General features: G+C 40.9%; 46 protein-coding genes and 5 tRNA genes. 36 read left to right on the top strand and 15 right to left on the bottom strand.

The features are described 5' to 3' along the window. Positions 1-220 precede the first annotated feature (220 nt). From gldK to DTW91_RS10485, 9 genes are all read left to right on the top strand, one after another. A complete protein-coding gene (gene gldK / locus DTW91_RS10525; protein ID WP_125203338.1) occupies positions 221-1639 on the top strand; it encodes a gliding motility lipoprotein GldK in 1419 nt (472 codons plus the stop codon). Between the two features lie 34 nt (positions 1640-1673). Continuing rightward, a complete protein-coding gene (gene gldL / locus DTW91_RS10520) occupies positions 1674-2351 on the top strand; it encodes a gliding motility protein GldL (protein WP_125203337.1) in 678 nt (225 codons plus the stop codon). A gap of 47 nt (positions 2352-2398) precedes the next feature. Continuing rightward, entirely contained in the window at positions 2399-3976 is a 1578-nt protein-coding gene (gene gldM, locus DTW91_RS10515) for a gliding motility protein GldM (RefSeq protein WP_125203336.1), read from the top strand. 56 nt (positions 3977-4032) lie between these two features. Next, positions 4033-5247: a gliding motility protein GldN gene (gldN, locus tag DTW91_RS10510; protein ID WP_125203335.1), complete on the top strand. Its 1215-nt coding sequence runs from the start codon at positions 4033-4035 to the stop codon at positions 5245-5247. Positions 5248-5306: 59 nt separating this feature from the next. Next, entirely contained in the window at positions 5307-6338 is a 1032-nt protein-coding gene (locus tag DTW91_RS10505) for an NAD(P)/FAD-dependent oxidoreductase (protein WP_125203334.1), read from the top strand. A gap of 84 nt (positions 6339-6422) precedes the next feature. Then, positions 6423-7136, top strand: a complete 714-nt coding sequence (locus tag DTW91_RS10500; protein WP_125203333.1) for a phosphoadenylyl-sulfate reductase — start codon at positions 6423-6425, stop codon at positions 7134-7136. 15 nt (positions 7137-7151) lie between these two features. Further along, a complete protein-coding gene (gene cysD, locus DTW91_RS10495; RefSeq protein WP_125203332.1) occupies positions 7152-8060 on the top strand; it encodes a sulfate adenylyltransferase subunit CysD in 909 nt (302 codons plus the stop codon). Positions 8061-8229: 169 nt separating this feature from the next. Next, on the top strand, positions 8230-9468 hold the full coding sequence (locus DTW91_RS10490) for a sulfate adenylyltransferase subunit 1 (protein WP_125203331.1): 1239 nt from the start codon (positions 8230-8232) through the stop codon (positions 9466-9468). A 19-nt stretch (positions 9469-9487) separates the two neighbouring features. Beyond that, the gene (locus DTW91_RS10485; RefSeq protein ID WP_185144773.1) at positions 9488-10780 is read left to right on the top strand and encodes a TSUP family transporter; all 1293 of its coding nucleotides are present in this window, start codon (positions 9488-9490) and stop codon (positions 10778-10780) included. 13 nt (positions 10781-10793) lie between these two features. Here the strand turns inward: DTW91_RS10485 and DTW91_RS10480 are convergent, their stop codons facing one another. The 4 genes from DTW91_RS10480 to DTW91_RS10465 all read right to left on the bottom strand — a co-directional run bounded on the left by DTW91_RS10480 (position 10794) and on the right by DTW91_RS10465 (position 16742). Next, a complete protein-coding gene (locus tag DTW91_RS10480; protein WP_125203330.1) occupies positions 10794-11309 on the bottom strand; it encodes a hypothetical protein in 516 nt (171 codons plus the stop codon). Positions 11310-11389: 80 nt separating this feature from the next. Then, a complete protein-coding gene (locus DTW91_RS10475; protein ID WP_125203329.1) occupies positions 11390-13645 on the bottom strand; it encodes a TonB-dependent siderophore receptor in 2256 nt (751 codons plus the stop codon). 142 nt (positions 13646-13787) lie between these two features. Beyond that, positions 13788-15680, bottom strand: coding sequence for an ABC-F family ATP-binding cassette domain-containing protein (locus DTW91_RS10470; RefSeq protein ID WP_125203328.1), 1893 nt, complete (start codon positions 15678-15680; stop codon positions 13788-13790). Between the two features lie 201 nt (positions 15681-15881). Further along, positions 15882-16742 carry a glycoside hydrolase family 25 protein gene (locus tag DTW91_RS10465; protein ID WP_125203327.1) on the bottom strand — a complete coding sequence of 287 codons (861 nt, stop codon included), beginning with the start codon at positions 16740-16742 and terminating at the stop codon, positions 15882-15884. A gap of 156 nt (positions 16743-16898) precedes the next feature. Between DTW91_RS10465 and DTW91_RS10460 the strand changes: the two genes are divergently transcribed. Then, a complete protein-coding gene (locus tag DTW91_RS10460; protein WP_125203326.1) occupies positions 16899-17549 on the top strand; it encodes a hypothetical protein in 651 nt (216 codons plus the stop codon). Positions 17550-17630: 81 nt separating this feature from the next. Here DTW91_RS10460 and DTW91_RS10455 read toward each other — a convergent pair whose 3' ends face one another. Together DTW91_RS10455 and DTW91_RS10450 are read right to left on the bottom strand one after the other, a co-directional pair. After that, positions 17631-18215, bottom strand: coding sequence for a DUF3109 family protein (locus DTW91_RS10455; RefSeq protein WP_125203325.1), 585 nt, complete (start codon positions 18213-18215; stop codon positions 17631-17633). A 12-nt stretch (positions 18216-18227) separates the two neighbouring features. Next, complete coding sequence (locus DTW91_RS10450; protein ID WP_125203324.1) at positions 18228-19133, bottom strand: DUF6427 family protein; 906 nt, start codon at positions 19131-19133, stop codon at positions 18228-18230. Between the two features lie 43 nt (positions 19134-19176). Between DTW91_RS10450 and DTW91_RS10445 the strand changes: the two genes are divergently transcribed. Beyond that, the gene (locus DTW91_RS10445) at positions 19177-19410 is read left to right on the top strand and encodes a hypothetical protein (protein ID WP_125203323.1); all 234 of its coding nucleotides are present in this window, start codon (positions 19177-19179) and stop codon (positions 19408-19410) included. Between the two features lie 87 nt (positions 19411-19497). Here the strand turns inward: DTW91_RS10445 and DTW91_RS10440 are convergent, their stop codons facing one another. The 4 genes from DTW91_RS10440 to DTW91_RS10425 all read right to left on the bottom strand — a co-directional run bounded on the left by DTW91_RS10440 (position 19498) and on the right by DTW91_RS10425 (position 22240). Continuing rightward, the gene (locus DTW91_RS10440; protein ID WP_125203322.1) at positions 19498-19941 is read right to left on the bottom strand and encodes a universal stress protein; all 444 of its coding nucleotides are present in this window, start codon (positions 19939-19941) and stop codon (positions 19498-19500) included. An 81-nt stretch (positions 19942-20022) separates the two neighbouring features. Continuing rightward, on the bottom strand, positions 20023-20631 hold the full coding sequence (locus DTW91_RS10435; protein WP_125203321.1) for a fumarylacetoacetate hydrolase family protein: 609 nt from the start codon (positions 20629-20631) through the stop codon (positions 20023-20025). 75 nt (positions 20632-20706) lie between these two features. After that, positions 20707-21471 (bottom strand): 3'-5' exonuclease, encoded by a 765-nt coding sequence (locus tag DTW91_RS10430; protein WP_125203320.1) that lies wholly within the window; start codon positions 21469-21471, stop codon positions 20707-20709. 55 nt (positions 21472-21526) lie between these two features. Further along, positions 21527-22240 (bottom strand): CDP-alcohol phosphatidyltransferase family protein, encoded by a 714-nt coding sequence (locus DTW91_RS10425; protein WP_125203319.1) that lies wholly within the window; start codon positions 22238-22240, stop codon positions 21527-21529. A gap of 269 nt (positions 22241-22509) precedes the next feature. Here DTW91_RS10425 and DTW91_RS10420 point away from each other — a divergent pair, with 269 nt between their 5' ends. The 13 genes from DTW91_RS10420 (at position 22510) to nusG (ending at position 28818) form a co-directional block, all read left to right on the top strand. Next, complete coding sequence (locus tag DTW91_RS10420) at positions 22510-22929, top strand: DUF2147 domain-containing protein (RefSeq protein WP_125203318.1); 420 nt, start codon at positions 22510-22512, stop codon at positions 22927-22929. Between the two features lie 189 nt (positions 22930-23118). Then, positions 23119-24102: a pyruvate dehydrogenase complex E1 component subunit beta gene (locus tag DTW91_RS10415; RefSeq protein WP_125203317.1), complete on the top strand. Its 984-nt coding sequence runs from the start codon at positions 23119-23121 to the stop codon at positions 24100-24102. Between the two features lie 349 nt (positions 24103-24451). Further along, a complete protein-coding gene (gene rpsU / locus DTW91_RS10410; RefSeq protein WP_125203316.1) occupies positions 24452-24649 on the top strand; it encodes a 30S ribosomal protein S21 in 198 nt (65 codons plus the stop codon). Positions 24650-24725: 76 nt separating this feature from the next. Beyond that, a complete protein-coding gene (locus DTW91_RS10405) occupies positions 24726-25622 on the top strand; it encodes a tyrosine-type recombinase/integrase (protein ID WP_125203315.1) in 897 nt (298 codons plus the stop codon). Between the two features lie 45 nt (positions 25623-25667). Further along, entirely contained in the window at positions 25668-25961 is a 294-nt protein-coding gene (gene hpf / locus DTW91_RS10400) for a ribosome hibernation-promoting factor, HPF/YfiA family (RefSeq protein ID WP_125203314.1), read from the top strand. 117 nt (positions 25962-26078) lie between these two features. Further along, positions 26079-26152: transfer RNA gene (locus tag DTW91_RS10395), tRNA-Thr, on the top strand. 22 nt (positions 26153-26174) lie between these two features. Beyond that, positions 26175-26255: transfer RNA gene (locus tag DTW91_RS10390), tRNA-Tyr, on the top strand. A gap of 86 nt (positions 26256-26341) precedes the next feature. Beyond that, positions 26342-26414: transfer RNA gene (locus tag DTW91_RS10385), tRNA-Gly, on the top strand. Between the two features lie 38 nt (positions 26415-26452). Continuing rightward, a tRNA-Thr gene (locus DTW91_RS10380) sits at positions 26453-26524 on the top strand. 202 nt (positions 26525-26726) lie between these two features. Further along, the gene (gene tuf / locus DTW91_RS10375) at positions 26727-27914 is read left to right on the top strand and encodes an elongation factor Tu (protein ID WP_125203313.1); all 1188 of its coding nucleotides are present in this window, start codon (positions 26727-26729) and stop codon (positions 27912-27914) included. A 55-nt stretch (positions 27915-27969) separates the two neighbouring features. Beyond that, positions 27970-28040: transfer RNA gene (locus DTW91_RS10370), tRNA-Trp, on the top strand. A 13-nt stretch (positions 28041-28053) separates the two neighbouring features. Continuing rightward, positions 28054-28257, top strand: coding sequence for a preprotein translocase subunit SecE (secE, locus tag DTW91_RS10365; protein ID WP_125203312.1), 204 nt, complete (start codon positions 28054-28056; stop codon positions 28255-28257). Positions 28258-28275: 18 nt separating this feature from the next. After that, a complete protein-coding gene (gene nusG, locus DTW91_RS10360) occupies positions 28276-28818 on the top strand; it encodes a transcription termination/antitermination protein NusG (protein ID WP_125203311.1) in 543 nt (180 codons plus the stop codon). A gap of 54 nt (positions 28819-28872) precedes the next feature. Here nusG and DTW91_RS10355 read toward each other — a convergent pair whose 3' ends face one another. Continuing rightward, a complete protein-coding gene (locus DTW91_RS10355) occupies positions 28873-29721 on the bottom strand; it encodes an AraC family transcriptional regulator (protein ID WP_125203310.1) in 849 nt (282 codons plus the stop codon). A gap of 122 nt (positions 29722-29843) precedes the next feature. On the opposite strand from DTW91_RS10355, the gene DTW91_RS10350 reads away from it, so the two are divergent. The 10 genes from DTW91_RS10350 (at position 29844) to DTW91_RS10305 (ending at position 45992) form a co-directional block, all read left to right on the top strand. Beyond that, entirely contained in the window at positions 29844-31073 is a 1230-nt protein-coding gene (locus DTW91_RS10350) for an MFS transporter (RefSeq protein WP_125203309.1), read from the top strand. Then, positions 31063-32550: a trehalase family glycosidase gene (locus tag DTW91_RS10345; protein WP_125203308.1), complete on the top strand. Its 1488-nt coding sequence runs from the start codon at positions 31063-31065 to the stop codon at positions 32548-32550. Before DTW91_RS10350 ends, DTW91_RS10345 begins: the two co-directional genes overlap by 11 nt. Before the next feature lie 193 nt (positions 32551-32743). Then, the gene (gene rplK / locus DTW91_RS10340; RefSeq protein WP_125203307.1) at positions 32744-33187 is read left to right on the top strand and encodes a 50S ribosomal protein L11; all 444 of its coding nucleotides are present in this window, start codon (positions 32744-32746) and stop codon (positions 33185-33187) included. 11 nt (positions 33188-33198) lie between these two features. After that, positions 33199-33891 carry a 50S ribosomal protein L1 gene (gene rplA / locus DTW91_RS10335; protein WP_125203306.1) on the top strand — a complete coding sequence of 231 codons (693 nt, stop codon included), beginning with the start codon at positions 33199-33201 and terminating at the stop codon, positions 33889-33891. 17 nt (positions 33892-33908) lie between these two features. Then, a complete protein-coding gene (gene rplJ / locus DTW91_RS10330) occupies positions 33909-34550 on the top strand; it encodes a 50S ribosomal protein L10 (protein WP_125203305.1) in 642 nt (213 codons plus the stop codon). A 48-nt stretch (positions 34551-34598) separates the two neighbouring features. Then, the gene (gene rplL / locus DTW91_RS10325; RefSeq protein WP_125203304.1) at positions 34599-34970 is read left to right on the top strand and encodes a 50S ribosomal protein L7/L12; all 372 of its coding nucleotides are present in this window, start codon (positions 34599-34601) and stop codon (positions 34968-34970) included. 410 nt (positions 34971-35380) lie between these two features. After that, on the top strand, positions 35381-39208 hold the full coding sequence (rpoB, locus tag DTW91_RS10320; protein ID WP_125203303.1) for a DNA-directed RNA polymerase subunit beta: 3828 nt from the start codon (positions 35381-35383) through the stop codon (positions 39206-39208). Positions 39209-39343: 135 nt separating this feature from the next. Beyond that, entirely contained in the window at positions 39344-43609 is a 4266-nt protein-coding gene (gene rpoC / locus DTW91_RS10315) for a DNA-directed RNA polymerase subunit beta' (protein ID WP_125203302.1), read from the top strand. 87 nt (positions 43610-43696) lie between these two features. Continuing rightward, positions 43697-44002 carry a DUF3467 domain-containing protein gene (locus DTW91_RS10310; protein ID WP_125203301.1) on the top strand — a complete coding sequence of 102 codons (306 nt, stop codon included), beginning with the start codon at positions 43697-43699 and terminating at the stop codon, positions 44000-44002. A gap of 706 nt (positions 44003-44708) precedes the next feature. Next, positions 44709-45992 carry an ectonucleotide pyrophosphatase/phosphodiesterase gene (locus tag DTW91_RS10305; protein ID WP_125203300.1) on the top strand — a complete coding sequence of 428 codons (1284 nt, stop codon included), beginning with the start codon at positions 44709-44711 and terminating at the stop codon, positions 45990-45992. Positions 45993-46102: 110 nt separating this feature from the next. Here the strand turns inward: DTW91_RS10305 and DTW91_RS10300 are convergent, their stop codons facing one another. Next, positions 46103-47167, bottom strand: a complete 1065-nt coding sequence (locus tag DTW91_RS10300; RefSeq protein ID WP_125203299.1) for an NAD(P)-dependent alcohol dehydrogenase — start codon at positions 47165-47167, stop codon at positions 46103-46105. A gap of 54 nt (positions 47168-47221) precedes the next feature. Between DTW91_RS10300 and DTW91_RS10295 the strand changes: the two genes are divergently transcribed. Then, a complete protein-coding gene (locus tag DTW91_RS10295) occupies positions 47222-47653 on the top strand; it encodes a VanZ family protein (RefSeq protein ID WP_125203298.1) in 432 nt (143 codons plus the stop codon). Here DTW91_RS10295 and DTW91_RS10290 read toward each other — a convergent pair. After that, the gene (locus tag DTW91_RS10290; RefSeq protein ID WP_125203297.1) at positions 47640-49322 is read right to left on the bottom strand and encodes an OmpA family protein; all 1683 of its coding nucleotides are present in this window, start codon (positions 49320-49322) and stop codon (positions 47640-47642) included. The genes DTW91_RS10295 and DTW91_RS10290 overlap by 14 nt on opposite strands. Positions 49323-49411: 89 nt before the next feature. Next, on the bottom strand, positions 49412-49762 hold the full coding sequence (locus DTW91_RS10285; protein ID WP_125203296.1) for a T9SS type A sorting domain-containing protein: 351 nt from the start codon (positions 49760-49762) through the stop codon (positions 49412-49414). A 109-nt stretch (positions 49763-49871) separates the two neighbouring features. On the opposite strand from DTW91_RS10285, the gene hemB reads away from it, so the two are divergent. Then, entirely contained in the window at positions 49872-50861 is a 990-nt protein-coding gene (hemB, locus tag DTW91_RS10280) for a porphobilinogen synthase (RefSeq protein WP_125203295.1), read from the top strand. Positions 50862-50928: 67 nt separating this feature from the next. Here hemB and DTW91_RS10275 read toward each other — a convergent pair. Then, a partial coding sequence (locus DTW91_RS10275; RefSeq protein WP_185144772.1) for a T9SS type A sorting domain-containing protein occupies positions 50929-51670 on the bottom strand: 742 nt, incomplete at its 5' end.

The following is a 51670-nucleotide window of genomic DNA, read 5'->3' as shown; positions in this document are numbered from 1 at the left end:
TTTTGAGTAAGATTGTTCATTTATTTAATTATTTGATAATCAATTAAATATACGGATTTTTATCCAATTGAACAATCTCTTTTTTATTTAATTCCTAAATGCACAACAGGTTAATTTCATGCATTGTGAAATATTCTTTAACAATTTACGTTCAGAATAAAAATTGTTAATTATTCATAAAAAAAATTATATATTTACCGCTTAATTTCTTTAAAATAGGATGAAAAGGATATTACTAATATTATTATCGACGTCGGTTATTGTTTCTTGTTCCAAAGGGAATAAGGGAAATACAGGTAAGCCGGGCCTCAAGGGAGAGCTTGTTCCGAGAGGATCCTCTAAATCATTCATTGCTGAAAGGCCTTATGGAATGGTTCCAATACCGGGTGGCTCCTTCGTAATGGGGATGGCAGATCAAGACTTTGCAGCCACACCGGAAAAAGCCATGCCTAAAACCGTCACCGTATCTTCCTTTTTTATGGATGAAACCGAGATTACCAACGCAGAGTACCGCGTATTCATCAATGCGGTGAGAGATTCTATAGCAAGAGCTCTGCTGGCCGAAGCAGCCGGCGAAGGAGGTGCAGATGGCGAAGATGGCGGTTCTATTGCAGATTATGCCTACGCAGCGAAGAAAACAGACGACGAGGTCACGCCGTATCAGCAATTTTTAGAGTCACAAGGAGGAAGAGATGGGTATGACGAATCCAAAAAATTGGACTGGAACGTGCCACTTCAATATAACACGTCCGAGTATCCTGATGAAAAGTACGCAGAAGTTTTGGAATCTATGTATTTGCCCGCAGATAAAAGAATCAATAATGAACGAATCATCGACTGGTCCAAAATCAAATATAACTATCAGTGGGAAGATGTGATGTCTGCAGTGAAAGACAAAGACCGAGGTACAAATTATCTCAAGAAAGAGAGCATTGCCGTCTATCCCGATACCACCGTTTGGGTAAAGGATTTTAATTACGCTTATAATGAGCCATTATTTGATCAATATTTTTGGCATAATGCTTACAAGGAATATCCTGTTGTAGGTGTTACTTGGGATCAGGCAAGAGCATTCTGTGATTTCAGAACCAAAATGAAAACCGATTTCAACAACAGCCAGAAAAAGAAAAAGCAAAAAGCCATGCGCTTCCGTCTTCCAACAGAAGCCGAATGGGAATATGCTGCCAAAGGCGGTATAGAAAATGCTACTTATCCGTGGGGAGGACCTTATTTGCAGGACGACCGCGGCTGCTATTTAGCCAACTTCAAACCGAAAAGAGGAACTTATATAGAAGACGAAAAGAAAGGAAACTATACCTACACTGCTCCCGTAAAGAAGTTCCAGAAAAACGGTTATGGATTATATGATATGGCCGGAAACGTTGCCGAATGGACCGAGTCTCCTTACAACAATTCTACCTACGAATTCTCCTCAACACTGAACCCCTATCTTTCCAATCAAGCATATAGAGAAGTCAAAAAAACCGTGCGAGGTGGCTCGTGGAAAGATGTAGGATATCTTTTAATGACCGGATACAGGGACTGGGAAAGAAAGGACTCTGCAAGAAGCTATATCGGTTTCAGAACCATCCAAGATATCCCTTCCGGAGCTGCCAAATTTAAAAGAACTACCAAATAATCACTAACTAATTACTAACTAAAAAATACAGAACATGTTTAAAACTAAAGACTCAATCACGAATTTTATCTACTCGTTTGGTGCAGCAATCGTTATCTTGGGCGCACTATTTAAAATGACACACTGGAGCGTAGGTCCTATTACCGGTAATGTTGCACTTGCAATAGGTTTGATTACGGAAGCATTAATCTTTTTATTCTTCGCATTCGATCCACCAAAATCCGAAGAAAACTATGCTTGGGAAAATGTTTATCCTGAATTATTGGATGATTCCGCTGCCAGAACGCCTAAAAAAGTCGCTAGCAATGTTGAAAACAAAGAATTGGAAGTGTCCCTATCCGATAAACTGGACAAAATGTTGGCCGAAGCTAAATTAGACGTCAGCCTATTCGAAAGACTGAAAGGAGGAATTGATAAATTCTCTTCGTCTGTGGATCAGATCAATCATACAGTGGACATTTTTGCATCAACACATAAATATAACGAGCAACTAAACTTGGCAGCCTCTCATTTGGAAAGCATGAATGCCTTATACGCACTTCAGCTCGAGCAGGGTCAAAAACAATCAGAATTCAGCAAAAAGTATATTGAAGATATTCAAAAATCTGCCACCTATTCGGAAAAATTCAACGATGAATTACAAGGATTAACCAGCAATCTAAATAATCTCAACAGGGTTTATGGTGGCATGCTTAGCGCAATGAAGTCTTAACCACTATCATTTTAATTTTTGTATAACAATTAATTTAATTTATTAAAATGGCAGGAGGCAAACAGACACCACGTCAGAAGATGATCAACCTGATGTACTTGGTTTTCATCGCTATGCTCGCGATGCAGATCGATCAGGAAATCATCAGATCTTATAAAGATACCAACGAATCTTTGACCAGCACAAGAAAAGACATCGTTGAACGTAAAAATAAAATTTTCTATATTACCCTTCTGGAAAAGGCTAAAACCTCTCCTGAAACCTACGGACCCTTGCAGGCTCAATACGAAGGTCTATCTGCCAAGACAGATGCCCTCGTAAATATGATAGAAGGCTACAAAAGTACTATGAGTACCAAAGCAGAATACAACAGCGAACTGCCTGCTGAGGAAAGTTTTACAGCGCTTAATAATACAGAACCCGCTACAACTTTGTTCTTCAAAGATGGAGACGAAAAAAAACTTTCTCCTCAGGCAGATGCATTAAAAAATAAAGTGGACGACTTGAGGAACTACATTATCTCTACCTTCGGATCTAATACGCAATTGAAAGAAGTGGCCGATAGAGCTCAAAAAAATCTTTGGGCAGAATTTCGAGGAGGAGATAAGAGAGCAAAAAGCGGTAAAAACTGGTTCCAGTATAAGTTTTACAACCAGCCACTGATCGCAGCACTTTCGAATCTTGAATTGGTCGAATCTGAAGCGAGGAACTTGCAATCCGATGCTATCACAGCTATGCTTCAAGAGAAAGTGGATGCAGATATCAAGTTCAATGCTTACGAAGCTTTAGTCTCAGGTCCTAGCTCAGTAATGAAAGGAGAACCAGCACAGATCAAAGTGGCTATTGGAACTTTTGCCAGCACAGTCCCGGGTCTTACTATTTCCGGCGTGCAAAGGGTTGAGAACGGACAAGGAATCATCACGCCAAATACATCAACGCCTGGCGAACAAAAATTTGGAGGTGAAATTTCTTTTACCGACAAAAACGGAAAAGTCATCCAGTTGCCGTATTCTCATACACTTACAGTCGTATCGGGTCAAGAAGCGCTTAAGGAGCAAAGTGGGGCTATTTTATCGGCTGATAAAATGAATGTCTTGTACAGAGGCTTGGCCAACCCTGTTTCCGGATCGATTTTGGGTGCTGATTTGTCTGCAACCACCTTATCTGCTCCGGGCGCAACCGTTACCGGCGGAAAAGGTAAATGGATGGTGACACCGGGTGCCGGCAATACCATTAAGTTGACAATTTCCGGAAAAGCACCAAGTGGCAAAGTGATTTCGCAGGGATTTGATTTCAGAATTAAAAATATTCCTCCGCCAAGAGGAGAAATAAGAGGTAAGAGCTATGTCCCTATGACCGCTAGTTCGATCCCGAAACAAGAGCTCTCCGCGAACTTACCGGACTTCGATTTCCCGGTTAAATTCAAAGTGGTAAGTTTCAAAATTAAAGTGCCCGGCAAAGCTATAATGCCTATTAATGGTAATTCCTTGGCACCAGCCCAGTCTTTGATAAGCGGCTTGAGATCTGGCGATGCGGTTACGATATTTGATATCCAGGCAACTGCAGAAGGTTTGAATGGCGTTGTTCTTCCTAATATTGGAAGTGTAGTTATAAGCGTATTATAATTTAACGACCGTTTTATATGTTAAATTAATCTGATTGATGTTATATTCAATTTATTATGAAAAAAATTATTTGTAGTTTACTTTTTGTTTCTTCTATGATGAGTTATGCTCAGAGTAGCATACTTAATGCCGATTCCCCGCAGACTTTCAGAGAAATCAGAGAGGTGAAGAAGGATAGCATAACTCCCCTTAAGTATGGATTTATAGAAGATAAAGACATTTTAAGAAGTGTAGTCGTATGGGAAATAATTGATATGAGTGATAAAATCAATCAGCCTTTTTACCATAATGCAGACGGTCTTGTAACACAGAACAAATCCCTGTATACCATCCTACTTGATGCCGTCAACAGCGGTAAAATAAAAGAAGTATATAGCGATGATTCTTTCACGACCCGATTGTCTCCCGAGGAAATTGCTTCAAAAACATCTTCCGTGATGGTGGATGATTACTTTACCGAAACCTTGAATGCAAATAAGATAGAAGAAGCCGAAGCTCAGAAATTACTCAAATATTTTACATCCCTCAGAGGAACCGGAGACGAGGCCGTCAATTCGCTTTTTGCAAACTATTCCACAAGACTGGAAGGGGTCTATGGATTTAATGGAAGCGCTCAGCCCACTGCGACTGAAGAAACGGTGATAACCGGTAAAGGAAAAAAGAAAAAAACGGTCAAAAAGAAAACCGCTGCTCCTTCTATCGATCCGGATACGGTTTTAATCCACCTCGATGGCAACTGGTACAAAATCCGAAAAAATGACATTGCAGCCAATGTGGATCGGATCGTTACCAGCACCGAAAAAGTGAAAGCTCTTAAACTAATGGGTATGTGGTATATCGACAAAAGAGATACCCAACTTAGATACAGATTGCTTGGCCTTGCCGCAATGGGAGAAGATCCAAACGGAGCCAAATTAAAAGCCGCCGAAGCGCAAGCAATGGCAAGCTCGGGTCAGCCTGTGGATCCCAACAGCCTCTCGAAGCCGGAGCTAATAGATCTTTTCTGGATTTATTATCCCGATGCGAGACAAGTGTTGTCCAGCAATTATATTTTCAACGCCAAAAATGCTACTTCGGATATTACCTTTGACGACGTTCTTAATGCCAGAAGATTTTCTTCTGTGATCTATAAAGTCAATAACGGACTGGGAAGAGGAGGAAGCGGCGTCATCGACGAATATATCCCCAATGATGCCGAAGGACAATTGGAAGAAAGTGACCGCATCAAAGCACAGATTCTGCAAATGGAAAATGATATGTGGAATTACTAACATTTCTCATAGTCCCAATACGAAAAAACCTGAGTATCTTTACTCAGGTTTTTTGTTTTATGAAGCAAGTAGATTACATCATCGTAGGCGGCGGATTTGCCGGTTTTTTTCTCGCGCACCAGTTTCTTTTGAGCAATAATTCTTTCCTAATTTATAGTGCCGGACAAGTTTCGGCGTCCCATATTTCTGCCGGTATCTGCAATCCTGTTATCCTCAAAAGATTTACCACATTTTGGAAATCGGCAGAGCAGATGGACTACTTGGAAACCATCTTTGCGGAAATCGCGGCCTATACCGGAAAAAATTACATTGTAAAAGAACCCGTGGCCAGGATTTTTCACGACGATGCAGAGAAGAAACAATGGCTGCGAAATGCCGAGAAAGACAATCTAAAACCATTTTTAGATCCGAATTTTGTTCAACTAAAGACGGTCGAAAATCCACTCGAGTCCGGAATCGTCAAAGACTCCTGCAGAATAGATGTGGAAAATTTTTTCCAAGATATGACAAGCTATTTTACCGCTGCGAATCAGTTTGTTTCCGAGTCTTTTGATTACAATGCCATCGACGCAGAAAATTCAACCTATAAAAATATCAAATACAAGCACATTATTTTTTGCGAAGGTGTCGCCGTAAGAGACAATCCTTATTTTGATAAAATTCCGGTTCTGCCCAATAAAGGCCATTGCTTGGAGATCAAAATCGATCAAAGTATAGATCCGTATGTCATCAAAAAGAAACATTTTCTGTTTCCTCTTTCCGAAAACCGATTTTATTACGGTGGAACTTATGACCGATTTAGTACAACCCCGGAAATACAACTCCAAAGTGTTGAAGAATTAGAAAACGGACTGAAATCTTTTTATAAAGGAAATTACAAAATTACCAAGGTCAAAGCCGCTTTCCGCGCAACAGTCGCTGATCGCCGGCCAATTCTTGGAACGCATATCGACATCAAAAACTTCCATATTTTTAACGGACTCGGCGCACGCGGTGTTTTGAACGGCAGCTATTTTTCCAAACAGATGTTCGATTATTTGGAGCATCAAGTTGAGCTAGATCCCGATATTGACGTGAAAAGATTCTATTAAAAAATACTTTTGCGCCATTCATATTATACCAATTTGGTCAGATATATGCGAATCATTAACTTTGTGAGCAGTAATTATAAAACTATGCATCAAGATTTAAAAGCATTCTATCAAACATTAGTTGAAGAAAAGGTTTTCGATAGCGCTCCGGAAGATACTGTTTCCCGGCTTGCCGTTCTTTTTCCGCAAGAAGTCTGCTTTTCTACAAGTTTCAGTATGGAAGATCAGGTCATCACGGATCTTTTAAAGAATTCAGACGTCAAGATCTTTACCTTAGACACCGGTCGCCTGTTCGAAGAAACCTACAATACTTGGACATTGACCAACTCAAAATACCAAAGATCAATCAAAGCCTATTATCCAGATCAAAATGAGTTGGAACCTTTTGTTCAGGAAAGAGGTCCCGATTCCTTTTACACATCAGTCGAAAACAGAAAACAGTGCTGCCATATCAGAAAAGTGCAACCTTTGAAACGAGCTTTGCAGGGAAACAAAGTTTGGATTACGGGCCTCCGGGCAGAACATTCCCCAGATCGGGAAAACCTTCTGCAACTGGAGTGGGACGAGTCCAACCAAATCATCAAATACCATCCATTGTTGTATTGGACTACGGAAGACGTCAAAAATTATATCAGAAAACACGATATTCCCTACAATATTCTTCACGACAAAGGCTTCCTCAGCATCGGATGTGCGCCCTGTACACGGGCAATACAGCCGGGCGAAGATTTTCGCGCAGGCCGCTGGTGGTGGGAAGATGCCAATAAAAAGGAATGCGGTCTGCACGTTCACAAATAAAAACATTAGCATTCAATGTCAAAATATCATCTGGATTATCTAGAGCAGCTAGAGTCCGAGGCTATTCATATTTTCCGGGAAGTCGCAGGTCAGTTTGAGCGGCCTGCTTTGCTTTTCAGCGGTGGCAAAGACAGCATTACGCTCGTTCATCTGGCATTGAAGGCTTTCCGCCCCGGCAAGTTTCCGTTTCCATTGGTTCATATCGATACCGGTCATAATTTCCCGGAAGTGCTGGATTATCGAGACCAATTAGTCGAAAGCATCGGAGAGAAACTCATCGTTCGAAAAGTAGAAGACACGATCAAAAACAAATCTTTGACCGAACCAAAAGGCAAATTACCAAGCAGAAATGCCTTGCAAACGTTTACTCTCTTGGACACCGTGGAAGAATTTGAATTCGACTGCTGCATCGGAGGCGGACGGCGAGACGAAGAAAAAGCCAGAGCCAAGGAAAGAATTTTCTCCGTTCGCGATGATTTTGGACAATGGGACCCGAAATTGCAACGCCCCGAACTTTGGAATACCTACAACGGAAAAATTCACAAAGGCGAGCAGGTGCGGGCTTTCCCCATCAGCAACTGGACCGAATTGGACGTATGGAATTACATCCTGAAAGAAAAAATTCGGCTTCCCGCCATTTATTTTGCCCATCAGAGAGAAGTTCTCCATTTCGACAATCAGTTGATCGCCATGAACGAGTTTGTAAACCTTGACGAAAACGACGTCGTCACCACAGAAAGTGTGCGCTACAGAACCGTCGGCGATATGACTTGCACCGCAGCCGTTTTGTCCACCGCAACAAATTTGGAACAAGTCATTGCAGAGATCATCACCACCAAAACCAGCGAAAGAGGCGAAACCAGAATAGACGACAGAACTTCCGAAGCGGCAATGGAAGATCGCAAAAAAGCCGGTTACTTCTAAAAGATTAATAATAAGGAGCCGGGAACCTGCTGTCCGCTATATCTTTTGCTTTTTCATAGGTGAAAAAAAAGCAAAAGGATGCCGCTACCATCAGGGCTATTGAGCAATTCTCTGCAAACTGAGCTTCAAAAAAAAACGAGCAACCATCAACCAACAACTGACAAAAAAAATGGACATATTGAGATTTATAACTGCCGGAAGCGTAGACGACGGAAAAAGTACCCTGATTGGCAGATTATTGTACGATAGCAAGAATATCCTTATCGATCAGCTGGAAGCCGTAGAACGCGCCAGCAAGTTCAAAAACGACGGCGAACTTGATTTGGCTTTGCTGACCGACGGCCTGCGTGCCGAAAGAGAGCAGGGCATTACGATTGATGTCGCATACAAATATTTCTCAACCCCAAAACGCAAATTCATCATCGCAGATGCGCCGGGCCACGTGCAATATACCCGAAATATGATCACGGGAGCCAGCAATGCCGCTTTAATAATTATTCTCATCGATGCGCGCAACGGCATTATCGAGCAGACCAAGCGGCATTCCATCATTGCATCCTTGCTCAATATTCCCAACGTGGTGGTGGCCATCAACAAGTTGGATTTGGTTAATTATTCCAAAGATATTTTTAATAAAATTAAGCAGGAATATTCCCAAATGGCAGATCAGTTGAGTCTTAAAAATGTGGTTTATATCCCCATCAGTGCTTTGAAAGGTGATAATATCGTAGATATCTCCGAAAATCTCTCTTGGTACGATGGCAAAACCTTATTGGATCATTTGGAAACCGTAGAATTGCAAAGCACCATCAATTTGGAAAAAGCCAGATTCCCGGTTCAATATGTGATTCGGCCACAGTCGGAGGAATATCACGACTACCGCGGCTACTCCGGAAAAATCACGAGCGGAATTTACAAAGTGGGCGATGCCGTTACCGTGTTACCTTCCGGGTCTCAAAGCGAAATTTCGGCAATAGAAGTTAATCAGCAACAGGTTGATGAAGCGTTTGCACCTCAAAGTGCTATTCTGCATTTGAAAGACGATGTCGATATCAGCCGTGGCGATTTGATTGTAAAATCCAATGATCTACCCAAACTCGAGCAGGAATTGGAAGTTCTGGTCTGTTGGATGGGCGAGAAACCCTTGAAAGTTGGTTCCAAATATCTCATTCAGAACAATGCGATGCAGACCAAAGCCGTCATCCGCGAGATCGAATATAAGTTGGACGTCAACAGTTTGGAAAAACAAGAAGTGGAGCAGGTTTCCCTGAATGAAATCGTAAAACTGAAACTCAAGACGGCAAAACCTTTCCCCTTCGATCCTTACAAAGACTTGGCTTCCAACGGTGGCATCATCTTCATTGATGAAACCAGCTTTGTCACCGTGGGCGCAGGTTTGATTCAATAATTTCCTAAAAAACAGAACCGTGACCAGCCAGATCTCACTGCCCATCTTCATCAATGCTTCTACCAATAATATTTTGATAATCGGCGGCGGAAAACTGGCTTCCGAACAGCTCAATGATCTGATGCAGAATATGCCCGAGACAGACATTTCTATCGTGGCAAAAAGACTGTCCGACGATCTCAAAAATCTGTTGTTGGAGAACACATCGGTGAAGATTATCAATGATGATTTCCAAGATAAGTATACGGAAATTGCGGATCTTTTCATCGTAGCTACGGAGAACGAAACTCAGGATCAAGCGATTATTTCAACTTTAAAGAAACATAAAAAACTTTATTATGCTCCCAATTTCCCGATGGAAAGCGATTTTTTCCTACGCACGGCAACAGATCCGAACGTAGAGAAAACGCTTTTTCCAATTAATAACGAAAAGAAATGGCGCAGGATAGCCACTGTTTGTTTTCTGGCTTTTGTATTGCTTCTCATTGGCAACATTCTTTCGTTTTACATCGGCTTCAAAGATCTGGAAGTCGCTTATCAATATTTGAATGCCAATACAGACGAACGTTTTTTTTGGCTTTTTCTGGTCGGTTTTTTAGCGCAACTGATCGATGGTGCTTTGGGAATGGGCTATGGCGTGACTTGCACCGCAGCATTGCTGTACATAGGGATTCCTTTGCCTGCCATCAGCAGCAGCATCCACACCGCAGAGATGTTTTCCAGCGGAGTCTCGGGCTTCAGCCACTACAAATTTGGGAATATCAACAAAAAATTATTCAAAAATATTCTGATTCCAGGCGTTTTGGGAGCCATCTTGGGCGCTTTGATGTTGTCTTATCTGGGCGAAAAATATGCAGTGATTATCAAGCCCATTCTTGCGTTCTACACTTTCATCTTGGGGATTAGAATTTTGCTAAATGCATTCAAAAAGAATAAGACACGCAAGAAAACCAAACGAGTTGGTTGGTTGGCGGGCGCAGGCGGATTTTTAGATTCATTCGGCGGTGGCGGATGGGGACCGCTCGTCACATCCACTTTGATTTCAAAAGGAAAAACACCTCGCTACGTTATCGGAACTGTGAGTTTGACTGAGTTCTTCGTCACGTTCGCCAGCGCATTGACCTTCTTTTCAGTGATAGGAATCAGCCATTGGCAATTGATTGCGGGATTGATTCTTGGTGGCGTTTTGGCCGCTCCTGTCGCCGCAAGATTAGCCGGAAAATTGCCTGTGAAGGCAATGTTCATCGGCGTTGGAGCGATTGTTATCATTTGGAGTTTAAATGTCTTGCTTAAAACATTTCACGTTCTATAATTGGAATTAGTTTTTACAAAAACGTCAAAAACAAAGCAACAGCAAAACCAATCGCCGCGAAGATCATTCCCTTTCTAAAAATCTTGGACTTTGGCGGGAACATCCAGAAGCTGGATAAGACAAAAAAGAAAAGCGATACTCCAAAAAATGTGTTCAGTGGTGAAAGCGGATTTTTGGATTCCGCTTTGTGAAGCTTTGTCATTTTGTCCCACACAAACGGCAACTCCTTCTTGCTGTATTGGGCTTCGCCGGTTTTTCTATTGTAAGTGCCTTGTTTGAAGTACATTAGGTCACCTTCCGTTCTTTCTACTTCAAAACCTTTTATTTTGATCTCCTTGCCCAGTTTTTTCGGCGTCAGATTGGGCTCGAATTTTTTCTCGTATTTATTTTCTTTCTTGAGAAAGTCGGTATCTCTATAAATCAGGAGGATGCCGCTGATGGAATAAACCACCATAATGCCGGCTAAAAAATAGCCCAGATAGCGGTGTACGATTCTCATAAAAGTTTTGGTGTTCTTTATTTTGTCCATTATTATATTAATTTCATTTTAGAAAATACAAATTTGCAATTGGTCGGCGATTATGAAAGATGAATGTTGGAAATTAGAATTTACAGTTTATAACTCAAGGTCAAATAATAATTTCGGGGCATTATCGGATTGACGGAATAGTTCTCGTGAACCGTGTAATTCTCGGTATCGAAAAGATTTCCAATCTTCCCTTGTATCAGGAATTTTTTGCATTCGTAACCTATCGATAAATCGAAGATATTGTAATCTTTCAGCTTGAAAATCCTCGAAACGCCATTTCTTGCTTCCAAACTGTTGGCTCCTGTTTTGGTGTCATTCCAGCCAGCCAGCCTATCGCCGATGAAATAGTAAGTTCCGCCAACTTTGAGACCCTTAATCCATTGGTCAAAAGTGTAGAAAACAGAGCCATTCACCGTGGTTGCTGGCGTTCTCACGGCTCTTTGGTTTTCTACATAGCCAAAAAGTTCGGGCGTATCTTTGTACACTGCGTGGTTATAGGAAAATCCAGCGATGAGGGAAAGATTTTGGCTTGGATTGCCGGTAATGTCTGCCTCCACACCTCGGCTAAGCAATTGTCCCGCAAACTCCTTGATATTGGCATCACTATTCGCCTCGCCGTTGCTCAGAAATTGAGCTTGCTGATAGAAATTTCTGTTCAGGATTTGATAAGCTGTGATATTGAAAGCGACAGCATTTCTCCAGATATTTTTTTTGATTCCCACTTCAAACTGGTCGATGATGCTGGGTTGCAATCCTGAATCCGTTGAGACATCGCGGCCTGTGTTTGGAGAGAAGGAATTGGTGTAGGTGGCAAATAGGGATAGATTATCATTGGGGACAAACACCAAGCCTGCTTTTGGCGAAAACGCTCGGTCAGCCGTCGCAGAATTATCCTTCCCGATTTTGGAATTGCTTAAAAAATTGGTCACCAAAGTGGTTTTGTTTTCTAAATAGGAATATCGGAGCCCGGCAAGCACTTTCCATTTTTCGGTAAGGCTGATGAAATCCTGAGCATAAAAGCCGATTCTTCTTGTGGGGATTCTGGTTTTGTCATATTTGTTGGAACTTGGCATCATGCCTCCCTTCCAAGAATTGGGGTCATCCAGATAAACATAGCCGCCCGCATCGCCGTTGGTTCCAAAATAGTAGGACGTTCCGTAAACCGCATTGTTTCTGTTGGGGTCGTAATACGTATACGAATCAGATGTCAAATAATCAGCATCTGCACCCATTAAAATTTTGTGATTGACTTTACCCGTGGAGAATTCACCATTGAGGTTGACTTGCGCACTGTTGTAATTTTGCTCGTTGTAGGTTCTGTTGAGATTTCTTCGCCATCGGTATCGGTTGTTGCTTAGAGTCCAAGTCGTGCGTTCTGTAGAGAAATAATCTTTGGTGTAGTTTTGATAGCTCACGACCGCGTTCAAAGTCCATTTTTCATTAAACTGATGATTGAGAATGATGTCTGAAGCAGCCTGCTCAATTTTTTGATATTGCCATTCCGTACCAAAGAAGGTGCTGATCGGGCTTATCGTGTTTAGCGAATAGCTTTTATCAGGATTTTCCAAAGTTCCGAGTCCAAAATCGGGCGTAAAGTTGTTGCTGAGGTAATCGGCTTCTACGATAATCTGCGTTTTGGAGCCGATATTGAAAGCAAAGGAAGGGTTGAAATAATATTTTTCAGAATTCACAACATCACGAAAGCTGTTTGCCTTCTCGTAAGTGCCGTTCACGCGGAAAGCTATTTTGTCTGTCAACGGTCCGTAAAAATCCACCGTCGGTTTATACACATCCCAACTTCCTGCCGAGAAACCCAGCGTGCCGCCCGATTTGAAGAGCGGTTTTTTGGTAATCATATTAATAATGCCGCCGGCCGCCACATTTCCGTACAGCAAGGCAGTGGCACCTTTCAGCACTTCCACACGTTCCAAGCCCGAGACTTCCGGGTTCACGCCGCTGTTGATTCGCGCCCCGTTTTTAAAGATATTTTCTGAACCAAATGTAAATCCTCTGCCGCCAAAACTCGCTTGAGAATTTCCTCGAGACGAGGTCACGTATAGTCCATTAACATTCTGGATCACTTCCGAAAGTTGTCTCATTTGCTGCTGCTCGATGATCTCGTGGGTCACAATAGAAATCGGCTGCGGATTTTCCATTGTCGTAAGATTCGATTTGGAAGTTGATATTTTTGCCCTGTTTGGGTTGTCCGTTTTATGCAGAGCGACGTCTTCGATCTGTTGGATTTTGATGGTATCGCTTTCTTTGGGCTTGCCTTTTTGAGCAAATTGAGACAGGGAAATCAGTACACAGCCGGACACTAAAAATCGCTTTATCATAGTTTATTTAGAATTATTAAAAACAAGTGCAAATGTAAAATAAATGTTAAGATTTGCAAATATTATTTTAATTAATTCTAAATAAGATTAATAAATAATTGTAAGATATTGATTATTAGATGATTTAAAAATATGATATTTGTTAGTTTTCCTGCAATTCCAGCCAGCGAAGTTCCAGATTTTCCAACTTTTCAGAAATTTCTTTCAAATCGGAAGAAAATTTAGCGATTTTGTCATAATCGGTTTGATCACTGATTTGCTCCAGAATTTTGTTTCTTTTTTCTTCCAGCTTCGGCATTTCTTTCTCGATGGTTTCCAACTCGTTTTGTTCTTTGAAAGATAATTTCTTTTTGGATATGGAATTTGTCAGCACCGCAGCAGAACTTTCCTTTGGAGCTTCAAGCTTTTCAACTTTTGGAGTTTCAGTTTTCGGACTTTTCTCTTCGCTCTTAAGATTTTCTCTATACTCGGAAAAGTTCCCTACAAATTCCTTGATTTTACCGTCGCCTTCAAAAGCCAAAACGTGATCTACAATTCTGTCCATAAAATATCGGTCGTGAGAAACGATGATTAAACTTCCCTGGAAATTCTGCAAAAAGTTTTCAAGAACCGTCAAAGTCGGTAGATCCAGATCATTTGTAGGCTCATCAAAAATCAGAAAATTCGGGTTTTGATAAAGAATGTACATCAAGTGCAAACGGCGTTTTTCTCCTCCGGAAAGTTTTGAAATCGGCGAATATTGCGTTTGGTCATCAAACAAGAATAACCTTAGAAACTGAGAAGCAGAGATTGTTTTTCCATTAGCCAAAGGGAAATTCTCTCCAATTTCTTTAATAAAATCAATGACGCGCTCGTCTTCTTTATATTGAAGTCCTTTCTGGGCGAAATATCCGAATTTAATCGTCTCTCCGGTTTCAATCTCGCCAGAATCTTGAGGCTCCAAACCTTGAATAATATTAAGCAAAGTAGATTTTCCGGCACCATTTTTCCCAACGATCCCCACTTTCTCACCTCTTTGAAATTGATAAGAAAAATCTCGGAACAAGACTTTCTCTCCAAAACTTTTATTAATATTCCGAAGTTCCAGGATTTTGTTTCCCAGTCTTTTCATTTCGAAATCCAATTCCAAAGTTTGTTTTCGCGTGTCGGTTTTGGCTACTTTTTCCGTTTCGTAGAAGTCGTCTTGGCGGGATTTTGATTTCGTGGTTCTCGCTTTGGGTTGCCTTCTCATCCATTCCAATTCCTTTCTGTATAGGTTGTTGGCTTTGTCGATTGTCGAGTTCAGATTGTCTTCGCGGATCATTTTGTTTTCAAGATAAGTCGCATAACTTCCGTTGTGGAGATAGAGATTTCCGTCTTCCATTTCCCAGATTTTATCACAAACGGCATCCAGGAAATAGCGGTCGTGCGTCACAAGAAGCAAGGTTATTTTCGCTTTACCGAGATAATTTTCCAGCCATTCTACCATTTCCACATCCAGGTGGTTGGTCGGCTCATCCATAATCAAAAGCGTGTGGCGATGTTCCGCTCTGGTTTCTGTCAGGAGTTTTGCCAACGCAATTCTTTTGATTTGTCCTCCGGAAAGCGTTCCCATTTTCGCAGATAGATCTGTGATTTTCAGCTGAGTAAGAATCTGTTCCATTTCATTTTCCAGATCCCAGGCTTTGTGGATTTCCATCTCAGCCAAAGCCGTTTCCATATCATCCGGATTCTCCGAGGTCAAAGCGTGATGGTACTTTTTCAAAGCGAGAATAGGCGCAGAATCCAAAGTCATCATAAATTCTTCGACAGAAAGTTTGGGGTCAAAGTCAATTTCTTGGTCGAACAAAACAACCTGAATGTCTTTGTTAATAACCACTTCGCCGCCATCCGCGATTTCTTTTCCCATCAGGATTTTCAGAAGTGTTGATTTTCCGCTTCCGTTTTTGGCAACGATGGCAATTTTGTCGCCTTCGTTCACGTGGAAGCTAATATTTTTGAACAGAACTTTGACGCCGTAAGATTTGCTAAGATTTTCTGCAGAAACGTAATTCATTTTTGGATGGATAAATGAGGAATATTATTTGAGTTGCAAAAATACGGATTTGCCATCCGTAAAGCGATGCTTTTGGGAAAAATGAGTACTAATTTCTTACGCTATAATTCAAAATATGCAAAGTTGCTTCGCAGGCGTACCGGTTGAAAGGGCAGAGGAACTTTGTAAAGATGTGGAAGAGTTTTTGAAGAATTAGAAATTCTAATCAATCGTCAGCATTTTCAAACTCCAAAGATTTCCATTGTAAATATCAAGATCTACTTTGGAATTAATGCCATAAACAATGCCATTTTCGGAGAATTGCCAAAACTGAAATTCGTCATCCGGAGAGGGCATCGGCACATCATTGTAATTTGCCAGCCAAAGCGGATAATCATCGAATTTGCCTTTCAAGTAATCTTTGTAAAAGTGATAATAGGTGTAGATAATTGGTTTTTCGCCATAGGTTTCTTCCATTATTTTGATCCAAATTTTGAGATCAGAAACCAATTCTTCTTTCGACTTTTTTCTTGGCGCTTTTTCTATATCGAGGATTGGAGGCAGATCTCCCGATTCCAATTTCGCGACGGAAAGGTAAGAATTGGCCTGCATCACAGGATCTTCGTCCGGACGATAAAAATGGTAGGCACCGCGGATCAAATTATGGGCCTTGGCCGTTTGCCAGAAATGGTCAAAATAGGCGTCCAGCTTTCGGTTTCCCATACTGGCTCGCAGAATCACAAACTTCAAAGGAATAGTCCGGTTGCCGATGCTGAGGCTGTCCCACTGGATATCTTCTTTTTTTTGATAATGAGACAAATCGAAACCGAAAGTTTGGTTGGCATACAGCCCCACGATTCTGTCTATTCTCGCGGTTTCCCATTCGGTATTGCTAAGATCTTTATGTTGAAAGCGTTTGCCGAGGTAATAGGAAAAATAATAGCCGATCTTTTGTCTGAGATAAAATCCCGTTGCAAGCAAAGAAAACGCAAGTATGATGAGGAGAATCCAGCGCTTTTTGAGGAAGGCCTTTTTTCTTCTTTGATGAATACTTCTCTTTCTTTTTAGAGTTCCAATAGCCATAGGTTTTGCAAAAATATCATTTTTTCGTTATAGGTTTAAATCGATTTTGGCCGATTCCGTCTTGAAAATATCAATCGATTATTTAAAATTATTTGAAAATGAAAGCAATGTACTCAGAATTTAGTTACTTTTGTTTAAGAAAAATTGACGTTAATTATGAAAAGAATTATTTTGACATTTGCGCTTTCTCTGATGATAGTTGCCACTATGTCTGCCCAAGCATTGCCAACGGCCAAACAAATTATAGATAACTATGTTACCGCCCTCGGAGGTAAGGAAAAATTGGAATCTGTAAAAACACTTTCTATGAAAAATACCATCAGTGCGATGGGGATGGAGTTTGAAGGAAAAACCATCAAGAAGGACAACAAATATAAATCGACCCAAGACATCATGGGACAAGAGTGGGTGCAGGTTTTTGATGGCGAAAAGGGCTATGCCAACCAAATGGGTCAGAAAGCAGACTTTCCGGAAGACCAGATTGCGAAACTGAAAACATCGAAAGTGATAGAAGCGCTCGGACTGGATCCGGCGAAAATGAAAACGGTGGAGAAAATACAGTTGGAAGGCAAGGATTATTATGTGCTGACTTCTGACGACTCCAAATATTATTTTGATGTGACAACAGGATTGCTTTATAAAACAGAAAGTGCAAAAGGAGGTGCTACCATCATTAAATATACAGATGTGGACGGCATCAAATTCGTTGAAGAGATGACGATGGATATGGCGGGGCAAGAAATCAACGTGAAGAACTCGGATATCAAAATCAACCCGCCAATTTCCGATGATGAGTTTAAATTATAATTTATTTTTACAGCTTAAACTTAGAAAAAGAGAATCCCAATCAGGATTCTTTTTTTTTGTAAAATAGTGAGGCTAAATTTTTTATGAATTGTATTCCTTTTCCCATTCTTCTGCCGCCTCGCACAGGGTTTTGTAGAACTCTTCGCCGTATTTTCGGATGAGCGGTTCTTTCAGAAATTGATAGATCCTGACCTGCAATTCTTTTCCCAAAGTACAGGCATCATTGCAGATATCCCACTCGTGATAATTGAGCGCGGTGAAGGTTTTGTATTCGTTCACACGGATAGGGTAGAGATGGCAGGAAATAGGTTTTTTCCAATCGATGGCGCCATCTTCATAGGCTTTTTCGATGCCACATTTGGTGACTCCTTTTTCATCAAAAATCACGTAAGCGCATTCGCTTCCGTTTACCAAGGTGGTGACGTAGCCCCCGTCATACGGATCTACGACCCAAGTTCCCAATTCTTCGATGGCTTGCACGCCTTCCGGCCGTAAATATGATTTTATTTTAGGGAAAATTTCTTCCAGAATGGCCAATTCTTCTTTATCCAGCGGAGCACCGGTGTCACCATCCACGCAGCAAGCGCCTTTGCATTTGCTGAGGTTGCAAACAAAGCTTTCTGAAAATATATCTTCGGAAATCAGTTTATCATCAATTTGAACCATCCTACATCCAATTTAGTAATGTACAAAAATAGCAATTTTAAATGCTGCCAGACAAAAAACCACCATCCAAAGTCCTAATTCCTGCATCCAATACTTAGGTAGGAAAAGAAGCATTCTGCTGATAATAATGCTCGTTGGCAAAGCCAATAGTAAAAGATACTCGTACTGAACCCCCATATAGAAAATGATGGTAATCAATTGAGCCAAGGAAAAGACGAGCACAAAAGTATATTTGTACCGGCTGATCGGGCTCTTTTCGTTGTAATGTTTGAAATGATCTGCGAGCGCATAGAGGATCATCACAATAATAGGAATCAGAAAGTATAAAGGATCATAACTTTTTGGCATTTCAAATGAGATTGAAAATGGAAAAAAGGAACTGTCCCAAGTGGTGTATCCAATCAGATACATCAATCCAAAATAACACAGCACGATAAGTATTGAACCAAATAACAGGCGGAACAGATTAAGACCAACTCTTGCAGAAGTGCCTATGATATGAAAAATCACGAAGACGGTCATTGGCCAGCTCGGCGGAAAAACCAGAAATGTGAACGCTAAAAGCGCGCCTACAAGCATATAGGAACTTTTTCGCAACTGATCGTTCTGGCTCGTCAAAATCAGCAGTACAATTGAACTCGTCAAAAAAGTGATGCTGAGTCCCATATCTATGGTGCCGTCGTAGAATGCTGCCACAAAAAGCGTGTAGAGAAAGAGCGGAAGATGCGAAAACCGATTGAGTGCTATGGTGTTGAATAAAAAATATCCCAAGCTGATTCCTGTAAACGTAATAATGGTCGAAATGACATTGATGCTTTTGAAATCCAACAGGTTAAGCGAGAGGAAAATCAAAAACAAAAATCCGATATACGCGGGTACAGAAAAAATATTGCTTTCTTTTGAAAGTAATCGAAACATTTTTTATAAATTTGTGCAAAGTTAATTTAAATAAAGAAAAATTATGACATCTTTCTGGTTGGCGTTGAGTGATGCTTTCAAATGGTCTTTCGGATTTTTTGATCTTTTTGGAAATGTTCTCAATTGGGTATTATTTCTTGTAGCAATGGGATTTTTCGTTTACTGGTGTTATGTTTTGGTAGTGAAGCTGGGCGGCCAAGAAGACAGAGAATACCACTCTCCCACAGAAGGAAAACATCCTTATTACGATCCCAAAATTTATAAAAACGAAGGTTAAAAAATCATTCGAGTTGTCATCACTAAAAACCCGTCCTGTTTCTCGCAAGATGGGTTTCGTATTTTTTTTCTCCCTTCAAGCCTTCCCTTAATTTTCATCGTGACAAGGAACCACCAAAACCGGAATCTTAGATTTTTTGGTAATTTCTTTCGTCAGACTTCCGATAAAAACATCATAGAAACCACTTCTTCCGTGCGATCCTATCACGATGTAATCAGCAGAGTTTTCAGCCGCATATTCCAGAATCGTGTCGCCCGGGATGCCTTGTTTCAAAATATGAGAGCACTGCACGCCGTTGGCAAGCACTTTTTCTTGCAGTTTATGAAGTTCTTTTAATTCGTATTTCATTTCGTTTTCCTCTACTTCCGGAAAATATTGGAAACCCATATCGCCGATAACGAATCCAATATCGGCAGCAGCAACGTGTATCAATAGGATTTCCGCATTGATTTCCTTAGCGAAACCGATGGCGTAATCCACTAATTGGTTGGAACTGTCGGAAAAATCGACAGGTAAAATAATTTTTTTCATAACCTATAGTTTATATTAAAAAATGAGCAAAAATGTAGCCATTGTCCTTGGCGCAAAACTGATAACCGTCAACAATTTTGATTATTGAATCCTGAGAGAAAAGAGTTTTTTCTCCTCCAAAAATGCTTCCAACAAATCGTTTTCTAAAACTTGTCCCACGCCCTTTGGCGTGCCGGTAAAAATCAAATCGCCCACTCGCAAAGTGAAATATTGGGAAGCAAAAGCGATAATATCCGAGAAACTGAAAATCATGTCGCCTGTATTGCCGTCCTGAACTTTCTCGCGATTTTTCGTTAATGAAAAATTAAGGTTTTGCAAATCATAATTTTCTTTCGATACAAAATCCGACACCACCGCCGATCCGTCAAATGCTTTGGCTAATTCCCAAGGCAACCCCTTGGCCTTCAGCCTGCTCTGAATGTCTCTGGCAGTGAAATCGATGCCCAAAGCAATCTCTTCGAAATGAGCCGCAGCATTTTCTTTCCGGATATATTTCCCACCTTTCGAGATTTTCAGCACCACTTCCAATTCGTAATGGATGTCCTCCGAAAATTCGGGAAGGTAAAAATCAGAGCCTTTTTTCAGGATTGCCGTATCGGGTTTCATAAAAATGACAGGGTCCTCGGGAATATCGTTTCCCAATTCTTTCGCGTGCTCGCCATAATTTCTTCCAACGCAGATAATTTTCATAAGATTAATGTCATAATTTAATAGTCTATCAATGTAACAATCGCTTGCATTGTTAAATTTTTAAAATTGCTCTATTTAGAACCTCGACTTCAACTGGATTTTGGTAAATATCTTTTTGGTATAAAGCGGAAAATCAGCACTTTGAAGCCAGCCGTAGTAGCCCAGATCTTTTTGGAAAACCTCTTTTACCACCTGCCCTTTGTATTTTCCGAACGCAAAAATCTCTTCGTCTTTTTCATTAAAATGAATCATCCCGGCCAGATCGGCAAACCGGTTGTGGAAAGACAGTTCGCTCAAACCGGCCACTTCATTAGGCAAATCCTCGTAATGACCAACCTGCGCATCCAAGACTTCGAAGGTTGCCAAAACATCCGCTTCGGCAGAATGCGCGTTTTCCAAAGTTTTTTGACAATAAAAATTGTACGCCGCGGAGAGATTTCTGGGCTCCAATTTGTGATAGATCGTTTGCACATCTACGAGTTTGATTTTACTCAAATCGAAATCAAAACCTGCACGCAAAAACTCTTCTGCCAAAAGCGGAATGTCAAACCGGTTGGAGTTGAATCCGCCGAGGTCTGCCCCCGCTATCATCTCCATAATTTTTGGCGCAATTTCTTGGAAAGTAGGCGCATTGGCGACATCTTTATCATAAATGCCGTGGATCGCCGAGGATTCTTTGGAAATTGGCATTTCCGGATTTACGAGCCAAGTTCTGCTTTCTCGGGAAGCATCGGGATTCACTTTCAGAATACAAATTTCCACGATTCGGTCTTTGCCGATCCTGGTTCCCGTGGTTTCCAGATCGAAGATGCAAAGTGGTTTATAAAGTTTTAAGTTCATTTATTTATAATTTGATGAATGATTATTCTAATTTCTAATTTCTAACTTCTCATTTCTACTTCAGTTGGTTTTGAAAAATTAATGAAATCAAAATGTAATAGAGGATGATTAAAGGAATTCCGATGGTTTTGAAAATTAATAAAATCAAAATACCACCGATTAACAAAGCCAGTTTTGGATAATTATCTTCTATTTTTTTGGATTTGAATTTCATTGCAATCATTTTGATGGGACTGATGAGAAGCCAAGATGAAAGAACGGTTAGCGCCAACAAATAAAATGCACGATCGAATAAAAAACCAAACGTCCCCGTTTCTTCGAATGCGTAAAATAATCCAAAAATCAAAATGGTGTTGCTCGGCGTATTCAAACCTTTGAAATAGTATTGTTGCTCCTCATCTAAATTAAAAATCGCTAATCTGAGACAAGAGAAAAGCGTGATGAGAAACCCAAAATATTTGATTTCAAACGGTAATTCGATTCCCAAAAAATGGTTTCCGAAAGGTTCCAACATTTTCATCATTGCAACTCCTGGCAGGAAACCGAAGCTTACAACATCTGCCAAAGAGTCCAACTGCGTACCCAGATTACTGCCGGAATTCGTAGCTCTGGCAATAAATCCGTCGAAAAAATCGAGAACCAATGATATGATGATGCAAATGGCCGTGGTTTGATAATCGCCACTTAGTAAATGAACAATCCCGACGCAGCCCGAGAAAAGATTTCCCAAAGTAAAGGCATTGGCAAGATTGTTTTTGATGAATGTCATAGCGCAAAAATAGCAAATTTGTCTGTGTTTTGGTTGCTCCAAAAATTATTAAGTGGAGAGGCGGCATCAAGCGCGCAGAATTGTCAATTTTTTTTCAAAATTAATCTCTGTTTAAAAGCAGTCTTGTCCTTATTTTTTAAACCTATGCTCTGTATAGCAAAAAATATTTGCCGGATTGAAATTAATTTATACATTTATCAATGTTAATTTAAAGTTAACAATATAAAATGTTTATCTAACCAAAACCAAACTAAAAAAATAAAAAGACAATGAAAAAATTAATTACAACCTTCGCCCTGTCGCTAATCGGCGTGCTGTCGTTTGCGCAAATCGAAGGAAAATGGAAAACCATCGATGACGAAACCGAAAAACCAAAATCCATCGTCGAGATTTGGAAAAAACCCGATGGGAAATATTATGGGAAAATTGTACAGTTGCTTTCAAAACCTGAAAATGCCAACTGCGTGGCGTGCAAAGATGACCGGAAAAATAAACCTTTAATCGGTTTGGAAATTATACGCGGCCTCAAAAAAGAAGGCAACGAGTTTACCGGCGGTACCATCACCGACCCGAAAAAAGGCAAAACGTACAAATGCACCATTACCCGCAACGGCGACAAGCTGAACGTGCGAGGCTACCTCGGCATCTCGATGCTTGGCAGAGACCAGACTTGGTATAAGGTGAACTAACCGGCATTGATATTTCTTCTAACAACAAGCTTCCCTATCGGAAGCTTTTTTTGTTATGCAAATAATAAAAAAATTAATACTTTTGTATTTCGAAATTTAGTCAGAAATCATTTTTCAATACCATAAAATGATCTGAGGAAGCAGTCAGCAATTCTAATTTCGTCAACAAAAAAATCATAACATTATCAAATGAAAGAATATACATTTCGTGAAGTAATTGCTCAAGCAATGAGCGAGGAAATGCGTAAAGACGAATCTATCTTTCTCATGGGAGAGGAAGTTGCAGAATACAACGGTGCCTACAAAGCATCCAAAGGAATGCTGGACGAGTTTGGCCCCAAAAGAATCATCGATACGCCCATCTCAGAGCTTGGTTTTTCGGGAATCGCCATAGGATCCGCAATGAATGGAAATCGTCCGATAGTAGAATTTATGACGTTCAATTTCTCGCTCGTCGCGATCGATCAAATCATCAACAACGCTGCTAAAATCTACCAGATGAGCGGCGGCCAGTGGAATTGCCCCATCGTTTTCCGCGGCCCCACCGCTTCTGCAGGGCAATTGGGCGCCACGCACTCGCAAGCATTCGAAAGCTGGTACGCCAACTGCCCGGGTCTCAAAGTGATCGTCCCCTCCAATCCTTATGATGCAAAAGGACTTTTGAAATCGGCAATCCAAGACAATGATCCGGTAATTTTTATGGAATCCGAGCAGATGTACGGCGACAAAATGGAAATTCCTGAGGAAGAATACTACATCCCGATCGGAAAAGCTGATATCAAAAAAGAAGGAAAAGACGTCTCCCTCGTCTCCTTCGGCAAAATTATGAAATTGGCATTGCAAGCCGCACAAGATCTCGAAAAAGAAGGCATTTCCGTAGAAGTGATCGATCTAAGAACCGTCCGTCCGTTGGATTACGACACCATTTTAGAATCGGTGAAGAAAACCAACAGGCTGGTCATTTTGGAAGAATCCTGGCCGTTTGCCTCCATCTCCACCGAGATTACCTATATGGTTCAGCAGAAAGCCTTCGACTATCTGGATGCACCCATCAAAAGGATTACCACGCCCGATGCGCCCGCGCCGTATTCCGCACCGCTGTTCGCAGAATGGTTCCCAAAAGTGGAAAAGGTAAAACAAGAAATCAAAAAAGCACTTTACATCAAAGCCTAACAACCAACTCCCGGATTCGGGAGTTTTTCGTTTTTAGAAGAATTATTTAGGAGCTTCATCCCGCTTTCCGTTGCAATCTTTTTCTTTTTTTTTTTGAAAAAAAGAAAAAGGATTTCCACTGCAATCGGGGCTATGGTTTTTGTCATCCCATCAACATTTATTCAACATCAGACAAGATTTAACAATTTGCGCAAGCCGAGAGACTTCAAAAAACTTAGCAGAGTTTTTACTTGGCATCCAATATTATTTTGAAAGGATTGTTAGATCAATTTTGGTAAATTAACTTTACAAAAAATTTGCGCATTAACAAATAATTCCTATTTTTGCAATCCAAAATGAGATGTAAAATATGTTAATAATTCCAGTAAAAGACGGAGAGTCTATCGACAGAGCTTTAAAAAAGTACAAAAGAAAATTCGATAAAACCAAAGTGGTAAGAGAACTCAGAGCGAGACAGCAATTCATCAAACCATCGGTACTTTTGAGACAGTCGAAACTAAAAGCAGCTCATAAGCAAAGAAACTTGAGCAAAGACGAACAAGCTTAGTTTTTTTAGAAAAAAATATAACATAAATCACTTCCGAATTTCTATATTTGGAAGTGATTTTGCATTTTTAGAACCTATGATAGAAAGATTTCTGGATTACATTGCGGTAGAAAAGCGATATTCTCCGCACACCATCATTACTTACAGAAAAGACCTGTCGGATTTCTCGGCTTTCGTTTTGAAAACGGAGGCCACCGATGATGTGGTTCACGTTCATAAAAAAGTCATAAAAAATTTTATCATAGAACTCAGCAATTCCGGACTGAGCAAAAGAAGTATCAACAGGAAGTTATCGACTCTCCGAAGTTTTTATCTTTTCATATTGAGATTGCAAGAAATCAAAGTATCGCCAATGGAAACCATCGAGTCGCTAAAGTTCTATCCCGAAAAAAGGATTCCGTTCTCATTACAAGAAATGAACTTGATGGAAACAGAAATAGAAGCGCAAGGGACAATGACACTTCTGGAAAAACTGATTGTAGAAACGCTCTACCAAACGGGGATCAGAAAGGCAGAGCTGTGCAATCTTCTTCTGCAAAATGTCGATTTTTCTGCCAAACAAATAATGGTCATCGGAAAAGGCAACAAAGCCCGAATCATCCCCTTATCGGATGAGTTGCTCTCCGATTTCAAAACCTATCTTGCCGTGCGCCTTCCCGAGCGCGAAAACCAGCATTATTTTTTTGTTAATAAAAAAGGAAAAAAACTGGGCGAAAAGTTTGTCTATTCGGTCGTTAATAGGTATTTTAGTCTTGTGACTTCCAAGCAGATCAGGAGTCCGCACATTTTGAGACACACTTTTGCAACGCACGTCCTGAATGAAGGCGCAGAAATTTCAAAAGTTCAAAAGTTGATGGGTCACGCCAGCATGGCCAGCACGCAAGTCTACACCGGTGCGAACATAGAAAAGCTGAAAGAAGTTTATAAAAATGCACATCCCCGAGAAACTAAAAAAAACGATAATATGAAGTAAGCTTTACAATTTTTTTTATTGTTTAACCATTTAAAAACAGATGTTATGAAGATTACAATTCAGAGCGTAGGTGTTACACCGCACGAACCATTGAAAGAAAGAATTGAAAAAAAATTGAGCAAGTTGGAAACTTTTTACGACAAGATTGTAGAAATCGCTGTCTACCTGAAAGTCGAAAACACATCAGAAAAAGAAAATAAAACCACAGAGCTGGTAGTGAAAGTTCCCGGCGATGATATTGTGGTGAAAAAGACCTGCGCAACGTTTGAGGAAAGTTTGGATGAATGCTTTGATACAGCTAAGAAACTGCTAATCAAGAAAAAAGAATTGGCACTTTAAAAATAAATAAAAAAACGTTTAATTTATTTGTAGATTTCAAAAAAGTATCTCATATTTGCACTCGCAAAACTGAAACGACTGCAGTGTAGCGGGCAAGAAGTTTTTTGAAATCTATTTGCCTCCATAGCTCAGCTGGCCAGAGCACGTGATTTGTAATCTCGGGGTCGTGGGTTCGAATCCCTCTGGAGGCTCATTGATACCACAATATTGAGAGGGGAGATACCAGAGCGGTCAAATGGGGCTGACTGTAACTCAGCTGCTTCGGCTACGTAGGTTCGAATCCTGCTCTCCCCACTTTTTATTCAAAGATTTTTGCCAATTTGAAAATTTATTTTTAGATTTGCAGACCGTTTGCCAACGTTTTTTGGAAACAAAGAATTGCGAAAGTAGCTCAGTTGGTAGAGCGTCAGCCTTCCAAGCTGAATGTCGCGGGTTCGACCCCCGTCTTTCGCTCAAAATCACAAACCTTTCGGAATGTGATTTTTTTTTAGGCCGACTTAGCTCAGGGGTAGAGTGCTTCCTTGGTAAGGAAGAGGTCACGGGTTCAAATCCCGTAGTTGGCTCAGGAAATCCCGAAAGTGTTCGGGATTTTTTTATAATCCGAGATTAAATTTATAATTTTGTGCTCGGAATATGACGATTAAAAATCGAGCTTAGTACTGAGTATCAAAATTTTAAAAATCCAATAAAATTATTTTTGATATTCAAAAAATCGTTATATTTGCAAACCAAAAAAATAATTAATTAATTAATAAATATTAAATCATGGCAAAGGAAACGTTTAATCGTAACAAACCCCACTTGAACATTGGTACTATTGGTCACGTTGACCATGGTAAAACTACACTTACAGCGGCAATCAGTAAAGTATTAGCTGATAAAGGATTCGGAACAGCAAGAGATTTCTCTTCTATCGATTCGGCGCCAGAAGAAAAAGAAAGAGGTATCACTATCAATACTGCTCACATCGAATACGAAACGGCCAACAGACATTATGCGCACGTAGATTGTCCGGGTCACGCGGATTATGTAAAAAATATGGTAACCGGTGCTGCACAGATGGATGGCGCTATCTTGGTAGTTGCTGCCACAGATGGACCAATGCCGCAGACCAGAGAGCATATCCTGCTTTGTCGCCAAGTCAATGTACCAAATGTACTTGTTTTTATGAACAAGGTAGATATGGTGGATGACGAAGAGTTATTAGAATTAGTAGAATTAGAAATCCGAGATCTTCTATCTTCTTACGACTATGATGGAGAAAACGCACCAATCATCCAAGGTTCTGCCTTAGGAGGATTGAACGGTGATCCAAAATGGGTTGCAAAAATCGAAGAATTGATGGATGCTGTTGATACTTGGATCGAACTTCCGGTAAGAGATCAGGACAAACCATTCTTGATGCCAATCGAAGACGTATTCTCTATTACGGGTCGAGGTACTGTTGCAACAGGTAGAATCGAATCTGGAGTGATCAACACCGGAGACCCTGTGGACATCGTGGGTATGGGTGATGAAAAACTAACTTCTACAATCACCGGTGTGGAGATGTTCAGAAAAATCCTAGACAGAGGAGAAGCCGGAGACAACGTAGGTTTACTATTGAGAGGTATTGAAAAAACCGACATCAAAAGAGGAATGGTAATCGCTAAGAAAGATTCTGTGACACCACACAAGAAATTCAAAGCAGAGGTTTACATCCTTTCTAAAGAAGAAGGAGGCCGTCATACCCCATTCCACAACAAGTACCGTCCGCAGTTCTACGTTAGAACGACCGACGTTACCGGTGAGATCTTCTTACCGGAAGGTGTAGAAATGGTAATGCCTGGAGACAACTTGACAATTACAGTAGAACTGTTGCAACCAATCGCTCTCAACGTGGGTCTTAGATTTGCGATCAGAGAAGGCGGAAGAACAGTTGGTGCAGGTCAAGTAACCGAAATCTTAGATTAATAAGACCAACATTTATAGAAGTTCCGTAAGGAGACTTACGGAACTTTTTTAATCTACGGGCATCGTCCAATGGTAGGATACCGGTCTCCAAAACCGTTGATCTGGGTTCGAATCCTAGTGCCCGTGCAAAAAGAAAATCATGAGCTTAGTCGAATTTTTAAAGGGTTCTTATACAGAATTTAAAGATAAAGTAGAGTGGCCAAAATGGGCCGAGTTGCAGTCCTCAACTATTGTGGTCTCTGTGACAACGGTGATCTTGGCTTTATTGACATTTGGCGTGGATTCTTTCTTCAGCGTGACGATCAAGAATTTTGTGGCGACGTTTATTAATTTGTTTAACTAATCCAAAATTACTTTCCTCATGAGCGAATCGAAATGGTATGTGCTGAAAGCTATTAGCGGACAGGAAAATAAAGTGAAAAACTATATTGAGAACGAAATCCAGAGATTGAATATGCAGGACTACGTTACCCAAGTAGTGATTCCTATGGAAAAAGTGATGCAGATCCGAAACGGCAAAAAGGTACCAAAAGAAAAACCCTATTATCCAGGTTATCTGATGATAGAAGCAGATCTGGTGGGCGAAGTACCGCACGTCATCAAAAATATACCGGGTGTAATTTCTTTCCTTAGCCTTACCAAAGGGGGAGAGCCCGTGCCGATGAGGAAGTCTGAAGTCAACAGAATGCTCGGAAGAATGGACGAACTTTCCGAATTCGCTACCGATGTAGAAATTCCTTTTGTCGTGGGCGAAAATGTAAAAGTAATCGATGGACCTTTCAACGGATTCAACGGCACCATAGAAAAAATCCTCGAAGACAAGAAAAAAGTTGAAGTTTCGGTTCTGATTTTCGGCAGAAAAACCCCGATGGAACTCAGCTTTATGCAGGTAGAAAAAGTATAAAAATATTTTACAAAAAATCATAATAGCCATCTCGTCTTAGACGCGGTGGTTTTTTTATTTCAACAATTCGTTGGTAAAGTCGGTAGGCGTCTTGCCCATATATTTTTTGAAGGTTCTGCTGAAATAAGAGATGCTGTTGTATCCCGTTTCATAGCAGGACTCCGACACACTTTTGCCTTGCACAATCAGATGGCACGCCTTGTGAATCCTGTACTGATTGATGAATTCCGTAAAGGTAAGCTTAGTCGTTTTTTTGAAAAAATTACAAAAAGCCGGTAAAGTTAAATTGGCCATATTAGCAACCGCATTAATATCGATCTCTTTTTCATAATTTTTTTCTACAAACGTAAAAATCGTCTGCAGTCTTTCCTTGTTTTTAGAGATTACGGTGTGTGGCATGATTTCTTTATTCAATAGGATATAATCGTGGGTCTCTGCAAGTTCAAAGAGAATATTGAGAAGAACGAAATATCGTTTAGAATTTTCAGTTTCCAGTATTTTATAAAATAACGGCTGGATTTTCTGTTTCACTTTGTGACCGAATAGTATCCCGTATTGGGCTTGGGACATCAATCTGATTAGTGACGACATTTCTTCCACTTCCTTTGGAAACGTCACAATCTCTTCCTTGAACTGCAACACAATCTCTTCGTGCGGATCTGCAGAATCGACTCCAAATCCGGAATGCGGAATATTAGATCCGATCAACACCAGATCGCCATCCTTATAATTGCTCTTATGATAACCCACGTTGCGGCTCCCGGTGCCTGAAATCACACAAACCAGTTCTATTTCGGGATGATAATGATATTCCCAACGATGATCTTTTACCGGGAAATTGACATGCAATGCGCGAAAAGACGAGTTTTTATCGGCAAATACCGTTTCATAAAATACCTTCATTGCTTTAATTATTAATTCCGTTAAATATAATAATTTATATTAATGAAGTGCAATGAATGATTTATTATGTTAAATTAATGTAAACATAACGTTAATACATTTGTTTTATTCAACATACATAAATGAAAAATCTTGGGCTGAAGCTGATCCTGTTTATCAACTATTTTGTTTTTGCCGCTTTGCTAAACAGCGTTGGACTGCTAATTCAAAAATCTCAAAATGTTTATGGGATTTCTGCATCCAAGGCCAGTTTGCTAGAACCGGCGAAGGATTTGACTATTGCAGTAGTGGCCTTTCTGATTGGCTCTTTTTTACCCAAATTAGGTTATAAAAAAGGAATGCTCATCAGTTATGCTTTGGTATTTCTTGGTTGTTTTATTATGTATTTTGGCAATTCTTTTTGGAGTGTCATTTTACTGTTTGCTTGCACCGGATTTTCATTTGCCATCATCAAAGTGTCGGTTTTGGCATTAATAGGCGTCGTTGCAGAGAACGAGAGCGATCATCAATCCTTTATGAGCTACATAGAAAGTGTCTTTATGCTGGGAATTGTTTTCGCATATATCATTTTTCCCATGTTCTATAGTGAGACGGATCCCAACGCTTGGCTGGATGTTTATCTGATTTTGGCAAGTCTCATCGCGGTGGTTTTCGTTTTCATTTTATTTTCCAAATTCAATCTGCCTGCTGTCGAAACTTCAAAATCCACGCTTGATGAGTTCAAAGATATGATTCAGCTGATGAAAAGACCTTTGCTGATCCTATTTGCAGTTTTTGCATTTATGTATGTGATGACGGAGCAAGGCATTATGTCTTGGCTGCCAACTTTTAATCAAAAAGTACTGCATTTGAGCGAAAAATTGGCAGGTCAGATGGCGGTCATTTTGATGCTTTCGATTGCTTTTGGAAGGTTCGTTTCAGGGATTATCGTCAAGAAAATCCATTGGTATATTTATCTTACCGTTTGTTTGCTTTGCGCAGCATGCCTCGTCATTTTCGTGCTTCCGCAAGCCTCCAACCTTGCCGTGACAGAAATTAAAAATCTGAGCGATGTTCCTCTGATCGGATTTGTTTTTCCTCTGATCGGATTATTTTTGGCACCAATCTATCCATTGATCAACTCCACCATTCTGAGTGCAACCGAGAAACACTGGCACAGCGCAGTGGCGGGGATTCTCACCTTTTTTTCCGCATTTGGCGGAACCTGCGGCTCGATGATTATCGGATATCTTTTTCAGAATGTTGGCGGACACAAAGCCTTTTATTTTTCCCTCATTCCGATGACGGTGCTTATGGTCGTCATATTTTTCATTAACAAAATAGATAAAAAATCAAATATAAATGCAGCCTAATTTTTACATAGAAGAAATTTTTGATTTGTTTGATGCCGTTCAGAAGTCTAAGATTTTTGAAGATCAAAAAGTAATGGCAGACGCCATTCCATTATTTCCTGTTCCGGAAATTAATGAAAAGTACGCCTCAGAAAAAGGGAAAAACGACTTTCATCTAAAAGAATTTGTTTTGAAACATTTCAAATTCAATCAGACGGAGCCATCTATTGATAAAGAAGAGAAATTGCCAATAGAAACTTACATCGAAAAGCTTTGGGATGAACTTACCAGAACCGCTGATGAAGACCAAGGAACATTGCTGAAACTTCCTAAGCCCTACATCGTTCCGGGCGGGCGGTTCAACGAATTTTTCTATTGGGACAGCTATTTTGTGATGCTGGGTCTGCAAGTTTCGGGCAGGATAGAAATGATGAAAAATATTATTGAAAACTGTGCTTACCTTATCAATAAATTTGGATTCGTCCCCAACGGCAACCGGACTTACTTCCTCTCCCGCTCGCAGCCACCCTATTTTTCTTTGATGTTGGATCTCTTGGCAGAAGCTACCAAAGACAAGACTGTCTATTCCCAATATTTTGAAACAATGGAAAAGGAATATCGGTTCTTGATGGACGGTGCAGAAGAAATAGAAGCCCATAACCAATACAGGCGAGTGGCAAAAACAAAAGAAGGCGATGTCCTCAACCGATATTTTGATGATAAAAATGCGCCCCGTTGGGAAAGTTATAGAGTCGATCTGGAAGTTGCCGCTGATTCAGGCAATCCCGAATTTCACCGAAATGTGCGGGCAGCCTGCGAATCGGGTTGGGATTTCTCCAGCCGATGGTTTGCCGATGGCCATTCTATGAAGACCATCTACACATTAAGCCTTGCCGAGGTAGATGTCAACTGTCTTCTTTGGCATTTGGAAAGTACGTTGGCAAAGGCGTCAGAACTTCAAAATTTCGAAGCAAAGAAAAATTACTATCGTCAAAAAGCAGATATCAGAAAAAAAAATATCAACCAATATTTCTGGAGCGAGGAAGATAAAATCTACAAAGATTACAACATCGAAACCGAAGCGCATACTTTTTCAGAACATATAGGAACACTTTATCCCTTGTTTTTCAAATTATCAACAGCAGAACAGGCGAAATCCGTTGCAGAAACTATAACTGAAAAATTTTTGAAAAGCGGCGGTCTGATCACAACGACTAAAGAATCCGGACAGCAGTGGGATTCCCCAAATGCTTGGGCGCCCTTTCAATGGTTGGGATATGTAGCGATGCGCAATTATGGATTTGATGATCTTGCAGAACGAATAAAGAATACTTGGTGTACCAATGTAGAAAGAATTTATGAGCATACAGGAAAGCTGATGGAAAAATATGATGCGATAGATACGGCTCATATTGCAGGCGGCGGAGAATATCCTAATCAGTACGGATTCGGGTGGACCAACGGGGTTTATGTAAAATTAAAAAACGACTACGAATAATAAAATAGTAACGTCGATTCTGAATTACAATCAATAGAAATTTCTAAAAATCAACAGATTCCACTTGCTATTTCAAAAATAATTTATACTTTTGCAGTCCGAAATATAAGTCTTCTATTATGCTTAAGGGACTTATATTGAATAATTAATGCTTCCACATTCAATTATTTATTAATCAAATTAAAACATTAAAATGGCTAAAAAAGTCTTTAAAATGGTAAAACTTCAGGTGAAAGGTGGCGCTGCCAATCCTTCTCCACCAGTAGGCCCGGCGTTAGGTTCTGCCGGGGTCAACATCATGGAGTTTTGCAAACAATTCAACGGTAGAACGCAGGACAAACCCGGCCAGGTTCTTCCGGTGGTAATCACGGTGTACGAAGACAAATCTTTTGAATTCATCATCAAAACTCCGCCCGTTGCCATCCAATTATTGGAAGCTGCAAAGCTGAAAAGCGGTTCCGGAGAACCCAATAGAAACAAAGTAGGTGCTGTATCGTGGGCGCAGGTTCAGAAAATCGCAGAAGACAAAATGGGAGACCTCAATTGCTTCACACTAGAACCAGCAATTTCGATGGTAGCCGGTACCGCAAGGTCTATGGGACTGAGAGTAACAGGAACGAAACCAGCTAACGCTTAAAACTTAAAGAAATGGCAAAATTGACAAAAAAGCAAAAAGAAGCTTTAAGCAAAGTGGAAAAAAATAAAATTTACAATCTGGACGAAGCAGCGGCTTTGGTAAAAGAAGTAAATTTTGCAAAATTCGACGCATCGGTAGATATCGCGGTCAGGCTGGGCGTAGACCCAAGAAAAGCAAACCAAATGGTAAGAGGTGTCGTATCGCTGCCTCACGGCACCGGCAAAGACATCAAAGTTTTGGCTTTGGTAACGCCCGACAAAGAAGCAGAAGCGAAAGAAGCTGGTGCAGACTATGTGGGTCTTGACGAATATTTACAAAAAATAAAAGACGGTTGGACCGATGTGGATGTGATCGTGACGATGCCTTCCGTTATGGGGAAATTAGGACCTTTGGGTAGAGTATTAGGACCAAGAGGTCTGATGCCAAACCCAAAATCCGGAACGGTAACGATGGACATCGGAAAAGCGGTAGCTGAGGTGAAAGCCGGTAAAATCGATTTCAAAGTAGATAAATATGGAATCATCCACGCAGGGATTGGTAAAGTATCTTTCGATGCTGCTAAACTTAAAGAAAATGCACAAGAACTGATCTCTACATTGGTAAAATTGAAACCAACAGCAGCCAAAGGAACTTATGTAAAAAGCATCTATCTGTCTTCTACGATGAGTCCCGGAATTGCAATCGACACAAAATCTGTTAACTAATTATAATCCTAAAGACAATGACAAAAGACCAAAAAGTTGTAGCAATACAAGAGATCAAAGACTTGCTTCAGGATGCAAAAGTAGTTTATGTAGCAGATCTTGAAGGTTTGAACGCTTCAAAATCTTCTGATTTCAGAAGACAGGCTTTCAAACAAAATGTGAAAGTAAAGGTAGTGAAGAACACCTTGCTTCAAAAAGCAATGGAGCAAATCGAAGGTGTAGATTATACCGAGATGTTCGAAACTTTCAAAGGAAATACCGCATTGATGATTGCCGAAACGGCTAACGCTCCGGCAAAATTGATCAAAGATTTCCGTAAGAAAGACGAAAAACCGGCTCTTAAATCGGCATTCGTGCAGGAAACATTCTACATTGGCGATGAGAACTTAGACGCCTTGGTAAGCATCAAGTCCAGAGAAGAAATGATCGGTGAAATCATCGGGTTGCTTCAGTCTCCAATTCAAAGACTTGTTTCTGCGCTACAAAACAAAGCTGAAACAGTAGAAGCCAAAGCAGAAGTAGCGGCACCTGCTGCACAGGAAGCGAAAGCTGAAGAAACACCTGCGAAGGAAGAATCAAAAGCAGAAGAAACGCCCGCCAAAGAAGCTCCCGAAACTCCAACGGCAGAAAGCAAGGAAGAAACGCCTGCTGCTGAATAATGACACTCAAAAAAATAGATAAATAATCAACAAAAAAACATTACAACAATGTCAGATTTAAAAAACTTAGCGGAAACGCTTGTAAACCTTACGGTAAAAGACGTAAACGAGTTAGCTACTATCCTTAAGGATGAGTACGGAATCGAGCCGGCTGCTGCTGCAGTAGCTGTGGCCGCAGGTGGTGCTACAAGTGAAGTAGCAGAAGAAAAAACAGAATTCGACGTAATTCTTAAAGCTGCAGGTGCATCTAAACTTGCAGTTGTGAAATTGGTAAAAGATCTTACCGGTGCAGGCCTTAAAGAAGCTAAAGATATGGTAGACAGCGCGCCTGCTCCTATCAAACAAGGTATTTCTAAAGACGAAGCAGAAGCGCTTAAGAAACAACTTGAAGAAGCTGGTGCTGAGGTAGAATTGAAATAATTCTGGTTTACACAAATATTTAAAACTCCTAAATTTACATTTGGGAGTTTTTTTATGCCATGGGATTTGCAGGCTACAAAATTAATTTGTACATTCGCAAAATCTTTTGGCGCGACTTAATTAAATATTTCAAATTGATAAATACTCTTTCATAATAATGGAAGGGCATTTCGTGTTTTTGTGATATATCAAAATCAAGCCTCAAGAATTAAAAATATTTTGCACTACACCGTGAAAAGATATACCGGTGTTGCAGTTAGGAAGAATCAAGAATAAAGTAAAAAGAGCCAAGGACTCACGTGCGCGCCAAAACACTTTTTCCTTTTTCCTTTTATCTTGTTTCTTACATTTTTCCTGATATTTTTCGTGAATCAAAATATTTTTTTTAACCCATTTTTTCTTATAATTTTATGAGTAAAACAAAGGCCACTCCAAAAGTACAAAGCAATGAGAGAGTCAATTTCTCGACTGCGAAAGGTAGAATCGACACGCCTGACTTTTTGGACATCCAAATCCAGTCTTTCAAGGAATTTTTCCAGCTGGACACCCTGCCTGAGCAACGTGTGAACGAATCGCTTTACAAAACGTTTCAGGAAAATTTCCCAATTACAGACTCCAGAAACCAATTCGTTTTGGAATTTTTGGATTATCTGGTAGATTCTCCACGCTATTCTATAGACGAGTGTGTAGAAAGAGGTTTGACGTACAACGTTCCTCTAAAAGCCCGACTAAAACTATATTGTACAGATCCGGAACACGAAGATTTCCAGACGGTTGTGCAGGATGTATATTTGGGCCCCGTTCCTTATATGACGCCCTCCGGCTCATTCATAATCAATGGTGCAGAACGTGTTATCGTAACTCAGCTGCACAGGTCTCCGGGCGTATTCTTCGGACAGACTTACCACGCCAATGGCACCAAACTTTATTATTCAAGGATTATCCCTTTCAAAGGATCTTGGATGGAATTCACTACGGATATCAACAACGTGATGTACGCGTATATCGACCGTAAGAAAAAATTACCTTTAACTACATTATTAAGAGCCATCGGTTTCGAATCTGATAAAGAGATTCTTCAGATCTTCGACCTTGCCGAAGAAGTGAAAGTTTCTAAAGCAGCCCTTAAAAAAGTAGAAGGACGAACATTGGCTGCGAGAGTTTTGAACACGTGGTTCGAAGATTTCGTAGATGAGGATACCGGTGAGGTGGTTTCTATCGAAAGAAACGAAATCATCCTCGACAGAGAGACGATTCTTGAAAAAGAACACCTTGATATTATCTTGGATTCAGGCGTTAAGTCGATCCTGATTCACAAAGAAAATAACAACGAGTTCTCCATCATCCAAAATACTCTGCAAAAAGATCCAACCAACTCAGAAAAAGAAGCGGTGGAATATATCTACCGCCAGTTGAGAAACGCAGATGCACCCGATGAGGAAACCGCAAGAGGAATTATCGAAAAACTATTCTTCTCGGAGCAGAGATACTCTTTGGGAGAAGTCGGCCGCTACAGACTGAATAAAAAATTAAATCTGAATATCGACGAAAATACTCAGGTTCTTACAAAAGAGGATATTATCTCTATTGTAAAACACCTGATAGAACTGGTAAATTCAAAAGCGGAGGTAGATGACATCGATCACTTGTCCAATAGAAGAATCAAGACTGTCGGAGAGCAATTGGCCGGCCAGTTCGGAGTTGGTCTTTCCAGAATCGCCCGAACAATCAAAGAAAGAATGAACGTAAGGGACAACGAAATCTTCACCCCGGTTGACTTGGTCAATGCGAAAACTTTGACCTCCGTCATCAACTCATTCTTCGGTACCAACCAGCTTTCTCAGTTTATGGATCAGACCAATCCGTTGTCAGAAATCACGCACAAGCGCCGTCTTTCTGCCTTGGGTCCTGGTGGATTGTCGAGAGAAAGAGCAGGCTTCGAGGTGCGCGACGTTCACCATACGCACTACGGCCGTATCTGTCCGATCGAAACGCCGGAGGGACCAAACATCGGTTTGATTTCGTCTTTAGGAATGTATGCGAAAATTAATACACTTGGTTTCATCGAAACGCCTTACAGAAAAGTTGAAAACGGCAAAGTGGATCTTAATACGCCACCAATCTATCTTAATGCAGAAGACGAAGAAAATAAAGTGATTGCTCAGGCCAATGTTGAGTTAGACGACAATGGCATTTTCCAGACAGACAGAATCATTGCCCGATTGGATGGCGATTATCCGGTGGTCGAGCCTCAACAAGTAGACTTGATTGATGTGGCTCCAAACCAAATATCCGGTATTTCGGCCTCATTGATTCCGTTCTTGGAGCACGATGATGCCAACAGAGCTTTGATGGGATCGAATATGATGCGTCAGGCCGTTCCATTATTGAATCCGCAAGCTCCGGTGGTGGGTACAGGTTTGGAAAAACAAGTAGCCCGAGACTCCAGAGTTTTGATCAACGCAGAAGGAACCGGCGTTGTAGAATATGTGGACGCTGAAAGGATTGTTATTAAATACGAAAGAAGCGAAGAAGACGATTTGGTTAACTTCGATTCTGCGACTAAAACTTATAAACTTACCAAGTTCAGAAAAACCAACCAAAGCACAACGATCACACTGAGACCAAACGTAAGAGTAGGCGATACCGTGCAAAAAGGACAAGTGCTTTGCGACGGTTATGCTACCGAGAACGGCGAATTGGCCTTGGGTAGAAATCTTGTAGTAGCCTTCATGCCTTGGAAAGGATACAACTTCGAAGATGCAATCGTAATCAACGAAAAAGTTGTTCGTGAGGATTGGTTTACCTCAATTCACGTCGATGAATATTCACTGGAAGTGCGCGATACCAAATTGGGTATGGAAGAATTGACCGCAGATATCCCGAACGTTTCTGAGGAAGCCACCAAAGATCTTGATGAAAATGGTATGATCCGAATCGGAGCCGAGGTGAAGCCCGGTGACATCCTAATCGGGAAAATCACGCCAAAAGGTGAGTCTGATCCCACGCCAGAAGAAAAACTTCTAAGAGCGATCTTCGGAGACAAAGCCGGTGATGTGAAAGATGCTTCTCTGAAAGCAGATTCTTCACTCAGAGGTGTCGTCATCAACAAAAAATTGTTCACCAGAAATATCAAGGACAAAAAGAAAAGAAGCGAGGAAAAAATCAAATTGGAAGAGATCGAAAATACTTACAAAGCTAAGTTTGATGATCTAAGAAATACTTTGATCGACAAGTTGAATACTTTGGTCTCCGGCAAAACATCGCAAGGTGTGAAAAATGATCTCGACGAAGAAGTCATCAGCAAAGGAACCAAATTTAGTTTGAAATTGCTTCAAAATGTAGAAGATTACAACAACATCAGTGGTGCAGATTGGACGGTCGATTTTGATAAAAATGAATTGATCAAACAATTGATTCACAATTACAAAATCAAATACAACGATCTTGCCGGCGTCAAAAACCGTGAGAAATTTGCATTGTCTATCGGAGATGAGTTGCCTGCAGGCATCATCAAGTTGGCCAAAGTTTATATCGCGAAGAAACGCAAGCTGAATGTTGGAGATAAAATGGCAGGCCGCCACGGGAACAAAGGTATCGTTTCCAGAATCGTGCGCGAAGAAGATATGCCGTTCCTGGAAGATGGAACGCCGGTAGATATCGTTTTGAATCCACTGGGAGTGCCTTCTCGTATGAATATTGGCCAGATCTACGAAACTGTTCTTGGATGGGCCGGCACAAAACTGGGGATGAAGTTTGCAACCCCGATTTTTGATGGCGCAACACTGGATCAAATTACCGAATATACCGAGCAAGCAGGTCTTCCGAAATATGGTAGCACTTACCTATATGACGGAGGAACCGGCGAGAGATTCTCTCAGCCAGCAACCGTCGGCGTCATTTATATGTTGAAACTGGGTCACATGGTTGATGACAAAATGCACGCGCGTTCCATCGGACCATACTCATTGATTACGCAGCAGCCGCTTGGCGGAAAAGCGCAATTTGGAGGTCAGAGATTTGGTGAGATGGAGGTTTGGGCTCTTGAAGCTTTTGGAGCGGCCAACATCCTAAGAGAAATCCTGACGGTGAAGTCCGATGACGTGATTGGTAGAGCAAAAACGTACGAAGCCATTGCGAAAGGAGAAGCAATGCCGGAGCCTGGTATTCCGGAATCTTTCAACGTATTGCTTCACGAGTTGCAAGGTCTTGGACTGGATGTAAGACTTGAAGAATAATTTTAAATTTTAAATTACAAATTTTGAATGCCAATCATTCAGCAAATTAATCTAAAATCTAAAATACGGCGTATTCACGAACTCTAATAATTAAATATTAAGTCGTGAGTAAATCTAAAATTTAAAATCTAACAAATGTCAAATAAAAATAAAACAAGTCGATTTAATAAAATCACCATTGGTTTAGCTTCGCCAGAATCCATTCTTCAGGAATCGAGAGGAGAAGTCCTAAAACCGGAAACGATTAACTATCGTACCCACAAGCCGGAAAGAGACGGCCTATTCTGCGAGAAGATTTTTGGTCCTGTAAAAGATTATGAGTGTGCTTGTGGAAAATACAAACGCATCCGCTACAAAGGCATCGTTTGTGACCGTTGCGGCGTAGAAGTGACCGAGAAAAAAGTACGTCGGGAAAGAATCGGACATATCGGTTTGGTGGTTCCTGTCGCTCATATCTGGTATTTCCGTTCTTTGCCAAACAAAATCGGTTATTTATTGGGTATTCCTTCCAAGAAATTGGATATGATTATCTATTACGAAAGATACGTCGTGATCCAGCAAGGTATTGCCAAGAAAGCAGACGGTTCCGACTTCGAGGATAAGGAATTCCTGACGGAAGAAGAATATCTGGACGTTTTGGAGACGCTTCCTACAGATAATCAATATCTTGATGATTCGGATCCCAACAAATTCATTGCAAAAATGGGAGCAGAAGCAGTGGAAGAATTGTTAAAAAGAATCGATCTCGATTCTCTATCATTCGATCTAAGACACAAAGCGCACAACGAATCTTCTAAACAAAGAAGAACCGAGGCTCTTAAAAGATTAAACGTTGTTGAAGCATTGAGAGGTGCCAATACCCGAATGATCAACAAGCCGGAGTGGATGATTATGCGGGTGCTTCCCGTGATACCGCCGGAATTGAGGCCATTGGTTCCGTTGGACGGAGGACGTTTCGCAACTTCTGATTTGAATGACCTTTACAGAAGAGTTATCATCAGAAACAACCGTCTGAAAAGACTTTTGGAAATCAAAGCGCCTGAAGTGATCTTGAGAAACGAGAAAAGAATGCTTCAGGAATCAGTAGATTCGCTATTCGATAACACAAGAAAATCTTCTGCCGTAAAATCGGAATCAAACAGACCATTGAAATCCCTTTCCGATTCATTGAAAGGTAAACAAGGTCGGTTCCGTCAGAACTTACTTGGTAAGAGGGTAGATTACTCCGCCCGTTCGGTAATTGTTGTAGGACCTAGTCTTCAACTTCACGAGTGCGGTATCCCGAAAGATATGGCGGCAGAACTTTACAAACCATTCATTATCAGAAAATTGATCGAGAGAGGAATTGTAAAAACTGTAAAATCTGCCAAAAGAATCATAGACAGAAAAGAACCTGTGGTTTACGATATTCTCGAAAATGTAATGAAGGGTCACCCTGTACTTTTGAACAGAGCACCGACTTTGCACAGACTGGGCATCCAAGCGTTCCAGCCTAAGATGATCGAAGGTAAAGCCATCCAGCTTCACCCGTTGGTAACGACGGCCTTCAACGCCGATTTCGATGGAGATCAGATGGCGGTGCATTTACCGCTTGGTCCGGAAGCTATTTTGGAAGCGCAATTATTGATGTTGGGTTCTCAGAATATCCTCAACCCGGCGAATGGCTCTCCGATTACGGTACCATCTCAGGATATGGTTTTGGGTCTGTATTTTATGACCAAAGAAGCGCATTCTACAGACGAGGTAAAGGTAAAAGGCGAAGGTCTTACATTCTATTCTCCGGAAGAAGTCGAGATTGCTTATGCCGAGGGACAAGTTTCTCTTAATGCAAAGGTAAGATGCCGTCTTCCTATCAAAGAAAATGGTGTCATTACGACCAAGTTATTCCCAACAACCGTCGGTCGAATTTTATTCAACCAAATCGTTCCGAAAGAATCCGGTTTTATCAATGAACTACTCACTAAAAAATCTCTTAGAAATGTGATCGGTCAGGTTTTGGCAGATACAGATTTCCCGACTACAGTGAAGTTCTTGGACGATATGAAAGATTTGGGATATACCAACGCATTCAAGGGCGGATTATCATTCAGCCTTGGAGACATCGTAATCCCGGAAGAGAAGAAGCAGATGATTGCTGCTTCTATTGAAACCGTAGATGAAATCAAGGCTAATTATAATATGGGTCTCATCACAGATACGGAACGTTATAATCAGGTGATTGATGTTTGGACCAATACCAACGCAAGCCTTACCGAAATGATTATGAGCAGAATGAAAGTGGATCAAGGCGGTTTCAACTCCGTGTATATGATGCTCGATTCCGGGGCGAGGGGTTCTAAAGAACAAATTCGTCAGCTTTCCGGAATGAGAGGACTGATGGCAAAACCACAAAAAGCCGGTTCCGTGGGCGCAGAGATTATTGAAAACCCCATTCTCGCAAACTTCAAAGAAGGTTTGTCGATTTTGGAATACTTTATCTCAACCCACGGTGCTCGTAAAGGTCTGGCAGATACCGCTCTTAAAACGGCCGATGCCGGTTACTTGACCAGAAGATTGGTAGATGTAGCGCAAGATGTCATCATTACAGAACAAGATTGCGGAACACTGAGAGGTACGGAAATCACGGCACTTAAGAAAAATGATGATATTGTAGAAAAAATCGCTGAGAGAATTCTTGGTAGAGTTTCTCTTCACAATATTTATCATCCCGAAACAGACGAAATCTTGGCAGAAGCAGACGAATTAATCGTAGAAGCGGTGGCAAAACAAATCGAGGAAGCCGGCATCGAAGCGGTGGAAGTTCGTTCTCCATTGACTTGCGAAGCCAAAAAAGGAATCTGTGCCAAATGTTATGGTCGTAACCTTGCAACCGGTAAAGGAATTCACATGGGAGAAGCTGTTGGTGTAATTGCTGCACAATCGATCGGTGAGCCGGGAACTCAGTTGACATTGAGAACCTTCCACCAAGGCGGTGTCTCAACAAACATTTCTGAGAATCCAAGCATCGTTGCAAAACGCGATGGTATCGTAGAAATGGATGAGGTGAGAACCATTAAATCCGAAGGCGAGGATGGGCAATCTGCAGACATCGTGGTTTCCCGCTCAACCGAATTTCGTTTGGTGGCAGACAACGAAGCCAGAACACCGATTATGATCGCCAACGTTCCTTACGGATCCGAGTTGTTTGTAAAATCCGGCGACAAAGTGAAGAAAGGAGATATGATTGCGAAATGGGATGCGTATAACGCGGTAATCATCGCTGAAAACTCTGGTAAGGTGGAATACGAAGATATCATCCAAGGGGTTTCCTACCAATTGGAAATCGATGAGCAAACCGGTTTCGAAGAAAAAGTAATCTCCGAATCTCGAAATAAAAAAGCCGTTCCGACCCTCAAAGTGGTTGACTCCAAAGGTGTAGAGCAAAAAGGATACAACCTACCGGTTGGCGCGCACATTATGGTAAACGACGGTGAAAAAATCAAAGCCGGTAAAGTCTTGATCAAAATCCCAAGAAAATCGGCGAAAGCAGGCGATATCACCGGCGGTCTTCCGAGAGTTACCGAACTCTTCGAAGCTAGAAATCCTTCCAATCCTGCTGTCGTAACCGAGATTGACGGCGTAGTTTCTTACGGAAAAATCAAAAGGGGTAACCGCGAACTTATTGTGGAAGCTAAAACTGGAGAAATCAAGAAATATTTGGTTAAATTATCCAATCAAATTCTTGTTCAGGAAAACGACTTTGTTTATGCCGGAACGGCGCTTTCAGACGGCTCTGTGACACCCGAGGATATCTTGAAAATCAAAGGTCCAACGGCGGTTCAGGAATATTTGGTTAACGAAATCCAGGAAGTTTACCGTCTTCAAGGGGTGAAGATCGACGACAAACACTTCGAAATCATTGTGCGTCAGATGATGACCAAAGTATCGATTGTGGATGGTGGCGATACCCAATTCTTAGAAGGCGCTTTGGAGCACAAATACGATTTCTTGCAAGAGAACAATAGAGTTTTCGGTCTCAAAGTAGTAACAGATGCAGGCGATTCCAAAGTATTCAAACCGGGACAGATGATCACCGCCAGAGAACTGAGAGATGAGAACTCCAAACTGAAACGCGAAGACCAAGCTTTGGTGATAGTAAGAGATGCACTTCCTGCAACGGCAACGCCTGTATTGCAAGGTATTACGAGAGCAGCACTCCAAACCAAATCTTTTATGTCCGCAGCCTCATTCCAAGAAACCACGAAAGTTCTCAACGAAGCAGCGGTGTCCGGAAAGGTAGATTACCTGACAGGTTTGAAAGAAAATGTCATCGTGGGACACAGGATCCCTGCCGGAACGGGTTTGAAAGAGTATCAGAATGTAATCGTAGGTTCTAAAAAAGAATTCGAAGATATCAGCTAAAAATAATTATAGATTATGAATTTTAAATTTTAAAAGATTTATATTCGTAATCTGTAATTTATAATCTATAATTTAAAATTAAAAAAAATGGACAATAATCAAAACCAAGATCCAAACAACATCAACATCCAATTGAATGAGGTAATCGCTTCCGGCGTATATTGCAACCTTGCGTTGATAAACCATTCGCCGTCAGAATTCGTCGTAGATTTTATCCAATTGATGCCGGGTGTGCAGCAAGCAAACGTGCGTTCGAGAGTCATCTTAGCGCCACTTCATGCCAAGAGAGTTCTTGCAGCGCTTCAGCAAAACATCGCAAACTATGAACAACAATTCGGAGAGATCAAAGAATTGGAACCTTTCGTCGTTGGCAACAACAACGTACAAGCGTAAGATTTTTTCTTAGAACATCAATCCCGATTCTACCAAGAATCGGGATTTTTTTATGAAGTCCCAACGGGACGGCTTAACAAAGGATAGGATGAAATCCTATCAATTGCAAATTGAAGCAAATGAAGTCCCATCGGGACGCCTTACCAAAGGATAGGATGAAATCCTATCACTATTGCAAATTAAATCAAACGAAGTCCCAGCTGGACGGCTTACCAAAGGATAGGATGAAATCCTATTAATAATGCAAATTGAATGAAATGAAGTCCCAACGGGACGCCTTAACAAAGGACAGGATGAAATCCTATTAATATTGCAAATTGAATCAAATGAAGTCCCATCGGGACGCCTTACCAAAGGATATGATGAAATCCTATCAATAATGCAAATTAAATCAAATGAAGTCCCATCGGGACGCCTTAACAAAGGATAGGATGAAATCCTATCAATATCGCAAATTAAATCAAATGAAGTCCCATCGGGACGCCTTACCAAAGGATAGGATGAAATCCTATCACTATTGCAAATTGAATTAAATGAAGTCCCATCGGGACGCCTTAACAAAGGATAGGATGAAATCCTATTAACATTTATCAATTTTGAAATTGAAAAAAAGCAACATTAGGATTTATTAGATTAATATTTTATTAATGCAGCATTCTTCCTATTAAGAGATGCACCGTTTATCTTTGTCAAAATCTTATTCGTAATGAAAAAATTCCTAGCACTTTTCTTACTGACCTTATCGCTCCTCATCAATGCGCAAACAGCAATCGCAGATACTGCGCAAGTCATTATCCCAAATCGTTTAAATAACACAGAAGCGACGAAGAAGCCTTATGTCATTATGATTTCGGCCGACGGCTTCCGATATGATTATGCAAAGAAATACAACGCTCAGAATCTTGTAAAATATTCGACTTCTGGCGTTCAGGCTAAAGCGATGATTCCCGGCTTTCCAAGTGTCACCTTCCCAAACCATTGGAGCCTAATGACAGGTTTGTATCCTGCTCATCACGGTTTGATTGATAATAATTTTTATGATTATAAGCGAAAAGAAAAGTATTTAATGAGCCAAAAAGCAAGCGCAGAAGACGGATCCTGGTACGGCGGCATTCCGCTATGGAGTTTGGCAGAAAAGCAGGGAATGATCTCGGCATCTTTGCAATGGGTTGGTTCTGCAAGCGATGCGGGCGGAATACGGCCAACTTATTATTATCATTACCACGAAAAATTCACGCCGATCGAAAAGGTAGATAAAGTCATCAGCTGGCTGAGGTTGCCGGAGAATCGGCGACCGCATTTCATTTCTTTATATTTTCCGGAAGTTGATGGCGCCGGTCATCATTTCGGACCAGAAGCTAAGGAAACGGAAACTGCGGTTCATTTGATTGATGAAGCGATTGGAAGTTTGGTTCAGAAAGTAAAAGATTTGGGACTTGCAAATGTCAACTTCATCTTCGTTTCGGATCACGGAATGATTCAGGTGGATGGCGGCAATCCGCTTGAGATTCCCCAAATGCTGATGAACAAAGACCGGTTTGATTATTATAATTCGCAGACTTTGCTCAGAGTTTTTGTCAAAAATCCAAAAGAAGTGAAGTCGGTTTTCAGGGAATTAAAATCAAACAAATCCCCGGATTATACTGTTTATCTGGATAAAAAACTTCCGAAATATCTGCATTTTTCTGCAAAAGATGATCGATACAACAGGATAGGGCAAATTCTGCTGATCCCAAATGCACCAAAAATTTTTCTTGAAAAAGGTCAAAAGACTTCTATCGGAAAGCACGGCTACGATCCAAAATTAGTTCCCGAAATGAAAGCCACCTTCGCAGCTTGGGGTTCGGCATTTAAAAATAATCAGACCGTTGACGAATTCGAAAATGTGGATGTTTATCCGATGGTTGCTGAGATTTTGCATTTGAAAATCAATCAAAAAATCGACGGGAAAAGAAAAACTTTGCAATCAATTTTGGCGCAGGTCAATTAGCTTTTTGAATGGGAAATTAACGCATTAACAAAAAAGGAAGCACAAATCTGTACTTCCTTTTATTTTAATGATATTTTACGAAGGTTTCAACCACCTCTAAACTGCCTTTTTTAATCCTTCAAACTTTTCATATCGATCACGAATCTGTATTTCACATCGCTCTTCAGCATTCTTTCATACGCATTGTTAATCTCCTGCATTTTGATAAGTTCGATGTCTGCCACGATGTTTTTTTCGCCACAGAAATCCAACATTTCCTGCGTTTCTTTGATGCCGCCGATAAGCGATCCCGCCACCGAACGTCTTTTGTAGATCAGTGGTTTGGTGCTCACCCAGTCATTCTCAAAATCACCGATGTAGCCCACCAAAACCAAAGTGCCGTTCACAGTCAAGGTGTTCATATAAGGATTGATGTCGTGCTCGTACGGAACGGTATCGATAATCAAGTCAAACGTGTTAAGCGCTGCTTTCATTTCTTCGGCATCCGTGGAAATAATCACCTTGTCTGCGCCCAATTTCTTAGCATCTTCGGTTTTTCCTGCGCTTCTGGAAAATAATGAAACGTGCGCTCCCAGCCCTTTTGCCAATTTGATGGCCATATGACCCAAGCCGCCTAAACCAACCACCGCAACTTTAGAATCTGCATTGACGTTCCAATGTTTGAGCGGCGACCAAGTCGTAATTCCTGCGCACAGAAGCGGCGCAACGGCTGCCAAATCCAAATTGTCTGGAACCTTCAAGACAAAATGCTCATCAACTACCACAGATTCGGAGTAGCCGCCATAGGTTCTTTGGTTTTGGATGTATTTGTCTTTCCCGTTGTACGTTCCGGTGAAACCATTTTCGCAGAATTGTTCCAAATCCTGAGCGCAACTGCTGCAAGTTCTGCACGAATCTACCATACAGCCCACTGCTGCCAGATCTCCAACTTTGAATTTGGAAACCTCGCTTCCGATGCTTGTAATTCGCCCAACAATCTCGTGGCCAGGAACAGCCGGATAGACGGTGCCTCCCCAGTCGTTCCTCGCCGTGTGAAGATCCGAATGGCAAACGCCGCAGTACAGGATTTCTATTTCCACATCTTTTGGCTGAATCTCTCTTCGTTCGATGGTCATTAATTCTAAATCGTGGTCCGGAGTCTCGGTTCCAAACGCTTTTACTTTGTGTGTCTGCATTATTTTGAATATTTTTACTTGAAATTTTTATTTTAATAGTCTATCCTTTGGTTGATGAAGAAGCAAATTTTCAGATTTTATCCGGCTTTTATTAATTTCTATACAGTCTGGATGTTGTATTTGCTTTTTTTTGCGACATTCCGGGAGTCTCCTGATCAGACATTTAACATCAAAACGATTCCTTTCGAAACCATTGATGAGTATTTTTTTAATGTAATCCATTATGATAAACTGGAATTTTTCAAAAACATATTGGGCAATATTATACTTTTTGTGCCTTACGGTTTTTTAGGAATTTTATATCCTAAGCTCAATAAGATCGAGTGGCTTTTTCCATCATTTTTTGTGGTGATAAACATCATCGAGTTTTCCCAGTTCTATTTTAAAAGAGGTTTTGCCGATATTGATGATATTATCCTAAATACTTTCGGCGTAGTCTTGGGATTTGTAATTTACAAGAGCTTTTTCTACATCAAGGGCAGATGACTTTCATCTCGGTTCTTCGGTTCAGTTGATGTTGCGCTTCGGTGCAGTTCACGTCGTTGCTGCACTTGTTCAGAAGCCGCGTTTCGCCGTAGCCAACGGGTTTAAGTCTTGCTTTACTAATTCCTTTCGCCGTCAAATATTCCACAGCGGCACTTGCGCGGTTCTGAGAAAGTGTTTGGTTGTAGTCGTCCGAAGCTCGGGAGTCGGTGTGCGATGCCAATTCCACCTTTACTTGCGGGTTGTCTTTCATAAACTGTACCAATTTGTTAAGTTCTGCTTTGGCATCTTCCCTGATGTCATATTTATCTAGATCGTAATGGATATTTTTAAGGTTAATCGGTTTGCCGCAAGTTGTTTCTTCCATGCAGACTTCTAGATTGATAAATAGGGTATTGCTTCTGTCCAGATTTTTGGACGTTATCATTTCGGTTTGGGAAAAATAATTTCCTTTTTTTCCGTAGATATTATAAGATGTGTTTTTATCCGCTTTGAAATAGAATTTCCCTTCGTTATTGGTTTTTATTTCGTGGACTATTTCGGTTTCGTTGTTTTTAATAACGACTGTCACGTCTCTCAGTACGTTTTTGGAGTTGCAGATATTCACTTGGCCTTGTACGAAGAATGTTTCAGCATCGGTAGAAATTTCCTTTTTGAGTGTGATGTTTTTGACAAATTCATTCTTGTTGGCATTGACAGAAATGAGGTCAATATTATACAGGCTTCCTTTGATGACATAGTCTTCCGGCTTTATTTTTTTGAAGAAAGCGACGCCTTGCGCATTGGTTCTTGCAGAGTATTTCCGTTGCCCATTTTTGTAAAGTTCCACAAAAGTGCCAGGCAGTACTAATCCCGTTTCTCGGTCTCTCGCCAGCACAGATAATCCATAATTAGGACCCGAAGCGGAGCCGGAGAATCTAAAAGTTATTCCGGCAAAGACCCCAAAAGAATGGATCTCGTGATCCAAAGCGGTGGTTCTCACCTCGGAAGCAGCGGGCGAAATGTTATTTTGACTTTCAGTGGTTGTAAAAGGAATGTATCCGGCCGACTTTCCGCTGATAACCATATCTTTACTATTGAAATGCTGGAGATAATAAGCGCCGACATTTAAACCAATATTTTCTGAGAAAAACCAATTGTACTCCAGCTCGCCCTTCCCAGAAAAGACAGATTTCTCGTCGTAGCCGTTGTGATAATTCAGATTGTAAATGGATGCGCCACTGTTGGAAACTAAAGATGTTTCACCGCCTTTTATATTCGAGATTCCGCCTCGGAGCTTGAAAGCCAATGCCATATTATCGTTGATTATCCACCGGAAGTTGGGACCAATGCCAAGGTAATAACGTTCGATTTTATTTTCAGTCAAAGTTGGAACCGATAGCTTGGTGCTTCCTAAATACAAATTCTCCGTTGGATAAGAATTTTTTGGTGTATTTTGAAGATAATCCGCATCGATTCCCAACCCGAGCCAATTGAAATAATAATCTGCAGAAACGCCGAGATTCAGATTGGGTTTATAATCAATATATTTCGTCTGATTGTCATAGGATGGAAAATCCGCTCCGCCTTTTAAGGAAATATTAATCTGATTTTGATCATAAAGCGAGTTTCGGAATTGCGAATTAAAATATTGAACCGTCAGTAGGAGGAAAAGCAGTACATATATTCTCATTAATCTAATTTTTTCTTGGTCGACACAAATTTATAGAATTATTGCATAAAAAAAGCCGACAGAAGCCGGCATTATAAGGATCACAGTCGTTATTGCTTAATAATCTGGGTTATTTTCTGTGTATTGTCGTCCATTGTGTAGCGCATCAGATATTTGCCCGGACGCAATTTATCAATTCTCAATTCCGTATTGTTGCTGTTGATATTATATTCCGCTATTTGAGCTCCCAAGATGGAAAAAAATGTCACTGTTTTTATTTTAACAGCAGCATCTTTGGATTTAAGGATCAAAACATCCCGAGTCGGGTTGGGATAGGCCACCAAAATACCATCGTCGGTCTTTTGATTGGAGAGGTTTCGGGCTGTGGTTTGAGCCTTCATTTCTCCCGAAAATCCAACCGATAATGCGGTAAAGAAGATAAAAAATAAAAGTTTTTTCATTCGCTTTTGTCTGTCTGAAACCATTGCAACAAATATATTTTAAATAAATTGAATATGCAATAGTCTATGATTAAAAGTATAATTAAATTTGCATCAATATTTTTTAAAGATGATTTCAAGAAACAGAAGACTCCGAACCAGTGAGTCCATACGCCAGTTAGTGCGCGAAACAGTCCTTACGACCAGCGATTTGGTATTGCCGATGTTTGTCACAGAAGGTGAAAACAAAAAAGAAGCCATTTCTGCAATGCCCGGCGTCTTCCGCCAAAGTTTGGATCTCACGGTGAAAACGGTAAAGGAAAATTACGACCTCGGCATCAAAGCCATCAACCTTTATATGAAAGTTTCAGATCATCTGAAAGATAACACCGGAAAGGAAGCCTGGAATCCTGATGGACTGATGCAAAACACCATCAAAGCCATCAAAAATGCCGTTCCCGAAGTCATCATAATGCCGGATGTGGCATTGGATCCGTACTCCATCTACGGTCACGACGGAATTATCAAAAACAGAAAGATAGATAATGATCTCACGGTGGAAGCGCTTGTGAAAATGGGAATTTCGCACGCCGAGGCAGGCGCAGACATTCTGGCACCCAGCGATATGATGGATGGCCGGGTTCTCGCGATGCGACAAGCGTTGGAGAACAGCGGTTTCACTGATGTGGGGATTTTGTCTTACGCTGCAAAATATGCGAGCGCTTTCTACGGCCCGTTCCGGACAGCTTTGGATAGTGCGCCCGTTGACGAGAAGGATATTCCGGCAGACAAGAAAACCTACCAGATGGATTTTCATAATTCCCGAGAAGCCATCGATGAAGCATTAAAAGATGTTGAGGAAGGTGCCGATATTATAATGATAAAACCCGGAATGCCTTATCTGGACGTCGTTTCCAAGATCCGCGAACTTATTACACAGCCGATTGCCGTTTATCAGGTAAGCGGCGAATATGCAATGTTGAAAGCTGCTTCGCAAAATGGCTGGCTGGACAACGACAAAGTTCTCTTAGAAAGTCTCACCTCCATCAAACGTGCGGGTGCCGATATGATTTTCACCTATGCCGCCGCAGAGGTGGCGAGACTGATCGGTAAAAATTAAAAAAAATCGCTTAGAATAGAACTGAAATAGTTTTTTCTAAGCGAAATTTTTGAGAGATGCAGACTATTTATTGCTTAATCAACTTAACCGTTTTGCTCTGTTTATTGTCGGTGGTTACTTTGGCTAAATAGATTCCGGCGGGATATGGGCTTAAGTCAACCGTTACAGTTTGACCATTTATTTTTTGTGATAAAATTTGCTTTCCTGTGGGGTCAAATACTTCTACCGTTGCATTGCCGTCTGTTTGTATCACAAAAATGCCGGTGGAAGGATTGGGATAGGCTTTGAAATCTTTTACAAAACTGTCCGATGTTGTGCTCAAAAAAGCACCGGTTATTTTTCGTATTTTATGATTAGAATAATCGGCGACATACATAATCCCTGATGGGTCAACCGCTACTCCAGTAGGATAGTTAAATTGTGCTGCCGTACCCGTTCCGTCAGCAAACCCTTGTGTGCTTCCTGCCAAAGTGGTCACCACACCTGCGGGGGTTATTTTTCGGATTTTATAATTATTTGTATCTGCCACGTATACATTCCCAGAAGCATCAACAGCAACTCCGTATGGATAATAAAACTTTGCTGTTGTGCCTATTCCGTCCGCATACCCATATGTACTTCCTGCCAAAGTGGTCACCACGCCCGCTGGCGTTACTTTTCTTATCTTATGATTAGTAAAATCTGCCACATACAAATAGCCCGACGCATCAACCGCTACTCCAGTAGGATAGTTGAATTGTGCTGCCGTACCCGTTCCGTCAGCAAACCCTTGTGTGCTTCCAGCCAAAGTAGTCACCATACCTGCGGGG

This window comes from Chryseobacterium sp. SC28 (genome assembly GCF_003932955.1).
In the GTDB taxonomy this organism is placed as follows: domain Bacteria; phylum Bacteroidota; class Bacteroidia; order Flavobacteriales; family Weeksellaceae; genus Epilithonimonas.
Note: the sequence above shows the minus strand (reverse complement) of the source record. Positions and strands in the feature narration are given on the sequence as shown.

Bases quoted from the DNA above. Each gene is read 5' to 3' on its own strand.
- gldK (WP_125203338.1), top strand. From the start codon at position 221: ATGAAAAGGATATTACTAATATTATTATCGACGTCGGTTATTGTTTCT.
- gldL (WP_125203337.1), top strand. From the start codon at position 1,674: ATGTTTAAAACTAAAGACTCAATCACGAATTTTATCTACTCGTTTGGT.
- gldM (WP_125203336.1), top strand. From the start codon at position 2,399: ATGGCAGGAGGCAAACAGACACCACGTCAGAAGATGATCAACCTGATG.
- gldN (WP_125203335.1), top strand. From the start codon at position 4,033: ATGAAAAAAATTATTTGTAGTTTACTTTTTGTTTCTTCTATGATGAGT.
- DTW91_RS10505 (WP_125203334.1), top strand. From the start codon at position 5,307: ATGAAGCAAGTAGATTACATCATCGTAGGCGGCGGATTTGCCGGTTTT.
- DTW91_RS10500 (WP_125203333.1), top strand. From the start codon at position 6,423: ATGCATCAAGATTTAAAAGCATTCTATCAAACATTAGTTGAAGAAAAG.
- cysD (WP_125203332.1), top strand. From the start codon at position 7,152: ATGTCAAAATATCATCTGGATTATCTAGAGCAGCTAGAGTCCGAGGCT.
- DTW91_RS10490 (WP_125203331.1), top strand. From the start codon at position 8,230: ATGGACATATTGAGATTTATAACTGCCGGAAGCGTAGACGACGGAAAA.
- DTW91_RS10480 (WP_125203330.1), bottom strand. From the start codon at position 11,309: ATGGACAAAATAAAGAACACCAAAACTTTTATGAGAATCGTACACCGC.
- DTW91_RS10475 (WP_125203329.1), bottom strand. From the start codon at position 13,645: ATGATAAAGCGATTTTTAGTGTCCGGCTGTGTACTGATTTCCCTGTCT.
- DTW91_RS10470 (WP_125203328.1), bottom strand. From the start codon at position 15,680: ATGAATTACGTTTCTGCAGAAAATCTTAGCAAATCTTACGGCGTCAAA.
- DTW91_RS10465 (WP_125203327.1), bottom strand. From the start codon at position 16,742: ATGGCTATTGGAACTCTAAAAAGAAAGAGAAGTATTCATCAAAGAAGA.
- DTW91_RS10460 (WP_125203326.1), top strand. From the start codon at position 16,899: ATGAAAAGAATTATTTTGACATTTGCGCTTTCTCTGATGATAGTTGCC.
- DTW91_RS10455 (WP_125203325.1), bottom strand. From the start codon at position 18,215: ATGGTTCAAATTGATGATAAACTGATTTCCGAAGATATATTTTCAGAA.
- DTW91_RS10450 (WP_125203324.1), bottom strand. From the start codon at position 19,133: ATGTTTCGATTACTTTCAAAAGAAAGCAATATTTTTTCTGTACCCGCG.
- DTW91_RS10445 (WP_125203323.1), top strand. From the start codon at position 19,177: ATGACATCTTTCTGGTTGGCGTTGAGTGATGCTTTCAAATGGTCTTTC.
- DTW91_RS10440 (WP_125203322.1), bottom strand. From the start codon at position 19,941: ATGAAAAAAATTATTTTACCTGTCGATTTTTCCGACAGTTCCAACCAA.
- DTW91_RS10435 (WP_125203321.1), bottom strand. From the start codon at position 20,631: ATGAAAATTATCTGCGTTGGAAGAAATTATGGCGAGCACGCGAAAGAA.
- DTW91_RS10430 (WP_125203320.1), bottom strand. From the start codon at position 21,471: ATGAACTTAAAACTTTATAAACCACTTTGCATCTTCGATCTGGAAACC.
- DTW91_RS10425 (WP_125203319.1), bottom strand. From the start codon at position 22,240: ATGACATTCATCAAAAACAATCTTGCCAATGCCTTTACTTTGGGAAAT.
- DTW91_RS10420 (WP_125203318.1), top strand. From the start codon at position 22,510: ATGAAAAAATTAATTACAACCTTCGCCCTGTCGCTAATCGGCGTGCTG.
- DTW91_RS10415 (WP_125203317.1), top strand. From the start codon at position 23,119: ATGAAAGAATATACATTTCGTGAAGTAATTGCTCAAGCAATGAGCGAG.
- rpsU (WP_125203316.1), top strand. From the start codon at position 24,452: ATGTTAATAATTCCAGTAAAAGACGGAGAGTCTATCGACAGAGCTTTA.
- DTW91_RS10405 (WP_125203315.1), top strand. From the start codon at position 24,726: ATGATAGAAAGATTTCTGGATTACATTGCGGTAGAAAAGCGATATTCT.
- hpf (WP_125203314.1), top strand. From the start codon at position 25,668: ATGAAGATTACAATTCAGAGCGTAGGTGTTACACCGCACGAACCATTG.
- tuf (WP_125203313.1), top strand. From the start codon at position 26,727: ATGGCAAAGGAAACGTTTAATCGTAACAAACCCCACTTGAACATTGGT.
- secE (WP_125203312.1), top strand. From the start codon at position 28,054: ATGAGCTTAGTCGAATTTTTAAAGGGTTCTTATACAGAATTTAAAGAT.
- nusG (WP_125203311.1), top strand. From the start codon at position 28,276: ATGAGCGAATCGAAATGGTATGTGCTGAAAGCTATTAGCGGACAGGAA.
- DTW91_RS10355 (WP_125203310.1), bottom strand. From the start codon at position 29,721: ATGAAGGTATTTTATGAAACGGTATTTGCCGATAAAAACTCGTCTTTT.
- DTW91_RS10350 (WP_125203309.1), top strand. From the start codon at position 29,844: ATGAAAAATCTTGGGCTGAAGCTGATCCTGTTTATCAACTATTTTGTT.
- DTW91_RS10345 (WP_125203308.1), top strand. From the start codon at position 31,063: ATGCAGCCTAATTTTTACATAGAAGAAATTTTTGATTTGTTTGATGCC.
- rplK (WP_125203307.1), top strand. From the start codon at position 32,744: ATGGCTAAAAAAGTCTTTAAAATGGTAAAACTTCAGGTGAAAGGTGGC.
- rplA (WP_125203306.1), top strand. From the start codon at position 33,199: ATGGCAAAATTGACAAAAAAGCAAAAAGAAGCTTTAAGCAAAGTGGAA.
- rplJ (WP_125203305.1), top strand. From the start codon at position 33,909: ATGACAAAAGACCAAAAAGTTGTAGCAATACAAGAGATCAAAGACTTG.
- rplL (WP_125203304.1), top strand. From the start codon at position 34,599: ATGTCAGATTTAAAAAACTTAGCGGAAACGCTTGTAAACCTTACGGTA.
- rpoB (WP_125203303.1), top strand. From the start codon at position 35,381: ATGAGTAAAACAAAGGCCACTCCAAAAGTACAAAGCAATGAGAGAGTC.
- rpoC (WP_125203302.1), top strand. From the start codon at position 39,344: ATGTCAAATAAAAATAAAACAAGTCGATTTAATAAAATCACCATTGGT.
- DTW91_RS10310 (WP_125203301.1), top strand. From the start codon at position 43,697: ATGGACAATAATCAAAACCAAGATCCAAACAACATCAACATCCAATTG.
- DTW91_RS10305 (WP_125203300.1), top strand. From the start codon at position 44,709: ATGAAAAAATTCCTAGCACTTTTCTTACTGACCTTATCGCTCCTCATC.
- DTW91_RS10300 (WP_125203299.1), bottom strand. From the start codon at position 47,167: ATGCAGACACACAAAGTAAAAGCGTTTGGAACCGAGACTCCGGACCAC.
- DTW91_RS10295 (WP_125203298.1), top strand. From the start codon at position 47,222: ATGAAGAAGCAAATTTTCAGATTTTATCCGGCTTTTATTAATTTCTAT.
- DTW91_RS10290 (WP_125203297.1), bottom strand. From the start codon at position 49,322: ATGAGAATATATGTACTGCTTTTCCTCCTACTGACGGTTCAATATTTT.
- DTW91_RS10285 (WP_125203296.1), bottom strand. From the start codon at position 49,762: ATGAAAAAACTTTTATTTTTTATCTTCTTTACCGCATTATCGGTTGGA.
- hemB (WP_125203295.1), top strand. From the start codon at position 49,872: ATGATTTCAAGAAACAGAAGACTCCGAACCAGTGAGTCCATACGCCAG.